The sequence below is a fragment of the Bifidobacterium sp. W8110 genome (assembly GCF_016101375.1).
Classification (GTDB): domain Bacteria; phylum Actinomycetota; class Actinomycetes; order Actinomycetales; family Bifidobacteriaceae; genus Bombiscardovia; species Bombiscardovia asteroides.
Map to the genome: position 1 here is coordinate 461,373 of NZ_JACFQO010000002.1, position 57,671 is coordinate 519,043.

The 57,671-nt window shown below is 62.1% G+C and carries 49 protein-coding genes and 1 riboswitch (2 of these 50 cut by a window edge); of the genes, 34 read left to right on the plus strand and 15 right to left on the minus strand.

Annotated features, from left to right (window positions below):
* Both H3T88_RS04920 and H3T88_RS04925 read right to left on the minus strand, forming a co-directional pair.
* Positions 1–720, minus strand: the 5' portion of a protein-coding gene (locus H3T88_RS04920; protein ID WP_198203766.1) for a LacI family DNA-binding transcriptional regulator. It extends 354 nt beyond the left edge of the window; only the first 720 of its 1,074 coding nucleotides appear in the window; its start codon is at positions 718–720; its stop codon lies beyond the left edge, outside the window.
* 61 nt (positions 721–781) lie between these two features.
* A complete protein-coding gene (locus H3T88_RS04925; protein WP_015021531.1) occupies positions 782–1,117 on the minus strand; it encodes an MTH1187 family thiamine-binding protein in 336 nt (111 codons plus the stop codon).
* A 196-nt stretch (positions 1,118–1,313) separates the two neighbouring features.
* Between H3T88_RS04925 and H3T88_RS04930 the strand changes: the two genes are divergently transcribed.
* The 16 genes from H3T88_RS04930 to glnA all read left to right on the plus strand — a co-directional run bounded on the left by H3T88_RS04930 (position 1,314) and on the right by glnA (position 19,683).
* Entirely contained in the window at positions 1,314–2,831 is a 1,518-nt protein-coding gene (locus H3T88_RS04930) for a glycine--tRNA ligase (protein WP_110416945.1), read from the plus strand.
* 10 nt (positions 2,832–2,841) lie between these two features.
* Complete coding sequence (gene dusB, locus H3T88_RS04935) at positions 2,842–3,996, plus strand: tRNA dihydrouridine synthase DusB (RefSeq protein ID WP_269748978.1); 1,155 nt, start codon at positions 2,842–2,844, stop codon at positions 3,994–3,996.
* Positions 3,997–4,224: 228 nt separating this feature from the next.
* Positions 4,225–5,403 carry a cell division protein FtsZ gene (gene ftsZ, locus H3T88_RS04940; protein WP_015021534.1) on the plus strand — a complete coding sequence of 393 codons (1,179 nt, stop codon included), beginning with the start codon at positions 4,225–4,227 and terminating at the stop codon, positions 5,401–5,403.
* 18 nt (positions 5,404–5,421) lie between these two features.
* Entirely contained in the window at positions 5,422–5,889 is a 468-nt protein-coding gene (locus H3T88_RS04945) for a cell division protein SepF (RefSeq protein WP_110416948.1), read from the plus strand.
* Between the two features lie 41 nt (positions 5,890–5,930).
* The gene (locus H3T88_RS04950) at positions 5,931–6,215 is read left to right on the plus strand and encodes a YggT family protein (protein WP_198203768.1); all 285 of its coding nucleotides are present in this window, start codon (positions 5,931–5,933) and stop codon (positions 6,213–6,215) included.
* A gap of 91 nt (positions 6,216–6,306) precedes the next feature.
* Positions 6,307–7,614, plus strand: a complete 1,308-nt coding sequence (locus H3T88_RS04955; RefSeq protein WP_198203769.1) for a DivIVA domain-containing protein — start codon at positions 6,307–6,309, stop codon at positions 7,612–7,614.
* Positions 7,615–7,626: 12 nt separating this feature from the next.
* Positions 7,627–8,157: a signal peptidase II gene (locus tag H3T88_RS04960; protein ID WP_033510974.1), complete on the plus strand. Its 531-nt coding sequence runs from the start codon at positions 7,627–7,629 to the stop codon at positions 8,155–8,157.
* Positions 8,154–9,083: an RluA family pseudouridine synthase gene (locus tag H3T88_RS04965; protein WP_198203770.1), complete on the plus strand. Its 930-nt coding sequence runs from the start codon at positions 8,154–8,156 to the stop codon at positions 9,081–9,083. Before H3T88_RS04960 ends, H3T88_RS04965 begins: the two co-directional genes overlap by 4 nt.
* 43 nt (positions 9,084–9,126) lie before the next feature.
* Entirely contained in the window at positions 9,127–12,684 is a 3,558-nt protein-coding gene (dnaE, locus tag H3T88_RS04970) for a DNA polymerase III subunit alpha (RefSeq protein ID WP_198203771.1), read from the plus strand.
* Between the two features lie 82 nt (positions 12,685–12,766).
* Positions 12,767–14,164 carry a histidinol dehydrogenase gene (gene hisD, locus H3T88_RS04975; protein ID WP_198203772.1) on the plus strand — a complete coding sequence of 466 codons (1,398 nt, stop codon included), beginning with the start codon at positions 12,767–12,769 and terminating at the stop codon, positions 14,162–14,164.
* Positions 14,161–15,309 carry a histidinol-phosphate transaminase gene (locus tag H3T88_RS04980; RefSeq protein ID WP_198203773.1) on the plus strand — a complete coding sequence of 383 codons (1,149 nt, stop codon included), beginning with the start codon at positions 14,161–14,163 and terminating at the stop codon, positions 15,307–15,309. The genes hisD and H3T88_RS04980 overlap by 4 nt, the downstream gene beginning before the upstream one ends.
* Positions 15,310–15,408: 99 nt before the next feature.
* Positions 15,409–16,011, plus strand: coding sequence for an imidazoleglycerol-phosphate dehydratase HisB (hisB, locus tag H3T88_RS04985; RefSeq protein WP_198203774.1), 603 nt, complete (start codon positions 15,409–15,411; stop codon positions 16,009–16,011).
* Positions 16,008–16,760 carry a hypothetical protein gene (locus tag H3T88_RS04990; protein WP_198203775.1) on the plus strand — a complete coding sequence of 251 codons (753 nt, stop codon included), beginning with the start codon at positions 16,008–16,010 and terminating at the stop codon, positions 16,758–16,760. The genes hisB and H3T88_RS04990 overlap by 4 nt, the downstream gene beginning before the upstream one ends.
* Positions 16,761–16,792: 32 nt before the next feature.
* Positions 16,793–17,566: an imidazole glycerol phosphate synthase subunit HisH gene (gene hisH, locus H3T88_RS04995; protein WP_198203776.1), complete on the plus strand. Its 774-nt coding sequence runs from the start codon at positions 16,793–16,795 to the stop codon at positions 17,564–17,566.
* A gap of 1 nt (position 17,567) precedes the next feature.
* Positions 17,568–18,299 (plus strand): bifunctional 1-(5-phosphoribosyl)-5-((5-phosphoribosylamino)methylideneamino)imidazole-4-carboxamide isomerase/phosphoribosylanthranilate isomerase PriA, encoded by a 732-nt coding sequence (priA, locus tag H3T88_RS05000; protein ID WP_198203777.1) that lies wholly within the window; start codon positions 17,568–17,570, stop codon positions 18,297–18,299.
* A 46-nt stretch (positions 18,300–18,345) separates the two neighbouring features.
* A complete protein-coding gene (gene glnA, locus H3T88_RS05005) occupies positions 18,346–19,683 on the plus strand; it encodes a type I glutamate--ammonia ligase (protein WP_015021547.1) in 1,338 nt (445 codons plus the stop codon).
* Between the two features lie 9 nt (positions 19,684–19,692).
* On the opposite strand, the gene H3T88_RS05010 is transcribed toward glnA, so the two are convergent.
* Genes H3T88_RS05010 through H3T88_RS05020 form a run of 3 tightly spaced genes read right to left on the minus strand, consistent with a single transcriptional unit; the run spans position 19,693 to position 25,333 of the window.
* Positions 19,693–20,580, minus strand: a complete 888-nt coding sequence (locus H3T88_RS05010) for a hemagglutinin (RefSeq protein WP_198203778.1) — start codon at positions 20,578–20,580, stop codon at positions 19,693–19,695.
* Complete coding sequence (gene hrpA / locus H3T88_RS05015; RefSeq protein WP_198203779.1) at positions 20,577–24,668, minus strand: ATP-dependent RNA helicase HrpA; 4,092 nt, start codon at positions 24,666–24,668, stop codon at positions 20,577–20,579. The genes H3T88_RS05010 and hrpA overlap by 4 nt, the downstream gene beginning before the upstream one ends.
* A complete protein-coding gene (locus H3T88_RS05020) occupies positions 24,665–25,333 on the minus strand; it encodes a class I SAM-dependent methyltransferase (protein WP_415873726.1) in 669 nt (222 codons plus the stop codon). The genes hrpA and H3T88_RS05020 overlap by 4 nt, the downstream gene beginning before the upstream one ends.
* 219 nt (positions 25,334–25,552) lie before the next feature.
* On the opposite strand from H3T88_RS05020, the gene hflX reads away from it, so the two are divergent.
* The 3 genes from hflX to H3T88_RS05035 all read left to right on the plus strand — a co-directional run bounded on the left by hflX (position 25,553) and on the right by H3T88_RS05035 (position 29,071).
* Positions 25,553–27,010, plus strand: coding sequence for a GTPase HflX (gene hflX / locus H3T88_RS05025; RefSeq protein WP_232347190.1), 1,458 nt, complete (start codon positions 25,553–25,555; stop codon positions 27,008–27,010).
* Between the two features lie 97 nt (positions 27,011–27,107).
* Positions 27,108–28,070 carry an L-lactate dehydrogenase gene (locus tag H3T88_RS05030; RefSeq protein ID WP_046322674.1) on the plus strand — a complete coding sequence of 321 codons (963 nt, stop codon included), beginning with the start codon at positions 27,108–27,110 and terminating at the stop codon, positions 28,068–28,070.
* A gap of 71 nt (positions 28,071–28,141) precedes the next feature.
* Positions 28,142–29,071 (plus strand): cation diffusion facilitator family transporter, encoded by a 930-nt coding sequence (locus H3T88_RS05035; protein ID WP_198203781.1) that lies wholly within the window; start codon positions 28,142–28,144, stop codon positions 29,069–29,071.
* 3 nt (positions 29,072–29,074) lie between these two features.
* Here H3T88_RS05035 and lexA read toward each other — a convergent pair whose 3' ends face one another.
* Positions 29,075–29,890: a transcriptional repressor LexA gene (gene lexA / locus H3T88_RS05040; RefSeq protein ID WP_415873471.1), complete on the minus strand. Its 816-nt coding sequence runs from the start codon at positions 29,888–29,890 to the stop codon at positions 29,075–29,077.
* Positions 29,891–30,113: 223 nt separating this feature from the next.
* On the opposite strand from lexA, the gene H3T88_RS08830 reads away from it, so the two are divergent.
* Together H3T88_RS08830 and nrdR are read left to right on the plus strand one after the other, a co-directional pair.
* Complete coding sequence (locus H3T88_RS08830; protein ID WP_198203782.1) at positions 30,114–30,467, plus strand: LysM peptidoglycan-binding domain-containing protein; 354 nt, start codon at positions 30,114–30,116, stop codon at positions 30,465–30,467.
* Between the two features lie 162 nt (positions 30,468–30,629).
* Positions 30,630–31,112 carry a transcriptional regulator NrdR gene (nrdR, locus tag H3T88_RS05050; RefSeq protein WP_044090887.1) on the plus strand — a complete coding sequence of 161 codons (483 nt, stop codon included), beginning with the start codon at positions 30,630–30,632 and terminating at the stop codon, positions 31,110–31,112.
* 157 nt (positions 31,113–31,269) lie between these two features.
* On the opposite strand, the gene H3T88_RS05055 is transcribed toward nrdR, so the two are convergent.
* Positions 31,270–33,504, minus strand: coding sequence for a HelD family protein (locus H3T88_RS05055; protein WP_198203783.1), 2,235 nt, complete (start codon positions 33,502–33,504; stop codon positions 31,270–31,272).
* 277 nt (positions 33,505–33,781) lie between these two features.
* Here H3T88_RS05055 and mraZ point away from each other — a divergent pair, with 277 nt between their 5' ends.
* The 12 genes from mraZ to H3T88_RS08835 all read left to right on the plus strand — a co-directional run bounded on the left by mraZ (position 33,782) and on the right by H3T88_RS08835 (position 48,286).
* On the plus strand, positions 33,782–34,264 hold the full coding sequence (mraZ, locus tag H3T88_RS05060; protein ID WP_110416964.1) for a division/cell wall cluster transcriptional repressor MraZ: 483 nt from the start codon (positions 33,782–33,784) through the stop codon (positions 34,262–34,264).
* A gap of 11 nt (positions 34,265–34,275) precedes the next feature.
* Entirely contained in the window at positions 34,276–35,367 is a 1,092-nt protein-coding gene (rsmH, locus tag H3T88_RS05065) for a 16S rRNA (cytosine(1402)-N(4))-methyltransferase RsmH (RefSeq protein ID WP_232347144.1), read from the plus strand.
* Positions 35,364–35,855: a hypothetical protein gene (locus H3T88_RS05070; protein ID WP_198203784.1), complete on the plus strand. Its 492-nt coding sequence runs from the start codon at positions 35,364–35,366 to the stop codon at positions 35,853–35,855. The genes rsmH and H3T88_RS05070 overlap by 4 nt, the downstream gene beginning before the upstream one ends.
* Positions 35,852–37,633, plus strand: a complete 1,782-nt coding sequence (locus H3T88_RS05075) for a peptidoglycan D,D-transpeptidase FtsI family protein (RefSeq protein WP_110416965.1) — start codon at positions 35,852–35,854, stop codon at positions 37,631–37,633. The genes H3T88_RS05070 and H3T88_RS05075 overlap by 4 nt, the downstream gene beginning before the upstream one ends.
* A 46-nt stretch (positions 37,634–37,679) precedes the next feature.
* Positions 37,680–38,561: a hypothetical protein gene (locus H3T88_RS05080; RefSeq protein WP_015021562.1), complete on the plus strand. Its 882-nt coding sequence runs from the start codon at positions 37,680–37,682 to the stop codon at positions 38,559–38,561.
* 9 nt (positions 38,562–38,570) lie between these two features.
* Complete coding sequence (locus tag H3T88_RS05085) at positions 38,571–40,097, plus strand: UDP-N-acetylmuramoyl-tripeptide--D-alanyl-D-alanine ligase (RefSeq protein ID WP_198203785.1); 1,527 nt, start codon at positions 38,571–38,573, stop codon at positions 40,095–40,097.
* 74 nt (positions 40,098–40,171) lie between these two features.
* On the plus strand, positions 40,172–41,275 hold the full coding sequence (gene mraY, locus H3T88_RS05090) for a phospho-N-acetylmuramoyl-pentapeptide-transferase (RefSeq protein WP_015021564.1): 1,104 nt from the start codon (positions 40,172–40,174) through the stop codon (positions 41,273–41,275).
* Positions 41,276–41,354: 79 nt separating this feature from the next.
* Positions 41,355–42,794, plus strand: coding sequence for a UDP-N-acetylmuramoyl-L-alanine--D-glutamate ligase (murD, locus tag H3T88_RS05095; RefSeq protein ID WP_198203786.1), 1,440 nt, complete (start codon positions 41,355–41,357; stop codon positions 42,792–42,794).
* Positions 42,778–44,001 (plus strand): peptidoglycan glycosyltransferase FtsW, encoded by a 1,224-nt coding sequence (locus H3T88_RS05100; RefSeq protein WP_015021566.1) that lies wholly within the window; start codon positions 42,778–42,780, stop codon positions 43,999–44,001. The genes murD and H3T88_RS05100 overlap by 17 nt, the downstream gene beginning before the upstream one ends.
* A 70-nt stretch (positions 44,002–44,071) precedes the next feature.
* A complete protein-coding gene (locus H3T88_RS05105) occupies positions 44,072–45,304 on the plus strand; it encodes a UDP-N-acetylglucosamine--N-acetylmuramyl-(pentapeptide) pyrophosphoryl-undecaprenol N-acetylglucosamine transferase (RefSeq protein WP_198203922.1) in 1,233 nt (410 codons plus the stop codon).
* 82 nt (positions 45,305–45,386) lie between these two features.
* Positions 45,387–47,012 carry a UDP-N-acetylmuramate--L-alanine ligase gene (murC, locus tag H3T88_RS05110; protein ID WP_415873730.1) on the plus strand — a complete coding sequence of 542 codons (1,626 nt, stop codon included), beginning with the start codon at positions 45,387–45,389 and terminating at the stop codon, positions 47,010–47,012.
* Positions 47,009–48,286 carry a cell division protein FtsQ/DivIB gene (locus tag H3T88_RS08835; RefSeq protein ID WP_332461016.1) on the plus strand — a complete coding sequence of 426 codons (1,278 nt, stop codon included), beginning with the start codon at positions 47,009–47,011 and terminating at the stop codon, positions 48,284–48,286. Before murC ends, H3T88_RS08835 begins: the two co-directional genes overlap by 4 nt.
* On the opposite strand, the gene dtd is transcribed toward H3T88_RS08835, so the two are convergent.
* From dtd to H3T88_RS05130, 3 genes are all read right to left on the minus strand, one after another.
* Positions 48,279–48,779, minus strand: a complete 501-nt coding sequence (gene dtd, locus H3T88_RS05120) for a D-aminoacyl-tRNA deacylase (protein WP_198203788.1) — start codon at positions 48,777–48,779, stop codon at positions 48,279–48,281. The two genes, H3T88_RS08835 and dtd, sit on opposite strands and share 8 nt — an antisense overlap.
* A 394-nt stretch (positions 48,780–49,173) precedes the next feature.
* The gene (locus H3T88_RS05125) at positions 49,174–49,692 is read right to left on the minus strand and encodes a GNAT family N-acetyltransferase (RefSeq protein WP_198203789.1); all 519 of its coding nucleotides are present in this window, start codon (positions 49,690–49,692) and stop codon (positions 49,174–49,176) included.
* A 68-nt stretch (positions 49,693–49,760) separates the two neighbouring features.
* Positions 49,761–50,078: a DMT family transporter gene (locus H3T88_RS05130; RefSeq protein WP_015021572.1), complete on the minus strand. Its 318-nt coding sequence runs from the start codon at positions 50,076–50,078 to the stop codon at positions 49,761–49,763.
* Positions 50,079–50,086: 8 nt separating this feature from the next.
* Positions 50,087–50,150: riboswitch (guanidine-III (ykkC-III) riboswitch) on the minus strand.
* Between the two features lie 201 nt (positions 50,151–50,351).
* Between H3T88_RS05130 and H3T88_RS05135 the strand changes: the two genes are divergently transcribed.
* A complete protein-coding gene (locus tag H3T88_RS05135) occupies positions 50,352–51,791 on the plus strand; it encodes an FtsX-like permease family protein (RefSeq protein ID WP_198203790.1) in 1,440 nt (479 codons plus the stop codon).
* 20 nt (positions 51,792–51,811) lie between these two features.
* Here H3T88_RS05135 and H3T88_RS05140 read toward each other — a convergent pair whose 3' ends face one another.
* From H3T88_RS05140 to pdxA, 5 genes are all read right to left on the minus strand, one after another.
* On the minus strand, positions 51,812–54,493 hold the full coding sequence (locus tag H3T88_RS05140; protein ID WP_198203791.1) for an ABC transporter permease: 2,682 nt from the start codon (positions 54,491–54,493) through the stop codon (positions 51,812–51,814).
* Positions 54,487–55,188 (minus strand): ABC transporter ATP-binding protein, encoded by a 702-nt coding sequence (locus tag H3T88_RS05145; RefSeq protein WP_198203792.1) that lies wholly within the window; start codon positions 55,186–55,188, stop codon positions 54,487–54,489. Before H3T88_RS05145 ends, H3T88_RS05140 begins: the two co-directional genes overlap by 7 nt.
* 733 nt (positions 55,189–55,921) lie before the next feature.
* Positions 55,922–56,662 (minus strand): triose-phosphate isomerase family protein, encoded by a 741-nt coding sequence (locus H3T88_RS05150; RefSeq protein WP_198203793.1) that lies wholly within the window; start codon positions 56,660–56,662, stop codon positions 55,922–55,924.
* Positions 56,663–56,840: 178 nt separating this feature from the next.
* Entirely contained in the window at positions 56,841–57,290 is a 450-nt protein-coding gene (locus H3T88_RS05155) for an RpiB/LacA/LacB family sugar-phosphate isomerase (RefSeq protein ID WP_198203794.1), read from the minus strand.
* Between the two features lie 2 nt (positions 57,291–57,292).
* Positions 57,293–57,671 carry the end of a 4-hydroxythreonine-4-phosphate dehydrogenase PdxA gene (gene pdxA, locus H3T88_RS05160; RefSeq protein ID WP_198203795.1) on the minus strand. It continues 674 nt past the right edge of the window, so only the last 379 of its 1,053 coding nucleotides appear in the window; its start codon lies beyond the right edge, outside the window; its stop codon occupies positions 57,293–57,295.

Consider the following 57,671-nt stretch of genomic DNA (forward strand, 5'->3'; position numbering starts at 1 on the left):
GACGCCATCGGGGTGCTGGTCGTCCATCAGATCATCTACCTGGTCCATGGCCTCCTGGTTGAAGCCCACCAGTCGGATCAAGGCCTGACTTGCAGGTAACCCGGCTTCCTTGAGGGCGGCCTGATACCCTCGCATTCTGTCTTCCTGCGCGGGCAGATCCTGTGTGGTGCCCAGATAGGCCACTCGGCGGCAGCCTGATTCGATCAGATGGCGGGTGGCATCGTAGCCGATCAGAAACTCGTCGGGGGCGATGCTGGGGCAACGATCTGCCCGCTCTACGGCGTTGACCACCACGGCAGGGCAGGAGCGCAGATCCTGGGGCAGGTCGACATTCTGGTTGTACATCTTGGCGAAGAGGAAGCCGTCCACACCATAGCGCTTCAAAGCCTGGATCTGTTCGGATTCCCGGACGCTTCCGTCTGTGGAGACGGTGAGAAGCACATATCCGCGCTCGGCTGCCGCATCCTGCGCGCCCTGAATGATGGCGCCTGCATATGGTGTGGTGGCTACCTCTTCGCTGATGAAGCCCAGCATGCCGGTCTTGCTGGTACGCAGTGACCTAGCCATGGGATTGGGTCGGTAGCCCAGGGTCTTGGCTGTGCTGCGCACCTTTCGGGCGGTTTCCGACTTGACCCTGCCCTTGTCGCGGCCGTTGAGCACCAGTGAGACCGTGGAGACGGATACGCCTGTGCGCTCGGCGATCTGCTTCATCGTGATCATGGGCACACCTTAACCTACTCAGGCGATTTCAGCCCGGCCGATCTTCAGTGAGAGTGGGCTTTCAGCGGTTCTCCCCGCCCAGGATCCGGTTGACCCGCTCCACCTTCTCGTGGATCTGATCCCGCTTGCCGGGACGGATGTCCAGCCTGAGACTGACCCCGGTCCGATACCCCTGCTCGGCCAGGACCCGTGTAGCCTCTTCCACGACCTCCATGACCCGATGCAGATCCCCCTCGACAACGGTGCTCATGGCGTTGGTCTGGTTGGGCAGTCCCGAATCCCTGATGACTTTGATGACCTGGGCCACATAGGTGGACAGTTCCTCACCCTGACCAGAAGGTGCAATAGTGACTTCGGCTACGGTGTTTAGATAAGATGGGTCATTCATGTCGGGCATATCGGGAACCTTTCCGCATCGATTGGTGTTCGTAGGCAGGATGCCCGGTGTACCCTGCGGTCACCTGCGCGGCCTCCAGCACCTGCCTTGATGGTAGGACTCTACGCTGACAGCAGGTCACCCGCCGAAGGTATGCTGGAGGCCGGTCATCAGGTCGTATGCCCCGGCAGGGGCTCCCGAGCAGAAGGTGTGATCAGTGGCAGTATCGAAACTGGATGAGGTCATCTCCCTGGCCAAGCGCCGAGGGTTCGTTTTTCCCGCAGGGGAGATCTACGGCGGGACGCGCTCGGCCTGGGATTATGGTCCCCTGGGCGTGGCCCTCAAAGACAACATCAAGCGTGAGTGGTGGCGGACCATGGTGGTCACCCGCGACGACGTGGTCGGCGTGGACACCTCGGTCATCCTGCCCACGGCGGTCTGGGAGGCCTCAGGCCATGTCTCCGTATTCAACGACCCCCTGATCGAGTGCCTGAACTGCCACAAGCGGCACCGGGCCGACACCCTGGAGGAGGCCTACGTCGAGAAGCACGGCCATGATCCGGAAAACGGCCTCAAGGACATCCCATGCCCGGACTGCGGCACCAAGGGTCAGTGGACCGAGCCGCGCGACTTCAACATGATGCTGCAGACCCACCTTGGACCCGTCCAGGACGAGAAGAGCCTGCACTACCTGCGCCCAGAGACCGCCCAGGGCATCTTCGTGGACTTCAAGTCGGTCATGGCCTCCTCCCGCTCCAAGCCCCCCTTCGGCATCGCCAACATGGGCAAGAGCTTCCGCAACGAGATAACGCCGGGCAATTTCATCTTCCGTACCCGCGAGTTCGAGCAGATGGAGATGGAGTTCTTCGTCCACCCCGGCACCGATGAGGAATGGCATCAGTATTGGATCGACGCCAGGACCCGTTGGTACGTGGACCTGGGCGTCAAGCCCGAGAACCTGCGCCACTACGAGCACCCCAAGGAGAAGCTGGCCCACTATTCCAAGCGGACCGTGGACATCGAGTACCGGTTCGGCTTCCAGGGTTCCGAGTGGGGCGAGCTGGAGGGCGTGGCCAACCGCACCGATTACGACCTCAAGGCCCATGCCGAACACTCGGGTGAGGATCTGAGCTACTTCGACCAGGCCAGCGGGGAACGCTACATCCCCTACGTGATCGAGCCTGCCGCCGGTCTGACGCGCTCGCTGATGGCCTTCCTGGTGGATGCCTATGACGTGGACGAGGCCCCCAACACCAAGGGCGGGGTCGACCGGCGCACCGTGCTGCGTCTGGACCCAAGGCTGGCTCCGGTCAAGGCTGCCGTCCTGCCCCTGTCCAAGAAGCCCGATCTGCAGCGGGTCGCCCACGACCTGGCCGCGGACCTTCGCCAGAACGAGTGGATGGTGGACTACGACGAGTCCGGGGCCATCGGCCGCCGCTACCGTCGTCAGGACGAAATCGGTACGCCCCTGTGCATCACCGTGGACTTTGATACCTTGGACGACAAGGCGGTTACCATCCGCAACCGCGACTCCATGCAGCAGGACCGGGTGGCCCTGGACCAGGTGGAGGACTATGTGCGCCGGGTCGTCGGCGAGCAGCGGGTGCGTTACCCCATGGGCCCGTCCGACCTGACCGGCGCGCGCGCCGCCGACGGTTACACGGATCTGGCCAGCGAGCCGGGCACGGACGAGAGCGAACCCATCAAGGTGGCCGAGGCCGGTGGCCGGTACTGAGACTGATCGCCTGACCCCGAAGGTTGCTCCGGTGCAGTTGGGCCCGATACCCGTGCCAGTACCTGTCATGCTTTCGCCCATGGCTGGCGTGACCAACTGGCCTTTCCGCCTGCTCTGCCGTGAGTATGGACCCGACGGACTGTATGTGGGGGAGATGGTGACGGCCCGAGCCCTGGTGGCACGCAACCCCAAGGCCTTCCGGCTCTGCCGCTTCGCACCCCAGGAGAAGGTGCGTTCCCTGCAGCTGTACGGTGTGGACCCTCAGATCATGGAGCAGGCCACCCGGATGGTGGTTGATGCGGGCTGGGTCGATCATATCGACATGAACTTCGGCTGCCCGGTTCCCAAGGTCACCAGACATGGCGGCGGATCCGCCCTGCCCTGGAAGACCGACCTTTTCTCCGAACTGGTCCATCGGGTGGTCGCCGTCTGTTCGCATGCCGGAATCCCCGTCACCGCAAAGATCCGTGTGGGCATCGACCATCAGCACGAGACCTTTATGGAGGCGGCCCACATCGCCCAGGAGGAGGGGTGTGCCGCCATCACCCTGCATGCCAGGACCACGGCTGAGTACTACGGCGGCCATGCCGACTGGGACCGTATCGCCGAGCTGGTTCAGGCCGTGGACATCCCCGTCTTCGGCAATGGTGACATCTGGACCGCCGAGGATGCCTTGGACATGTTCGCCCAGACCGGCTGCGCAGGCGTGGCCATCGGTCGGGGCTGCCAGGGCCGTCCCTGGCTCTTTGCCGACATTGCCGCGGCCCTGGCCGGCTCGCCGGAACGGCAGGAGCCCACTCTGGGCCAGGTGGGTGCAATCATGGCCCGCCATGCCCGGCTCCTGGTCGAGTTCTACGACGGCGACGAGCGCATGGCCGTTCACGATATGCGCAAGCATGTGGCCTGGTATCTCAAGGGCTTCGCCGTGGGCGGCCAGGTGCGACGCGATTTCATGGCCTGCGAGAGCCTGGAGGAGCTGGACCGCTGCATCGCCGACCTTGACCAGGACATGCCATATCCGCGGGCCGTGGCCGGCAAGCCCCGGGGGCGGGTACGGTATGCCAAGAAGGTCCGCCTGCCCTATGGCTGGCTGGATTCGCGGACCACCACACATCAGGAGCGCGAGACGCTCTTCGGTAACGACCCCATGGACGCCTCCTACTGAAGCCGGAAATGATCCCGTCACCAACCATGCGCATCCGGGTCTAGAATCAGGGTTTAGAATACGGACAGAACGGCGTGGAGGTTCTTGGAGGCCAGGGCGGTTGGCTCTGACCTCCCGGGCCCTGGGCCCACGGCCGTCAGGGAGGGTCGGAACGCCTGTGGGCAAATGCGTGTTGGCGTATATGACCTGCGCTAGAGTTAAGCGTAACGTGAGTGACGGGAGCATACTGTGAGCGAGATTGCCCAGAATGACAATTTCAATGACAAGACCAACATCAAGGTTGTTGGTGTTGGTGGAGCCGGTGGCAATGCTGTCAATCGCATGATCGCCGAAGGTCTGCAGAATGTCGAATTTGTGGCCATCAATACCGATGCCAAGGATCTCCTGCGCTCAGAAGCCGATGTGAAGATCTCCCTTTCTGATGCCAACAGCCGCGGCCTGGGAGCCGGAGCCGATCCGGAGAAGGGTGCCAAGGCCGCCCAGGACCATCAGTCCGACATTGAAGAGGTCCTCAAGGGCGCCGATATGGTCTTCGTCACCGCAGGGGAGGGTGGCGGCACAGGCACCGGTGCCAGCCCGCTGGTGGCGCGCGCGGCCCGTCAGCAAGGCGCACTCACCATCGCCGTGGTCACCCGGCCGTTCACTTTTGAGGGGCCCAGGCGCTCCGCTTCCGCCGAATCGGGCATCGAGAACCTGCGCAAGGAGGTCGATGCCCTTATCGTTATTCCAAATGACCGGCTTCTGGATCTCTCTGATCGCACGGTCTCGGTCATGGATGCCTTCAAGACCGCCGACACGGCCCTGTTGGCCGGCGTTCAGGGCATCACCGATCTGATCACCATGAACTCCTACATTCATGTGGACTTCTCCGATGTCACTGCCATCCTGAAGGATGCCGGGACCGCCCTCTTCGGCATCGGCGCAGCCAGGGGCGAGGATCGAGCCACCCAGGCCGCCGAAATCGCCATCTCCTCTCCGCTCCTGGAGGAGAGCATCGAGGGTGCCCATGGAGCCCTGATCAACGTGGCCGGCCCCACAGACCTGAGCATGCAGGAGGCCTCCGCCGCCGCCCAGCTGGTTCAGGATGCCATCCATCCCGAGGCGCAGATCATCTGGGGACTGGCCTTGGACGACGCTTACGGGGACGAAGTGCGAGTCACGGTCATCGCAGCAGGATTCGATCCCACCCCAAAGAAGGACGAGACTCCAGCCCCTGCAGCGGACTCGACTACCGCTCCGACGGTGGCCACTCCGATCCAGGAGCCCCAGCAGCCGCTGACGACCCCGTCCGCCCAGGCGGAGTCGGAGTCCGATGAGACCTCCGAACATGATGTAGTGCCCCCCGCCTCCGGCGACGACGGCACCTCCGACCCGGGATATCTGGATATCCCTGACTTTCTGCGGTAATCAGGCGAAGGAGCAGGTATGGCAGGATTGATGAAGAACGCAATGTCCTTTTTCGGCATGTCGGATGTCGTGGACGACGATGACGAGGACCTGGCCGACGATGACGAGGCCCGAGATGGCTTTGACACCGATCACTCTGTGACTCCCATGGCTCCGCAATCCACGTCCAGCAGCCAAGAGACCGAGTCCACGCCCTTCCAGAGCCGGATCAACCGCATCACCACCATCCATCCCAAGTCCTATGAGGATGCCCAGATGGTCGGCAGGGCCCTGCGAGACGGGGTGCCGGTGGTTCTCAACCTGACTGGCGTGTCCGAGTCGGTTGCATACAGGATCGTCGATTTTTCCGCCGGCGTGGTCTTCGGGGTACGTGGGTCCATCGAGCGGGTCACCCCCAGGGTCTTCCTGCTCAGCCCTGCCCAGGTCAACATCAAGGTGGAGGAGCCCGAGTCGGGCTCCTCGGCCAAGGGGCTTTTCGCCCAGTGACCGACGCCCTGGCAGCCGTGTCCGCAGGAGCCTAAAGACGCATGCTTGTTCCTTTTCTTCGATACCTGGTAGACATCTGCATTGAGACCTACCTGCTCATCCTCTTCGTGCGGATGATCCTGGACTGGGTCTTGGTTCTGTCGCCCCGCTGGTACCCCCGTGGCTTCGTAGCCTCGCTCATTCGGGTCATCTATGCCCTTACTGAACCGCCCCTGCGCTGGCTGCGCCGGTACGTCCCGCCCCTGCCCATGGGCAGGATTCAGCTCGACGTCTCCTTCATGGTCCTCTACGCCGCCCTGATCATTATCCAGGTGCTCCTGGGGTAGAGACAAGACCGCGGGTACGGCAGACTCCGTGCTAGCATGCAGTAAGAGAACACAATCGGGCTGGTTGGCCTGAAGCGAGGTGGAGAAACATATGGCTCTATTGACGCCTAATGACATAAGGGAGCATACCTTCCAGACAGTGCGGTTTAAGGAAGGCTACGACGTCGACGAGGTCGACGACTTCCTGGATCAGGTCACCGATACGGTTGAGGCCCTGGGCAAGCAGGCCATGCAAGGCAACGCCGCTTCCACCCAGTCCCTGGGTACCGATGTGGCCTCACTGAACTCAAAGATTTCCGACTTGACGGCCCAGGTGCAATCCCTGCAGACGGAGAATCGGGACCTGAAGCAGGCCCAGGGATCGGCTGCGGCCCAGCAGCCGGCCGTGGATGCCCAGACCAAGCGACTTCTGGCAGAGTCCCAGAGTCAGGTCAAGACCCTGGCCTCCCAGAACGACCAGCTCAAGCGTCAGGTCGAGCAGCTGAACTCGCAGATTGACCAGCTGACCGCCCAGGCCGCTGCGGGCAACAACACCCAGGCGCTGACCAACCAATTGACGGCCATGCAAAAGGAGCGCGACCAGGCCCGTCAGCAGGTGCAGGCGCTGACCAACCAGCTCAATGCCTCCCAACAGAGCATGGCCACGGCCCGCCAGCAGATTACCCAGGCACAGAAGGTCTCTCAGGAACAGCAGCAGCGCACCGAGCAGCTGAACAAGCAGCTGGAGGAGTCCCGCAAGCGCGAGGAGCAGCTGCGTGAGCAGGTCTCCAAGGCCGAGCCCTCCACTGAAACGGGCAGTCTGCAGCGGATCGCGGGGGCCGGTGCCGAGGCAAGCAGCGAGCCCGAGAGGGCCACTGCCATGCTCACTCTGGCCATGCAGCTGCACGACCAGTACGTAGACAAGGGCAAGGCCAACGCTTCCCAGCTGGTGGCCGAGGGACACGCCCAGCATGACGACATCGTCAAGAAGGCGGAGGACTACTCCAAGAGGACCCGCGCCGAGGTGGACGAGTACTCCAAGCGCGTGCACTCCGAGGCTGATGGCTACTCACAGCGCGTACGCTCCCAGGCCGACGAGTACTCCGTCAAGACCCGTTCCGATGCCGACGCCTATTCCAAGCGCCAGCACAACCAGGCTGATGAGTACGAGACCCAGGTGCAGACCCGAGCGCAGGAGTACGACAAGAACACCCGTGACAGCGCGGATCGTTATGCCGCCGATGTCAAGAACAAGCTCATGGATCAGTCCAAGGTTCTTGAGGAGAACATCCAGGGACTCAAGCAGTTCGAGGCGGGCTACCGGAGCAAGCTGACCGAGTTCCTCAACCAGCTGATCAACCAGATTTCGGACACCAGCAATTACCAGTCCATGGAAAAGAAGTCCGAACAGGCCCACTGATTCCATAAGGTAATGACGAAGAACACATTTATGAGACGGCTGCGCGGGCGCGTGGCCGTCTTCGTCGCTCTGGCGGCAGTGGCCATCGCCCTGGACCAGGTGACCAAGGCCCTGGCCCTGGCTCGGCTGGGCAGCGGTGTCAGGGTGGCTCTGCCCGGGCCATTGCGTGGACTGCGACTGGTACGCAACCCCGGGGCCTCGCTTGGATTGGGGTCCGGGAGTACCTGGGTCATATCCCTGATCGCCCTGGCAGCCTGCCTGCTCATCATTGTTCTGGCTCTGCGCACCACCTCCATGGCCTGGACTTTGGTTCTTTCCCTGGCCTTCTCCGGGGCGGCAGGCAATCTGATCGACCGAGTGGCCTATGCTTCGCGCTTCCTTGATGGAGCCGTGGTCGACTTTCTGGACTACGGCTGGTCAGTGGGCAATGTGGCCGACGTCTATCTGACCCTGGCAGGCGTGGCCGTAGTGGTGCTCCTCGTCTGCAATGTGAGGTTTACTGAACAGTCCACGATACAAGAACATGGGGGAGCAGCCAAGTGACCCGGCTTCTTCCTGCGCCGGATGCCCTGGTGGGTCGGCGCCTGGACATGGCCCTGTCCAAGATGCTGGGCCTGTCCAGGGCCAAGGCCAGCGATCTGGTGGCCCAGGGCCATGTGCGGATCATGGGCCGTCGTGTGAACAAGGCCACCACCCTGATGAGCGGCGATCTGATTGAGCTGGACGAGCCTGAGCAAGCCAAACAGGTGGAGCCGGTGGCCGAGGACATGCCTGTGGTCTACGAGGATGAGGACGTGGTCATCGTCGACAAGCCGGTAGGGGTGGCGGCACATCCCTCCATAGGCTGGACCGGCCCAACCGTTCTGGGCAGCCTCCTGCAGCGGGGCACCCACATCACCTCCATGGGGGCCCAGGGCCGTCAGGGCATAGTCTCCCGACTGGACGCGGGCACCAGCGGCCTCATGCTGGTCTGCAAGTCCGACCTGGCCTACAAGGAGATGCGCCGGCAGTTCGCCCGGCATGAGGTGGTCAAGATCTACCACGCCTTGGTCCAGGGCAATCTGACCGAGGACAAGGCCACCATCGAAGCCCCCATCGGCCGGGCCCGGGTCTCGGACTTCCGCTTCACGGTCACGCCTGCAGGCAAGGAGGCCATCACCCACTGGGATGTGCTGGAACGCTTCGGATCGGCCACACTGGTCAGCGTCAATCTGGAGACCGGGCGCACCCATCAGATACGCGTGCACTTCTCCTCCATAGGCCACCCCCTGGTGGGCGATCACATGTATGGGGCCAACCCCGACCTGGCGGACAGGCTGGGCCTGAAGCGGCAGTGGTTGCACGCCATGCGGCTGGAATTCCGCCATCCCCGAACCAAGATCTGGACCAAGGTGGTCTCCTCCTACCCCGCTGATCTGCGCAGCTCCCTGCAGATCGAGCGTCAGAGCGCCACTGGTATACGCAGCTAGCGGACTCCGGCGATTCGGCCAGGGTCCTGGGTAAATTGGAGATATGTCCTCAACCCGGTCAGACTTCGTTCACCTTCACACCCACACCCACTATTCCACCCTGGACGGGGCCAGCAGGATCCCCGACCTGGTTGCCGAGGTGGGACGGCTGGGGCAGCCTGCCGTGGCCATTACCGACCACGGCAACATGCACGGGGCCTATGAGCTTTGGCGCACGGCCGTGGATGCCGACATCAAGCCCATCATCGGCATCGAGGCCTACGTGACCCCAGAGACGGCCCGCCAGGACAAGAGCCGGGTCCACTGGGGAACCGACGAGCAGCGTTCCGACGATGTCTCCGGCGGCGGCTTCATCACCCACATGACCCTTTGGGCCAGCGACGACACGGGCCTGGTCAACCTGATCAAGGCCTCATCGGTGGCCAATCTGGAGGGCCTGGTGGGCAAGTGGCCCCGTATGGACAAGGATCTGCTGTCCACCTACCACAAGGGGGTCATCGCCACCACCGGCTGCCCTTCGGGCATCGTCCAGACAAGGCTGAGGCTGGGCCAGTTCGATGAAGCCCTGCGGGCCGCCGGGGAGTTCCAGGACATCTTCGGCAAGGAGAACTACTACGTGGAGCTGATGGACCACGGGCTGGAGATCGAGCATCGGGTGACCAAGGATCTGCTGGAGATCGCCCGTCGTCTGGATGCCCCCCTGGTGGCCACCAACGACTCGCACTATGTGCGCAAGGAGGACGCCTCGGCCCAGGATGCCCTGCTCTGCATCAACTCGGGATCCCGACTGACCGACCCCGGCCGCTTCAAGTTCGACGGCAGCGGCTACTACATCCGCTCCGCCCAGGAGATGCGCGAGATTTTCAAGGAGTTCCCCGAAGCCTGCGACAACACCCTGGAGATCGCGGAACGATGCAACGTCATGTTCGACGACCATGAGGACGGGGCCTTCATGCCCCGGTTCGACTGCCCGGAGGGTTGGGACGAGACCTCCCTCTTCCTGAAGAAGGTGGACGAGGGGCTGAAGAACCGCTACCCGGACGGGGTGCCCGAGGAGGTCTCCCACCAGGCCGACTACGAGTGCGGGGTCATCTGCCAGATGCAGTTCACCGGATACTTTTTGGTGGTGGCCGATTACATCAACTGGGCCAAGAACCACGGGATCATGGTGGGACCGGGCCGTGGATCGGCGGCAGGATCCATGGTGGCCTATGCCATGGGCATCACCGAGCTGGACCCGCTCAAGCACGGCCTGATCTTCGAACGCTTCCTCAACCCCGAGCGCGTCTCCCTGCCCGATATCGACGTGGACTTCGACCCGGAGGGGCGCATGAAGGTCCTGGACTACGTGGGCCGCAAGTACGGTTCAGACAAGGTGGCCCAGTGCGTGACCTATGGCACCATCAAGACCAAGCAGGCCCTCAAGGACTCCGCCAGGATCATGGACTACGAGTACTCCGTGGGCGACCAGGTGACCAAGGCCCTGCCGCCTACGGTCAACGGCAAGGACATGAGCCTCAAGGAGATCTTCGATCCCCAGTCCAAGCGCTATCCGGAGGCCAAGGAGTTCCGCGACCTGTACGAGTCCAACCCGGATGTCAAGCGAATCACCGAGGAGGCCAAGGGCATCGAGGGCATCATCCGCCAGACCGGTGTGCACGCCTGCGCCACCATCATGGCCTCCAACCCCATCACCAATACCTCGCCCTTGATGGAGCGCACCGACGGCACAGTGACCACGACCTTCGAGTACCACACCTGCGAAACCCTGGGGCTGGTCAAGATGGACTTCCTGGGGCTGTCCAACCTCACGGTCATCAGGGACACGGTCACCAACATCAAGCGCAACGGCAAGGAGCCCATCAGCATCGAGAAGGTTCCCCTGGACGACAAGGAGACCTACCAGCTGCTGTCCCGGGGCGACACCCTGGGCGTCTTCCAGCTCGATGGTGACGGCATGCGATCCCTGCTGCGCATGCTCAAGCCTGATAACTTCAACGACATCTCCGCCCTGATCGCCCTCTACAGGCCGGGGCCCATGGATATGAACTCGCACATCAACTATGCCAAGCGCAAGAACGGGCTGCAGAAGATCGAGCCCATCCATCCGGAGGTGGCCAAGCCCCTGGCGGGCGTGCTCGATGAGACCTACGGCCTGATCGTCTACCAGGAGCAGGTCCAGTCCGCAGCCCGAATTCTGGCCGGCTACTCCCTGGGTCGAGCCGATGTGCTGCGAAGGGCCATGGGCAAGAAGAAGCCTGACGTCCTGGCCAAGGAGCAGGTTCCCTTCTTCGAGGGTATGAAGGAGCACGGCTACTCCCAGGAGGCGGCCCAGGCGGTCTGGGATGTCCTGGTGCCCTTCTCCGGCTACGCCTTCAACAAGGCGCACTCCGCGGCCTATGCTCTGATCGCATATTGGACCGCTTATCTCAAGACCCACTATCCAGTGGAGTTCATGGCCGCCCTGCTGCAGAACGAGCGGACCAACAAGGACAAGACAGCCCTCTATCTGGGCGAGGCCAGAAGGATGGGCATCCGCATCCTGGCGCCTGACATCAACGAGTCCGTTGCCGAGTACTCCGCTGTCGGCGACGTGGTCCGCTTCGGCCTGGGAGCCATTCGCAATGTGGGCGACAAGGTGGTGGCGGACATCATCAAGGAGCGCCAGGGGCCCCGGGGTAAGTACGTCAACTTCATGGACTTCGTCAAGAGGGTGCCCATGGAGGTGCTCAACAAGCGAACCGTGGAATCCCTGATCAAGGGTGGTGCTTTCGACGGCATCGACCCCAACCGGAGGGCCCTCTTCCAGATCCACGACGAGGCAGTCGACCAGGTCATGCCCATCAAACGCAAGCAGGCCGAGGGCCAGTTCGACCTCTTCGCCGACGCCGATGACGATGAACCCCAGCAGGATGCCTTGGGCGATGCCCAGGTGACCGTGCCCGACATCGACGAGTGGGACAAGTCCACCAAACTCAACTTCGAGCGGCAGATGCTGGGCCTGTATGTGTCCGACCATCCACTGAGCGGCATGACCTCGGTTCTGGCCGGCATGCGAGACATGTCCATCGCCCAGCTGCTCAACCGGTCTAACAGCATGGACGGCAAGGCGGTGACCCTGGCCGGGCTGGTCACTGCTGTGGACCGCAGGGTCTCCAAGAAGGGCAACCCGTGGGCCATCGTCACCATCGAGGACCTGGAGAGCTCCATCCAATGCATGTTCTTCGGCAAGGTCTACGACGCCCACGCCGACGACCTGGCCCTGGACTCGGTCATCCGGGTGAGGGGAGTGGTCGAGCTTCGTGACGAGGCCACCAACATCCGCGTCAATGATATGGAGGTGCCCGTCCTGGAGTCGGCGGACGAGCGGCCACTGACCATCACCCTGCCCAGGCAGGCCCTGGATAGGGGGCACATGGAGCGGCTGGCCCGGATACTCAAGTCCCACCCCGGCTACTGCCAGGTCCGTCTGGCCGTCACCGACGACCGCGGGAACGTGCGTCTGCTGACCTTTGGCGACGGATTCCGCACCAGGCACGACACCTCCATGATGGCCGAGATCAAGTCGGTCTTCGGACCCTCCTGCCTACCGTCGGCCTAGGACGCGCCCGGACCCGTCTCACCATTTGGGACGGTGGTGGGTCGCTGGCTTTGGCGACATAAAAGTTCACTACCATCGAAGTATGTCAAAGCTCATGATGAGAACCATGGATCTGCGCGGGAAAACCATGTCCCGCGCCCAACTCCTCGCCGCCATGCCCCGAGCCGATATGGGTACCCGGGAGGCCAGCGCCCAGGTGCAGCCCATACTGGACCAGGTGCGTGAACATGGGGCGGCGGCCCTGCGCGACCTGGAGGAGAAGTTCGACCATGTGCGTCCTCATGATCTGAGGGTTCCGGCATCGGCCATGCAGGAGGCCCTGGAGCAGCTGGATCCCAAGGTCAGGGCGGCAATAGAGGAGTCCGTTACCCGCATCCGCAAGGTCTGCACCACACAGGTGCCCAAGCCCATGGCCACCGACCTGGCACCCGGCGCCCGGGTCAGCGAGCGGTGGATTCCGATCGAGCGTGTAGGCCTCTATGTGCCGGGAGGCAAGGCCCTGTATCCTTCCTCGGTCATCATGAACGCGGTGCCCGCCCAGATTGCCGGCGTTGATTCCCTGGCCGTGGCCACTCCGCCCGCATCCGACGACCCTCGGGGTCTGCCGGCGGCCATCATCCTGGCCACCTGCGCCATCCTGGGAGTGGATGAGGTCTATGCCGTGGGCGGCGCCCAGGCCGTAGCCATGTTCGCATACGGGGCCAGGGGATCCGAGCCCCAGGACGGGGAGATTCTCTGTGACCCGGTCGACAAGATCACGGGCCCTGGCAACATCTTTGTGGCGACAGCCAAGCAGATGGTCTCCGGCATGGTGGGAATTGACGCCGTGGCCGGACCCACGGAAATCGCCATTCTTGCCGACGGGCAGGCCAACCCCGACTGGGTGGCGGCAGACCTGATCGGACAGGCCGAGCATGACGAGCTGGCCGGCTCGGTGCTGATCACCGACAGCCCGGAACTGGCCAAGGGCGTTCAGGAGGCCCTGGGGCGCAGGGTGCCTCGGACCGAGCATGCCGACCGGGTGCGCACCTCCCTGGGCGGCAATCAGTCGGGAATCATTCTGACCGACGGGATCGACCAGTCCATCGACGTGGCCAATGCCTATGCCGCCGAGCATCTTGAGGTTCAGGCGGCCGATCCCGATGCCGTCATCGACCGAATTCGAAACGCTGGCGCCATCTTCCGCGGTCCTTACTCTCCTGTACCCCTGGGCGACTACATGTCCGGGTCAAACCACGTCCTGCCCACCGGCGGCACAGCCCGGTTCGACGTGGCCCTGGGCGTCCACACCTTCATGAAGCCTGTCGAAGTCATCGAATATGACAAGGAAGGGCTTAAGCCCATCGCAGCCAAGATCAACGATTTCGCCGTATCCGAGGATCTGCCCGCCCATGGCGAGTGCATCCTGAGCCGGTTCCTGGACGACCCCTACGACAAGGCCGACCTGGAAGCCAACGAAGAGAAGGCCGGTTTGCTGTGAGTGCCGTACCAGCAGATCTTCCACTCCGTACCGACCTGGTGGGTGAAGAACCCTATGGCGCCCCCCAGCTGGATGTCCCGGTCTGCCTGAACGTCAACGAAAACCCCTGCCCCCTGGACCAGGAGGTGGTCGATGCCATCTGCCAGCGTGTCCGCCAGGCGGCCCCCGGCCTCAACCGCTATCCGGACAGGGAACATGAGGACCTGCGGCGGGCTCTGGCTGTCTACCTGAAGAGGGAGTCTGGTACCTCGCTCCCACCCGAGCAAATCTGGGCGGCCAACGGATCCAATGAGATCATGCTCCAGCTCTTCCAGGCCTTCGGCGGACCGGGTAGGATCGCCTTGGGCTGCGACCCTACCTATTCCATGTATCCCGAGTATGCCCGGGACACCTTCACCGACTGGGAGCTGGCCCACCGGTTGCCCGATTTCAGCCTGGACATGGATAAAACCATCAAGCGCATCAAGGAGCTGGGGCCCGCCATGGTCCTGGTGACCAGTCCCAACAATCCCACGGGGACGCCCCTGCCCATGGATCAGCTGACCAGGCTCCTGGAGGTCTGCTCTCAGGTCCCTGTGGCGGGCGCGGACCCGTCCGCCCGGCCCATCGTGGTCGTGGATGAGGCCTACATCGAGTTTCGGGACCCGGGCACGCCCTCGGCGGTCAGCCTGATCGGTCAGTACGACCACCTGGCAGTCAGCCGGACCATGTCCAAGGCCTTCGCCTTCGCCGGCGCCAGGGTGGGTTACCTGGCTGCATCCCAGGGAATAGTAGACGCGGTCCGCATCGTCCGGATGCCCTACCATCTGAGTGCCCTGACCCAGGCTGCGGCCCTGGCTGCCTTGGAGCACACGGACCTCCAACTGGCTCGGGTGGATAAGCTTCGCCAGACCCGTCGGGAAACCGCCGAGTGGCTGGCTGGGCAGAAGTTCCACGGCCGGCTTCTGACCGTGGTCCCCTCGGCCTCCAACTTCATCCTCTTCGGGACCTTCCCCGACCGGGATGCCGTCTTCGAGGCCATGAAGGATGAAGGCGTGCTGATCCGGGCCGTGGGTCCCCAAGGCTACCTGAGGGTCTGCATGGGCACGGACTCGGAGATGGAGCGATTCCGCCAAACCCTGGTCCATGTCCTCAAGCGGTTCTAGCAGGATGCAGACCAGCGGGACGGCTATGCTGGTGGTCTAGACGCTGCGCAGAAGACACAGTGCTTACTGGAGTGCGCGGCAGAAAGCGGAGGAGCAGCAATGGCAGGCAGAACAGCCACCATCACCCGCCAGACCAGTGAGTCCAAGGTGAGCCTGAGTCTGGATCTGGATGGCACCGGGGTGACCGACATCGACACCTCGGTGCCCTTCTATGACCATATGATGACGGCCCTGGGCAGGCATTCCCTGATTGACCTGACCATCAAGGCCAGCGGGGACACCAAGATCGACGTCCATCACACGGTCGAGGACGTGGCCATCGTCTTTGGCGAGGCCCTGGCCCAGGCCCTGGGGGACAAGCGGGGCATCAAGCGCTTCGCCGACGCCACCGTCCCCCTGGACGAGGCCCTGGCCAGAGCCGTGGTCGACATTTCGGGCAGGCCCTATGCGGTCTGCACCGGTGAGCCTGAGGGGTTCCAGTACGCCATGATCGGCGGGCACTTCACCGGTTCCTTGGTCAGGCACGTCATGGAGTCCATCGCCATGCATGCCGGCATCTGCCTGCACCTGACCCTCCTGTCGGGCAGGGATCCGCACCACATCGCCGAGGCTGAATTCAAGGCCCTGGCCCGGGCTCTGCGCTTCGCAGTGGAGCCTGATCCCAGGGTCAAGGGCATCCCCAGCACCAAGGGGTCGCTATGAGCGCTGATGAATACGACAACAATGACAGTAGGGATCAGGATCTGCCGGATTCCGGCCATCATCTGAGCGAGGAGGAGGTCGAGCGGGCCCTGGCCAGCTTTGAGGCCGAGTTCAATGAGGGCCAGGACCAAGCGGATCAGCTGTCTGAGCACTCCGGATCGAGCGTGGATGACGAGGCTGGGCTGAATTCCGAGCCCGCTGACCATTCGTCGGTGGAACCGGACGAGGCTGATGACGTTGCGGCAGACTTCGATCAGGAGCTTGAAGGCCTGATCGGCAACAGGGCCAAGGCCGCCGTCATGGTGACCCGCCTGGCTTCGGCAGAGCTTCTGGCGGCCTTCTGCCAGATATCTGATATATCTGCCTATTGCATCCAGGCCCGTGAGGGTGCCGTGGCCGTCCTTAGAAATCTGGACGGGGACGGCCCCGAGGCAGCCATTCGCGATCTGACTACGGTCGTATCCGGGCTCAGTGCCATTCTGGCGGTCAACCGGGCCGACAAACTCGAAGTGACCCTTTGGATCAGTGGGCAGTCGGAGCAGACGCTTGCCCCGCCCATCCTCTTCGCCGCCACCGCCGACTTTGTGGAGGACCTGATGATCGGGACCACCACGGTGGACAGGCTGCGCCAGGATGGGGCCTTAATCTTCGACTCGGGGGAGTACAACCGCGAGAAGGCCATGGGCATCATCGCCTCGCATACCAGGTTCGGGGCCGGCGGATCGACTCGCGAGGGTCGTGTCGAGTAATCGAACAAGCAAACGGCTTGGCTAGGAGGAACATGACCAGGATACAGGTGCTTGACTATGGGTTCGGCAATGTCAGATCCATGGTGCATGCCCTCTCCCAGCTTGGGATTGATGCGCGAATCAGCGCCGACCCGGACCTGGCCATGAAGGCCGACGGCCTGGTCATTCCCGGCGTGGGGGCCTACGGGGCCTGCATGGCGGGGTTGCGGGCTGTCGGCGGAGACCGCATCATCCTGGATCGCCTGGCCCAGGGCCTGCCGGTTCTCGGGGTCTGCATAGGTCTTCAGATCATGTTCCAGTTCGGGGACGAGGACGGTCGCAGCGAGCCCGGTCTGGGCCTGATCCCCGGGCGGGTGACCGAGCTGGATGCCGATGTGGTGCCCCATATGGGCTGGGACCATGTCCAGGCGCCTCAGGGAACACAACTGTTGGCAGGGGTCCAGGACCAGCGCTTCTACTTCGTCCACTCCTATGCCGCCATGGCGGCGCAGGGAGATGACCGGGCCAGCCTGGCACAGCCCGATTTGTCCCTGCGAGTATCGGTGTTCAACCGAGAGGGTGAAACGCGGCCAGGGTCAGTCCAACCAGCATCTGACAAGACCTCACAGGGCACCTCCTTCGGTGAACCGCTGGTTACCTGGGCCACCTATGGACGCAGCAGGTTCGTGGCGGCCTATGAGTGCGGTCCCTTGAGCGCCACCCAGTTCCATCCTGAAAAGTCCGGCCAGGCCGGCGCACGGTTGCTGACCAATTGGGTGCGGACCCTTCCCGGGGCTTCCGGACGCCCCTGCGAGAAAGGTGAATGAGATGCTGACGCTCCTACCCGCTGTCGATGTCCGCGACGGAAAGGCGGTCCGCCTGAAGCAAGGGGTCTCCGGCTCCGAGAAGGTCTACGGGGAACCTGCCGATGCAGCCAAAGCCTGGGTCGACCAGGGTGCCGAGTGGCTCCACCTGGTCGATCTGGATGCGGCCTTCGGCACGGGCGACAACCGCGACAAGCTGGCCGCCCTGGTCAACGAGCTGGGGGATCGCGTCAAGGTGGAGCTCAGTGGCGGTATCCGCGACGACGCCAGTCTGGAGGCGGCCCTGGATGCCGGCGCCACCCGGGTCAACATCGGTACGGCGGCCCTGGAAAACCCGGAATGGACAAGCCGGGTCCTGAATCGCTACGGGCAGAGGGTTTGCGTGGGTCTGGATGTGCGCGGACACACCCTGGCCGCCCGGGGCTGGACCAGACAGGGCGGGGATCTTTTCGAGGCCATGGATCGGCTGGACCGGGACGGTTGCAGCCGGTATGTGGTCACCGATGTGACACGCGACGGGATGATGACCGGTCCCAACCTGGATCTGCTGGGACAGGTGGCTGACCGGACTCCGGCCAAGGTGACCGCCTCGGGAGGTATATCCAGCCTGGATGACCTGAGCCGGATCCTGGATCTGGCCGATCGGGGCGTGGACAGCGCCATCCTGGGCAAGTCCCTCTATGAGGGGGCCTTCACCCTGGAGCAGGCGCTGGACCTGGTCTCGGGGCATTGTTAACGCTATAAGCAAGTCTGCGAAATATAGGAATGGGAGCATAAGCTCTATGGATAAGCAAGAGGAGTTCGCGCTGCGCACTGTCGAGGAGCGCGATGTCCGGTTCATTCGTCTCTGGTTCACCGACGTCTTGGGCACCCTGAAGTCGGTGGCCATAGCGCCCACCGAGTTGGAGGTCGCCTTCGAGGAGGGGCTGGGCTTCGACGGCTCGGCCATCGAGGGCATGACCAGGGTCTCCGAGGACGATATGATCGTCAAGCCCGACCCGTCCACCTTCCAGATTCTTCCCTGGAGGGGCGGACCTCAGGGCACAGCACGGATCTTCTGCGACGTGCTCACCCCGGACGGCGAGCCTAGCAGCGGCGATCCCCGGCATGTGCTCAAGAGGGCCTTGGCCAAGGCCAAGGAGAAGGGCTTCATCTTCTATACCCATCCGGAGATCGAGTTCTATCTGTTTGAGAACCAGGACGACTGGTCCCAGGTCCCGACCCCCATCGACGAGGGCGGCTACTTCGACCACGTGCCCCGCAGCCCGGGGATGGACTTCCGCCGGGCCTGCGTCAACATGCTGGAGCAGATGGGCATCTCGGTGGAGTACTCCCACCACGAGGCCGGGCCTGGACAGAACGAGATCGACCTGCGCTATGCCGACGCCCTGACCACCTCCGACAACATCATGACCTTCCGGACCGTGGTCAAGGAGATCTCGCTGGAGCGTGGAATCTATGCCAGCTTCATGCCCAAGCCCTTCACCGACCAGCCGGGGTCGGGCATGCACACCCATCTGAGCCTGTTCGAGGGGGACACCAACGCCTTCTACGAGGTGGGCCAGGAGTTCAACATGTCCCAGACGGCCCGGCAGTTCGCCGCCGGCATACTGGCACATGCGGCCGAGATCTGCGCGGTGACCGACCAGTACGTCAACTCCTACAAGCGTCTCTGGGGCGGGGCCGAGGCGCCCAGCTACGTCTGCTGGGGGCACAACAACCGGTCCGCCCTCCTGCGCATACCCCAGTACAAGCCCGGTAAGGGCAACTCGGCCAGGATGGAGTTCCGCGGGCTGGATCCGGGAGCCAACCCCTATCTGGCCTACTCGGTGCTGCTGGCTGCGGGCCTGGACGGGATCGAGCAGAAGATGACCCTGGGCGAGCCCACCAGCGACGACGTCTGGGAGCTGACCGACGCCGAGCGGCAGGCCATGGGCATCGAGCCCCTGCCTGACAGCCTGGATGCGGCGCTCAAGGTCATGGAAAAATCGGACTTCGTGGCCCAGGTGCTGGGCGAGCAGACCTTCGAGTACTTCCTGCGCAACAAGCACAGGGAGTGGGCCGGGTACAGTCGTCAGGTCACCCCCTACGAGCTGGCCTACTATCTGCCCAGGCTTTGAACCCGGGGCTTACTGGTCTGATCGGCCGAACCAGCTGTTGTAGATGATGACGAAGTTGCGGTTGCCATAGCTTGAGCAGCGGTTGCCTTCGCCGTCGCCTGCCCGCAGCGCTGCCTCGTTGGGCTGGTAGGGCGTATAGATGTAGAGCAGGGCAGTGGCATCGTTCTCGATGTAGACCTTACCGCTGCCGCAGGAGGCATCGGGGCTGAAGCGAACATCGTTCAGGGCCTTGGTCTTGTAAGCGTACTGATCCCGGTGCGCCTGGTAGTAGCGGAATCGATGGGCGGCCCCGTAGACCTGGTTGAAGAAACCGGCGTAGCGGGCGTCACAATCCGCGCCATCAGGGCAGGAAAGGCCCATGGCGGACTTTAGCTGGACCTTGGTGGCGGGCTGGTCGGTGGCTACCAGATGCTGCTCCTTTTGCAGTATGGTCAGGAGGATTTTCTGACTTATCCCACAGGAGCGAGCGGACCCGTCGATGATCTGGGCCGCGCTCTGCCCCTTGCCGCCCTTGTAGGCGTCACATAGACCGTCACCGGGGCGGTCGGGGACGTCCATCCGCAGGTTGCGCAGACAAGTGGATCCGTTGCAGGACGCCCCCTTCTGGTCCAAGAAGGCCTGAACATCGTCGGCGTTCATGTCCATGGTGTCATGGAAGCGGTGATCGGTGATGATCCTGCCTGGATTGAAGACATACTCCTGGGAGAGCTGCTCCTGGTAGCGGATGACGCGGCCGACCATCAGCCGGTATGAGACGAAGCGGACGGCCAGGATGCAAAGGGCGACCACCAGGACTATGGCCATCAGGGCGGCCCCCAGGGTCTGCGCGCGGCGAAGGGTCATCCGTTCGCGTTTGTTGCCGCCCCTGCGTCTTCGTCCCGATGGACTTGTGCTCATGGTTTTCCTTCCAGTGCCTTCCTGATTCTTTGCAGGCTGACAGGGATGGCCGTCCCCAGCTCCTGGGCCCAGATGGAGACGAAGTACTCCTCCATCATCCAACGTCCCCTTTGTGCACGGTCCATGGCCTGGTCTCGTCCGGGACCGGCGGGCAGAGACTGGGCCGTCTTGGTCGCCTGGTCCACTAGATCCTGGGCGGTCTGCGCCTGCCATGCCCATCGTACGTCACGGTCCTTGTCCCTGCGGGCCTTGTTCAGCCGCATCAGGTCCGCCTTCAGATATGTGCGCAGGCGGGGGAGGGCATAGGGCGGGTCGGCGCCGATGAAGCCCTTGGCCACAAGATTGGCCGAATGCTGGCGTATCCACTGCAGAACCGAGAGCAGGGGAAGATCGGCCGGGCCGGACACGGCTTTGTCCACCTGGGCCGAAGTCTCCAGAATAGCGACAACATCCTTGGCCACCTGATACACGGTGTCCTCGTAGACCTGGCTGACGCCGGCTACAGCCTCCTGCAGGGTCCGGTCGTCGGTGATGGCTTCGTTGTGGGGGATCAGGCGCTTTACAGTGGCCATCTGCAGGTCCTCGGCCAGGGCGGAGGTGTCCGGGTAGGGGGCTGAGGCCAGCATCAGGGCCTCTCGGCTGAGCCAACGCGAGGAGATCCTCTGGGCAGGCAGATGGAGCTTGTCCAAGGCAGCCTGCCAGATCAGTTCCTCGCGCGGTTTGGTGGTGGCGCCGGACTGATGGAGCAGGTCGGCGCTTTTGACCACCTGGCCCTGTCGGGCGGCCTTGCTGGCCTGGGAGTCCACCCGGGACCGGGCCGACTGCCGGGCCTGTCCGGCCAGTTCGCGCTGCAGGTCGGTCAGGGACTTGGACCGGCCCAGGGCCTTGGGGTGGCTCCGGCCCTTGTGGCCACTGCCGTGGCCCTGGCGTCGATCCTCCTCCACCTGGAAGGTGGGCCGCAGGTAGTCGGGCAGTCGTTCCAGCCTGGCCTGGGTGAAGACTTCCGGGTGCAGCTGGGCTCCGACCGTGTCTATGGCTGCGGCGGTGAAGGCCTGCTCGAAGTCCGGCCAGCCCCCGGCGGGAATGGCTCCGGCATTGCTGCCATCTTCGTCCGCAGGCCGGTCCGCTGACCCGTAGGTGGCCCGGTCCGCCGACGCAGGGTCGGCGCCGGGCAGCAGGGGATAGTGGCCGTCTATCCAAGCGCGGATTGTCCGGGCGGCGTCAGGGGCGGGGACGAACTGGACCCTCAGTGCCTTGGGCAGGGACTTGATGGTGGCTGTGATCAGGTCGTCCAGGAGGCCCGGCACGGTCCAGCTGAACTGCCCGGGTGTCAGCTGGTTCAGGCAGTGCAGTGGGATGTGGACCGTGATGCCGTCGTCTGGCTCTCCCGGCTGATAACGATAGGTCAGGGGCAGATCCATGGGCCGTCCGTCGATGCCCAGGGTGTGCCAGTGGTCGGGGTAGTCCCCGGGTCGGTAGGAGGCGGACTGGTCGTTCAGACGCTCCACCTTGTCGGGGTCGAAGTCCAGCAGATGTGGGTCCGCATCGTGGTGCTTCCGCCACCAAGAGCCCAGCGCGGCCAGGGATGTGGCTTCCTGGGGAATGCGCTCCTGGTAGAAATCGTAGAGGTCCTCCTCGGTGACGGTGCCAATAATCTGGCGGGTCCTGCTGGTCCGCTCGCCGGCCTCGTTGAGCACCTGCCGGTTGGCCTGGATGAAGCCGTCATGCGGGAAGCGCTCGCGCACCTCGCCCTGGACCAGGCCCTGGCGTATCAGCATGTCCCGGGCCTGGGCGGGGTTGATTCGGGCCCACTGGACCGTCCTGTCGCGCACGATGGGCAGGCCGTAGAGCAGGACCTTGGAGGTTGCCACCGCGGCACCACGGGAGGCAGACCAGTGAGGTTCGGCATAAGTGGTTCTGGTCAGGGATTCGGCCAGGGGTTCGGCCCAGGCGGGGTCGATGGCTGCGCAGCAGCGAGCCCAGAGCCGGGAGGTCTCCACCAGCTCGGCGGCCATGATCCAGGGCGGATTGGCCTTGGAGAGCGCAGAGCCGGGGAAGATGGCGAAGTGCGTGCCACGCGCCCCCTGGTAGTCGTTCTTGGCCTGCCGGTGCGCCCGCTTCATGGCCTTGGCCCGTGCCGCGCCATGCAGGCCGGCGAAATCGGAGGCCTTGGGTTCGTGGACCACCTGCATTCCCAGACTGGAGAGCAGGCCGGCCAGCATGGACCGGTGGATGCCTTGATCGTCCCAGGAGCAGACCAGGGCATGGGCCGCCTGCTGCCCAATAGGCAAGGCCAGCAGAGCCTGATCCGGTCCCTTGACGGGGACAGGGGAGCCCACCTTCATGTGTAGGCCCCGACACATCTGAGCCAGCTGCCGGTAGAGGTCATGCCACTGTCGCATACGCAGGAAGGCCATGTACTCCTGTTTGCAGGCCTTGCGCAGGGCACTGTTGGAGGGCTCCTTGTCCTGCGGGAAGAAGCGGTTCCAGATGTTCAGGGCCGTCAGGAAGTCGCTGGATGGGTCCTCGTAACGAGCATGTATTCGATCTGCCTCCTCGCGTTTCTCCTCCGGGCGCTCGCGAGGGTCCTGCAGGGAGAGGAAGGCCACGACCACCAGAACGGCGGCCAGGGTGTCCGGGGTGGCATCCTGACCGGCCTGCAGAATCATTCTGCCCAGACGGATGTCGATGGGGATTCTGGCCAGCCGTCGTCCCAGATTGGTCAGCCGGATGATGCCCTGCTGGCGGGAGATGGCCTGCAGCTCGGTCAGCTCCCGCAGGCCATCGCTGACTGCACGTGTGTCGGGCGGATCGATGAAGCCGAAGTCAGTGATGTCCTCGGCCGTATTGGCCACGCCCACCGAGAGCATGTGCAGGATGACCGAACCCAGGGAGGTGCGCAGGATCTCCGGGTCGGTGAACTTGGGACGGGTGTCATAGTCGTCTTTCGCATAGAGGCGGATGGCGATGCCGTCGGCCACACGTCCGCAACGGCCCGCACGCTGATCGGCCGAGGCCTGGGATATGGGCTCGATGGGCAGGCGCTGGACCTTGGCCGATTTGGAGTAGCGGCTGATCCTGGCCAGTCCCGGGTCCACCACGTAACGGATACTTGGAACCGTCAGGGAGGTTTCGGCCACGTTGGTGGCGATGACGATGCGCTGATGCCCGTGGCGTTCGAAGACCCGGTGCTGCTCCTTGGCCGACAGGCGGGCGAAGAGCGGGATGATCTCCAGGGCGTCCGCGCGGCGCATGTCGGAGGTTCGCGGGCCGAAGTGGCGGCGCAGGGCGGTCTCGTACTCGCGGATGTCGCGCTCGCCGGCAGCGAAGACCAGGATGTCCCTGGGGCCGTCCACATGGGTGGAATGGATGACCAGCTCGGCGCAGGCCCGGGCCACTGCATTGGGGATGTCCGGATCCTCCCTGTCCTGTCCATCCTCGGAGTCGAACCCGGGGACGTGCCGCATCAGGGCCGGTGCCGATCCGGCGGGCTCGTAGAGGGTCTGGACCGGATAGGTACGGCCGGAGACCTCCAGCACGGGCACCTGGGTGTGCAGGGCCTTGGCGAAGTGGTCGCGGAACTTGACCGAATCGATGGTGGCCGAGGTGATGATCAGCTTCAGATCGGGCCGTCTGGGCAGCAAGGCGGTCAGATACCCCAGCAGAAAGTCGATGTTCAGGCTGCGCTCGTGGGCCTCGTCGATGATGATGGTGTCGTAGGCCCGCAGCTGGGGATCGCCCTGAATCTGTGCCAGAAGGATCCCGTCGGTGACCACCCGCAGGCGGGTGCTTCGGCTGGACTTGTCGGTGAAACGCACCTGGTAGCCGATCTGATCACCCAATCTGGTGCCCGTCTCCGAGGCGATGCGCTCGGCCACGGTTCTGGCGGCGATCCTCCTGGGCTGGGTGTGCACGATCTGATGGCCGTGGTCGCCCCGGCCCATCTCCAAAAGGATCTTGGGAATCTGGGTGGTCTTGCCCGAGCCGGTCTGGCCTGAGACGATGACCACCTGGGAGGACTGCACGGCATGGACGATGTCCTTCTTGGCCGCGCTGATGGGGAGCTCGGCGGGATAATCGAACCTCATGCCCGGCCCACCTCGATGATCCGGTAGCCCTTGGCCGAGGCATACTTCTCCGCCGTCCAGCCGGAGCCAAGAGCCTCAGCCAGCCAGGGAATCAAGGAGTCAGCGCCCAGGTTGCGCTGGACCACCAGGTAGGCCCGGCCCTGGGACTTCAACCTGGGCAAGTAGGTCATCAGCAGGTCGTGCAGTGCCGGCTTGCCCACCCGGATGGGCGGATTTGACCAGATCAGGTCATAGCGCAGATCGTCCGGCACCTGCTCCGGGGCCAGCGTGCGCACCCTGTCAAGGCCTTGGGATTTGGCGTTCCGGGCAGTCAGATCCAGGGCCCGCAGGTTGGTGTCCACAGCGTAGACGTTGGCCTTGGGCGATTGCATGGCCATGCTCAGGGCGATGGGACCCCATCCGCAGCCCAGGTCCAGAAAGTCGCCTTCTGCCGGTGGCTGGGGAACACGTTTGAGCAGGACCGATGTGCCCAGATCAAGCCTGCCCGATGAGAAGACCCCGTGGGAGACCTCCACCTGGCAGGTGCGGCCGGCCAGTTCGACCTGGATGGTCCGCCGGAGGTCGGGGGAGGCCGGACGGGCTACAAAGTACTGTTCGCCTCCGTCCATCCCGGTCCTGGAGGATTGCCCCCGGCTGCTGCCATGGTCCCTGTGCGTCATGTCCATCCCGTCCGTCTTTGAAGTCTGCCCGTCCCTCGGGCACCCGCTGATGTCTGCTAAGAAGATGATAATAAAGACTGTGTCATGATTCCGCCTATACCGGATTCGTTCCCCAGTCCATAGATCAATGCAGAGGTGCCTTTGACCCAAGAACAACCAACTCAAGAGCATGGTTCAGCAGTTGACGATGCCCATCAGGACCCGCTCTCTCACAAGTCCGAGGTACTGACCGGCAGTCAAGGGCGGGCCGGGCAGGACCAGGAGTGGGAGGAGCGCAGCCGGCGCAATGCCTTCCGCCATGTCGAGGGGCTGGGTGAGCTCCAGGACGTGACCGAGGTGGAGTACCGCAAGGTCCGTCTGGAGCGGGTGGTCCTGGTTGGTGTCTGGTCGGGTTCGAGGACCACGGTCGGCCAGGCCGAGGAGTCCCTGCGAGAGCTGGCCGCCCTGGCACGGACCGCCGGGGCTGAGGTCTTGGATGGGCTGCTTCAACAACGGGTCAAGCCGGATCCAGCCACCTACCTGGGTTCGGGCAAGGCGCGGGAGCTGGCAGATATCGTGGCCCGGCTGGGCGCCGACACCATCATCACCGATGACGACCTGCATCCCTCCCAGCGACGTGCGCTTGAGGATGTCACCAAGGTCAAGGTGGTTGACAGGACGGCCCTGATTCTGGACATCTTCGCCCAGCACGCCACCAGCCGCGAGGGCAAGGCACAGGTGGAGCTCGCCCAACTGGAGTACATGCTGCCCAGGCTGCGCGGCTGGGGCGGGTCGCTCTCCCGACAGGCTGGTGGTCAGGCTGCAGGACAGGCTGGCGGCATAGGCTCCCGCGGCCCGGGCGAGACCAAGATCGAGACCGACCGTCGGGTCATCAGGCGGCGGATTTCCCGGCTGAAGCGCCAGATCGCCCAGATGGCCCCCTCGCGCCAGGTCAAGCGTGGGTCACGGCGGCGCTACCAGCTCCCGGCCGTGGCCGTGGTGGGGTACACCAACGCCGGCAAGTCCTCGCTGACCAACCGGCTGACCGGATCCGAAGAATTGGTGGAGAACGCCCTCTTCGCGACCCTGGACACGGCGGTCAGGCGGACCAAGGCGGCAGATGGTCGGCGCTACGTCTATGTGGACACGGTCGGGTTCGTCCGCCGCCTGCCCACCCAGCTGGTGGAGGCCTTCAAATCCACCCTGGAGGAGGTGGGGCAGTCCGATCTGATTCTCCATGTGGTGGATGGCTCCCACCCCGATCCCTTCGGGCAGATCAGGGCTGTGGACGCCGTGCTGGCAGACATCCCCGGCGCCGAGTCCATTCCCCGCCTGCTGGTCTTCAACAAGGTGGATCTGATCGATAAGGACGCCCGGCAGCGGCTTGCCAACCTTGAGCCTGAAGCCTTCCTGGTTTCAGCCAAGGAGGGTCAGGGTTTGGAGTCCCTGCGCAAGCGGGTGGAGGAGCTGCTGCCCGCTCCCGCCGTGCATGTCCAGGCCATACTGCCCTACACCAGTGGCTCTCTGCTGGAGCAGGTACGGCAGATGGGACGGGTGGAGTCATTGGAATATCGGGCCGACGGGGTTGCGCTGAGCGCTGATGTGGACGACCGGCTGGCGGCCGCCGTGCTTGACCAGGCCATTGACCAGAAGCCCTTGCAGGCTTCAGCGGGTGACACGCCATCGGCCGGGCTGAACTCTTAAGGGCAGATGCGCACCAGGTCACCTATGCTGGGTAGACTACGTATGTTGTCAGCGGCAAACCCGTTTCGCGGGTTCCGATAAGAGAGGTCCATAGAATATGGCGGAATCATCAATCAAGCCAACCAAGCTAGCAATCGTGGGAGCTGGAGCCGTGGGGTCGACTCTGGCCTTTTCGGCGGCCCAGCGCGGCGTGGCTCGAGAGATTGTTCTTGAGGATATCAACGCCCAGCGTGTTGAGGCCGAGGTCCGCGACATGCAGCACGGATCCAGCTTCTATCCCACGGTCACCATCGATGGCTCGGACGATCCGCAGATCTGCGCCGACGCCGACATGGTGGTCATCACGGCCGGAGCCAGGCAGAAGCCGGGGCAGACTCGGCTTGACCTGGCCGGTGCCACCATCAACATGATGAAGTCCATCATCCCGCAGATGGTCGAGGTGGCCCCCAATGCCATCTTCCTGCTGATTACCAACCCCGTCGACATCGTCACCCGAGTCTCCCTGGAGCTGTCCGGACTGCCGGTCAACCAGATGTTCGGTTCGGGCACCAACCTGGACTCCGCCCGTCTGCGCTACCTGATCGGCCAGCAGACCGGAGTCAATGTCAAGAACGTCCATGCCTACATCGCCGGCGAGCACGGGGACTCCGAAGTCCCGCTCTGGAGCTCGGCCACCATCGGCGGCGTGCCCATGTGCGACTGGATGGAGCTGCCCGGCCATGAGCCCCTGGACGCGGCCAAGCGCGAGGAGATACACCAGGAGGTGAAGAACGCCGCCTACCAGATCATCGAGGGCAAGGGGGCGACCAACTTCGCCATCGCCATGTCCGGCGTGGACATCATCGAGTCCATCCTGAACGGCACCGACCGGATCCTGCCGGTCAGCTCCCTCCTGGAGGACTTCCATGGCATCTCCGACGTGTGCATGTCGGTGCCCAGCGTGCTCAACCGCGAGGGGGTCAACACCCACATCAACACCCCGCTGAGCGACGGCGAGCTGGCTGCTCTGAAGCGTTCCGCCGAGACCTTGAAGGAGACGGCAAGCAAGTTCGGCTTCTGAGTATTTCACAGAAAACCCTTGCCTCGCAGCCCCCGGTGACATACCTTGGTGACTGATGAATCGGGGTATGCATGAGCGCTCATGAAAGTGGTGTCCAGGGTGGCGGATCCGCCCATCGTCGACAGTTGCTGACGACTTTGGCTCTGACGGGGTCGGTCTTCGTGGCCGAAGTCGTTGGCGCCTTGGTCACCCGCAGCCTGGCCCTGCTGGTCGATGCCGGGCACATGATGACCGACATGGCTGTACTAATCGCCTCCACGGTCACTGCGGTGTTGATGGAGCGCCGCCCCACAAACCGGCGAACCTGGGGCTGGTCCCGTCTGGAGGTCATCACGGCGGCTGGCGGGGCTCTGGTACTGCTGGCCATAGGCATCTACGCCATTGTGGAAGCAGTCATGCGGCTCTGGTCGCCCGGACGGGACCAAGTCCATCAGCAGGGGCTGCTGCTCTTCTTCGGCATCTTGGGCCTGGCTGCCAATGTTGGGTCCATCCTGGTCCTGGCCTCCGGCCATAAGGACAACCTGAACATGCGTGCCGCTTTTCTCGAAGTGGTCAATGACGCATTGGGATCGGTGGCGGTCCTGGTATCAGCCGCGGTCATGATGGTCACAGGCTGGGCCGGGTTCGATGCCGTGGCGGGAGGCCTGATTGCCCTGCTGATGATTCCCCGCGCGATCAAACTGCTGGCCAGCAGCATCTCTGTACTTCTTGAGGAGACACCGGCGGACCTCGACATGGCCAAGGTCAGGAAGCATCTGGAGGGTGTGCCCGGCGTACTTGAGGTTCATGACCTGCATGCCAACAGCGTCTCCACTGGTCTGCCGCAGCTGACGGCACACGTGATTGTGCGTCAGGGCACCTCGGCCGTCGAAAACGAACGAATTCTGACCAGCATGCAAAGCTGTCTGCGCAATCATTTCCCTGTCTCGGTCGAACACACGACCTTTCAGATAGAACCGCAGGGGCACCGGGACAGCAGCGGCGAGCATTTGGACATGTAGCCTTCAGACTTTGCGCAGGACGGTGACCACCTTGCCCATGATGACGGCGTGGGTGCCATCAATGGGGGAGTAGGCAGGGTTGTGCGGAATCAGCCAAACGTGACCGTCCTCGCGCCGGAAGGTCTTTACCGTGGCCCCATCGTCCAGCAGGGCCGCGACGATATCTCCGTTCTCAGCCTCCTGCTGGCGGCGGACGACCACAAAGTCCCCGTCGCAGATGGCGGCATCGACCATGGAATCCCCATGTACCTCGAGCATGAAGAGCTCGCCGGATCCAGTCAGACGCTCGGGCAGGCGCATGACATCGTCCACATGCTGTTCTGCCAGAATGGGTTGACCGGCGGCGATTCTGCCCACCAGCGGCACGTCGCGGGACTGCATGATGGCCTCGTCGGTCTGTACGTCAGGGAAGGGCACAATCCTGGCGGTTCCCGCAGTCGGCTCAGGCTGGTCCTGGACCAGCTCTATGGCGCGTCCCTTGTTGGCAGTCAGACGAATGTAGCCCAGATCCTGCAGGACCTGAAGCTGGTGCTTGACGGAAGAAGTGCTGCGCAGTCCCGCGTCTCTGCCGATCTCCCTGTAGGAGGGCAGGAATCCGCGCTCTGATAGGTGCCGCTTGATAGCCTCCAACACCCTGGCCTGGCGATCGGTCAGCCTGGGCCTGGAGCCATGATTCGGGCTCTCAGTGCCGGCGGAGTTTTCCCTCGCTTTGTACTTGGCTGAGGTTGAGGCGGTTTCCTGCGAGTCGGCTTTATCAGCGACAGTGGACTGGTTAAGGGAGCTCGTGGCCGTGGACCCTGTAAAGGGGATGGTACTCACGATAGGCTCCTTTCCTGGGAAACTGAACCCAGTCTAACCTGCCTGAAGTGAAAAATCAAACAAATGTTCGAATCAGCCTTGCCAAATGACCATCGCGGTGTCAAAATGAGAACATCTGTTCGATAGAACAAATGTTCGAAAGAGGTGTGCGATGGTTGTTCCTACCTATGCCAGTTCCCGCATGTCTGCGCCGTCGAACCTGTTTTCGACCTGCCTGGCGTCTGTGAGCTCTGTGTTCTCATCCTTCACGGACCGTCTTCGTGGAGCTGTCAAGGCCTGGCACGATCAGGGTTTTCTGGGTGTCATCGTGCGCAGATTCGGAGTTTTCCTAGCCGTCGGCGCTCTGACCCTGTCTGGGTTCGGATGGATGGCTCGGCCGGCCAGTTCCGCTCCGGGGCCGCAGGAGGTCATCACAAGAACAGTTCGTCCGGGCGACAATGTCTGGTCCTATGCGGCCTCAATCACCCCGCAAGGGGAGGATGTCGCTAAAAACGTAGATCGTATCATGCAGATCAACAACATGTCCTCTCCCAATCTGCGCGTTGGCGACCGAATTCTGATTCCCGGCGACGATTGATGCAGCGACTTTCGATCCGGGGGAGGGGATTAAAGACGGGGCTTCGATGACTTGTCGCCTGGATGCAGGTACTAGCGGAATTCAAGGAGTTTGTCCAGGGTTATACGCTAATAGGCCCGGTATACGTGGGTCTTGAGGTTCTTTGGCGCTATGATATTGAATATGCACTGTCCTTTCTGCCAGAATCCCGATACCAAGGTTGTGGATACGCGAATCAGCGACGACGGCCATGCCATCAGACGCCGCCGTGAGTGCCCGCAATGCTCGCGTCGGTTCACCACGGTGGAGACCTCAATTCTCCTGGTCATGAAACGCTCAGGCAATGCCGAACCCTTCAACCGCGACAAGGTCATCTCTGGCGTGAGGAAGGCCTGCCAGGGCAGGCCCATCGATGAGAATGACCTGAAGCTCCTAGGCCAGCAGGTTGAAGAGGATCTGCGTTCACGCGGTCTGGCTCAAGTTGATTCGGAAGAGGTCGGCAGGGCCATCCTGAAGCCCCTCAGGGAATTGGACGAGGTGGCATATCTGCGCTTCGCCTCGGTCTACCGCAACTTCAGCAACCTGGAGGACTTCCAGCAGGCCATTGACACCCTGCGCGCCGAAGACCAGTCGGCTGAAGAGCAGTCTGCTACTGCACAGTCCTGAAGTCAGCTATTCCGGCATCGGTCATTCTGACTGCAACAGAACCACACTGCAACAGGCCAGCGAGTTCCGTCAATGCGTGACGGGGCTGGCCTGTAACCGGCTTAGCACGAATTGAATGGGGGTTCCAGGCACGATACAGGCCAGGCACCCAGGCAAGTCATCCCAGGTCCAGCAGCCTCTGATCCTCGGAAGTCTGGGCGATGACCAGCTCCTGGGTCGGTCGCGTCATGGCCACATAGAGGTCGGCCGCCGCGCTCAGCCTGGAGGGGGCTTCATTCTGAATGGCCCCAGGCTCAACCAGAACCACGGCGTCGAACTCCAGGCCCTTGGTGTGACCGGTGGTTGTGACTGTGATCTGATGCTCCTGAGCCTTATCAATATGCAGCCGCGAGCTGACCTCGGCTTCCAGAGCGCTGGGAACGATGATGGCCAGGCGTCCGGTACCGTCTTTGCCCAGATGACGTTCCGCCAATTTGCTCACCAAGTCGGGCAGCTGGTCCAGCAGGCTGGCCCGATCCTCTGCCCTTAGGTGGCTGACCGATCCTTCCACCTCGCGCACGGCCTTGAGTGTTGAAACCTCAAGACCCTCGGAGGCTGCGAAGGATGAGGCCAGGTTGGATACCTGACGAGGGTTGCGATAGTCGATGGTCAGCTGCCGCAGGTCCCACCCGTCCGGGCCGAAAAGCTTATCCATGGTGGAGGCCCAGGATCGGGTGCCGCCCAGGGCCGCTGTCTGGGCCACGTCCCCGACAATGGTAAAGGAACGGGAGGGGCAGCGCCGGACCAGCATCCTCCAGTCCATGGCCGTCAGTTCCTGGGCCTCATCGACCACGATGTGCCCGTAGACCCATTCGCGGTCGGCGGCCGCCTGGGCAGCTGCCTGGTTATCGTCCTGGCCGTTGATGGAATCCAGCAGCATCTGCGAGGTCACGATGCCCGTTCCGATGCCGTTCTGGGCCAGGGTGTCGCTGGCGAACCGGCGTTCCTCATCGCGGCGGGCCTTTTCAGCCTGGTCTCGATCCGCCTGGCGGGGGTCGGGGCCCAGCAGTTCCATGGCCTCGTCCAGGATGGGGATGTCGGATACGGTCAGTTCGGCGCCGTCCTGCCGGGTCAGCAGGTCAATCTGTTCAGGGGTCAGCCAGGGGGCGAACCGGCGCAGACGGTCCGGCCTGGACCAGAGGTCGTTGACCAGCCAGCGGGGGTTCATGGGCAGCCAGGCCAGATTGAGTGTCCTCCGCACCTGGTCGTTCAGCCGCAGCAGGGAGGTGACACGGGCTAGTTCCTCAGCTCCGGGCTCGTAATCCACTCCCTCGGCGTAACGGGCGGTCATGGCGCTCAGGGCCGAGCGCACGAAGGTGTTCCTGGCCTTGTTGTGGGGCTGGTGGCTGCGGCGGGCATCGACCAGGGCCTGTTCCAGGTCGACAGCCAGCATGGGGACGGCAACCCCATCCACCTTGACCGTGGGCAGGGAGGCAGGCACCCGCTCCCTGGCGGCGACGGCGTTGGCTACGGCCTCGGCCATGCGGATGTCCCCCTTGAGCCGGGCTATGTGCGGGTCCTCCCGGCGTTCGGTGCTGATGCCGGGGATGAGGTCCCCCATGGTGCGGCTGAGCACTCCGGTCTCGCCCAGGGAGGGCAGGACCTGGTCGATGTAGTGCAGGAAGGCGTTGCTGGGCCCGACGATCAGCACGCCTGCACTCTCCAGTCGGCGCCGATGGGTGTAGAGCAGATAGGCCGCCCGGTGCAGGGCCACGGCCGTCTTGCCGGTGCCTGGACCGCCCTGGACCACCAACGGGCGGGTCATGGGGGATCGGATGATTCGGTCCTGTTCGGCCTGGATGGTGGCCACGATGTCGGTCATCTGGCCGGTCCGGCGGCTGGACAGGGACGCCATGAGCGCGCCCTCGCCGGCCAGTGTGCCGCCCTGGGCTGCCTTGTCCACCTCGGGGGCCGTCAGGTCCAGAACCTCATCCTCGATGCCGGTGACCTGGCGAAAGTTGAGGGTGATGTGCCGACGCATGACGATGTCGCCGTGATCCGCCGGCGTGGCCTCGTAGAAGGGGCGTGCGGCCTCGGCCCGCCAGTCGGTCAGGATGGGCTCGTGGTTGCTGTCAAGCAGGCCCAATCGTCCTATGTATCGTCGGCCGCCCTGGGCCGTATCCAGCCGGCCGAAGACCAGACGGTCCTCCACAGCCCGCAGTTGGGTGAGCCGGTCCTCATACATGTTGGCGAAGGAATCCCGCTCAGTGCGCTGGGTGGGGGATCCGTGGGAGCCGGCGGCCCGGACTGCGTCCAGTCTGGTTCTGGCCTGCGTCCGCAGCTCGTCCAGACGGCCGTAGGCCCTGTCCACCGCCGCCTGCTCTTCATGCAGCTGTGAGGAATAGCTCGACATGTGTGTCCGTTCTGTCCAATGTTCAAAAATCGGATGATCCAATATACCGCTCGACCTCTACTTTTCCGGCCCTGCAGACACTTGGTCGCGCCTTCTTTGCCGGGTGGCGAAACGCCGAGGCGGACCTTTTGCCGAGGCGAATGGTTGAGTTTGGGCCTGTAGTGGTGTCATGGTGGTGAGCAATGGGGATAAGTGGGGTAAAGTGGGGAGCGTTGCGCAGGGGACGCCACCCGATGGGGTCGTCCCACAGTTACCAAACTGGCATTGGAGGTGGGGCATGGCCGATACATACGACGCAGATGCCGCCCCGCCTTCCCTGCCGCCCATGCTTCTGGGCACTTATACGCCCAAGATGGATTCCAAGGGCCGCCTGGCTCTGCCGGCCAAGTTCCGCGCCCAGCTGGGTCAGGGCCTGGTCATGGCCCGCGGCCAGGAGCGCTGCGTCAGCCTGCTGCCCACCGAGGAATTTCGGCGGATGGCCGTGCGCATCCAACACACCTCCATGGGTGACAAGTCAGCCAGGGACTACCTGAGGGTATTTCTGTCCGGCGCCGTCGACCAGGTTCCAGACAAGCAGGGGCGCATCCTGGTTCCGCCTATGCTCCGCTCCTATGCACGGCTGACCGGCCCTGTCGTGGTCATCGGCGTGGGTACCCGTGCTGAGATATGGGATCAGGATTCCTGGTCCGCCTACCTGGATAGCAAGGAGCAGGGTTACGCCGATATTGCCGACGATGTTCTTCCGGCGGTGGATTGCTGATGGAGGCCCTCATGGAATATCGCAATCCACCCGATCAGGAGGCCGTGGACAGGGGCATGGTCCATCGTCCCGTCCTGCTGGAACGCTGCCTTGCGCTGGCCCGGCCCGCCTTGGGGCACCCTGGGGCCGTGGCTGTGGATTGCACGCTGGGCCTGGCCGGTCACGCCACCGCCTTCCTCAAGTCCTGCCCTGAGGCCTGTCTTATTGGCATCGACAGGGATCGCCAGGCCCTTGATCTGGCCGTTGGCCGGATGCGAGACGAGGGTCTGGCCGACCGCTTCACACCGGTACATGCCCCCTTTGACCAGCTGGATCAGCAGCTGGATGTGCTGGGTGTAGGCCAGGTTGATCTGGTCTTCATGGATTTGGGGCTGTCCTCCCTGCAGATTGACCAGCGCGACAGGGGGTTCACCTACCGGCAGGACGCTCCGTTGGACATGCGTATGGACACCAGCCAGGAGCTGACGGCCACACAGGTCCTGGCCGAGTATGACCAGGATCAGTTGGCCCACATCTTTTCCCGGTACGGGGAGGAACGCTATGCAGGACGCATCGCTCGGGCCATCGTTGAGGCCAGGCAGCAGCAGCCGCTGACCACCTCGGCCCAGCTGGACCGTCTGGTCGACAGGGTTGTGCCGCGTGGCCATCGTCCACCCGGCAATCCGGCCAAGAGGGTCTTCCAGGCCCTGCGCATCGAGGTCAACGGGGAGCTGGACCGTCTCAGGCGCACCCTGCCCCAGGCCATTCTTCGCTTGGCCCAGGGGGGGCGTCTGGTTGTGGAGTCCTATCACTCCCTGGAGGATCGCATGGTCAAGCGCTTCATGGCGTCTGGGCTGCACGTGGACCTGCCGGCGGGTATGCCGGTGGTACCCGATCAGGCCCGCCCCTATCTGTCGGACCTGACTCATGGGGCCATCAAAGCTGACCCGGCCGAGCGGGAGCGCAACCCCAGGTCCGCCTCGGTGCGCCTGCGGGCCGTGGAGAAGATAGGAGCCATCCCTGAGGAGCGTCGTCGTCGGCTTCAGGCCGAGGCGCATGGTGAGAGTTCAGATGGTCGCCACCGCCATGTCGGCCATGGTCCGGAATCGAGGCGCCGGTCATGACCATGCCAGCACGTTCAGTCCGTTCCAAGGCCACTCCGGACAAGGGACATCCTCGCATCCAGGAGATGCCCACCAGGCCTGAGCTGAGTCTGATCAAGGGCACGGGCAAGGCAGGCAAGGCGCGCCGGCCGGAACGAGGCCCAGTGGCTGAGGGGGCCCGGCGTCTGATCGGCTGGACGCGGACCCGCGGCAATCCTCTGCTACGGATCATGACCTCCGTGGTTTTTCTTGCCGCCTGCATGTTCGGCTCCCTGATGCTGCGCACCCAGATGGTCCAGGATTCCTTCGAAGCCACCCGAATCCAGCGTGAGATCAGCAACCTCAACCAGGACGTCCAGGATGACCAGAACAAGCTCGACCAGCTCCAGGCCTCTCTGCCGGACAAGGCCCAGCAGTTGGGCATGCAGCCCCAGCAGGGTCTGAACTCCATCGATCTGCAGGGCTATAAGCCTCCCGAGAACACCCAGGACAAGGCGGGGAATCCATGAGCGGGAAGGGAGCCAAGCGCTCCTGGCGCCTGTCCTTCTGCAAGCGTTCGTTGTCCGTTGGCCTGATCCTGGTCCTGGTGGCCGCGCTGGCCTTGGGCAAATTGGCATATATCCAGCTATTCGACGGAAGGTCCATGGCCCAGGCCGCTGCGGCGGGTCGCACCGTGCCGCATACCATCAAGGCCCAGCGTGGCCGCATCCTGGATGTCAATGGCCGGGTGCTGGCCCAGAGCCTGGAGCGGTACAACATCATCGGCGACCCCGAGGCGGCCGCTTCCTTCATACCTGTCAACTGCACCAAGCGCACAGGCAGCGACTGCCACAGCATCAAGGGCCACCCGGTGGGCGCCGACGGTGCTGCCGGCGTGGCCCGCCTCCTGGCGCCGGCCCTGGGGATGAACGCCATGGAGCTGGGAGGCAAGCTCAGCGTCCCTGGCAGATATGTGGTCCTGGCCAAAGGGGTGACCCCCGAGGTCAAGCGCGCTATCGACAAGCTGGGGCTGCAGGGGATCATCACGGCCGAACTGAGCAGTGAACGCACCTATCCGCACGCGGATCTGATGGGGGCCCTGATCGGGGGCATCGACGACAGCGGTAAGGGCGTGGCCGGGATCGAGCAGATGGAGAACAAGCGGCTGACCGGCACTGACGGCTATACGGTCTATCAGCAGGGAATGCTGGGCCAGGAGATTCCAGGAACCGTGACCCGTCAGCGCAATCCGGTCAACGGCAAGGATGTCACCCTGACCATTGACCAGGACGTGCTCTGGTACGTCCGTCAGGCCCTCAAGTCAGGTTGCCAGCGCTATCAGGCGGACTGGGGCCTGGCTGTGGTTCAGGACACCCGCACCAACGAGATCGTGGCCCTGGCCGACACCGATGATTACCAGGCTGGTAGCGACCAGGCCAAGGTCAACTCCTCAAGGGCGGTGGCGGAGACCTTCGAGCCCGGCTCCATAGGCAAGACCATCTCTGCCGCAGGCATGCTCCAGGAGCAGCTCCACGCCATGAGCGACCGCTTCACCGTGCCCGACCATATCACCGTGGACAACCAGCAGTACAAGGACGCCTTCTACCACCCCGCCGAGCACTGGACTCTTGCCGGCATTCTGCAGAACTCCTCCAATGTGGGCATGATCATGGCCGCGGATCAGTACTCTGATCAGAAGCGTTACGAGTATCTGACCCGCTTCGGCATCGGCCAGGCCTCGGCCCTGGGTCTGCCAGGGGAGTCCAAGGGCCTGCTGACCACGCCTCAGACCTGGGACCGGCGCACCCGCAACACGGTTCTGTTCGGACAGGGCTACGCCACCAACGCTGTCCAGCTGACCAATGCCGTCGCCACCCTGGCCAACAAGGGAGTCCGTTCCGACCAGACAATCATCCGCGGTCAAGGCGCCGTCAAGGCCAATCAGGTCAGGGTCGTGGACGAAAAGGTGGCGGCTGCGGTCATGAACGGCATGGAGTCGGTGGCCGAGAAGTACCAGAACACAGCCAAGGTGGAAGGCTATCGGGTGGCTTCCAAGACCGGAACCGCCGAGGTGGCCGACAGCTCGGGCAACCTGAGCGGCATCATCAGCGACTGGGTGGGGATCCTGCCCGCCGACGACCCCCATTTTGTGGTCACTGTGGCGCTGAAGAACCCCCACAGCAGCGATGGCGTTTTCGGCAGTATGACCGCCGGACCCATCTTTGCCCAGATCGGTGAATTCCTTATGCAGAAATACCAGGTCCCCGCTTCGCCGCCGAGGACCGATGCTATCCCGGTAACATGGTGATACCGGCAGGCATCATGGCGTTCCCGGACGAAGGAGAGATTGCAGCATGAGTGCGCTGAGTGAATCAATCTCCCGACGGTTGACCCTGGGTCAGCTCAAGGGGCGCTACGGGTTGACCCTGGTCCCTGACTTCGCTGAACCAGTCACGGTGACCTCATTGGTGGACGACCTGCCCTCAGTGCGTCCCGGCAGCCTGTACGTGCCTGCAGACCACCAGGTGGACCAGGGCATGATCGAGGAGGCCGAAAGCCGTGGGGCCTACGCAGCCCTGCTGCCGACCTCGGCGCGTCAAGAGGTGGGCCGAGCCCGCATACCCCTGCTCTTCGGCACCATGCACGCCTGGCAGATGGGCCAGTTGCTGGCCAACGCCGCCGGTGATCCTTCTGGAGCCCTGGCTGTTTTCGCCTTGGTTGGTTCCCAGGTACAGGATCAGGTGGATCTCCTGGCTGACTTCCTGCACGTGCTGGGCAATCCCGTCGGCATTCTCAGCGCCAAGGGTTCGTACTCGCTGGACCGGCGACTGGACCTGGAATATCCCCTGAGCATGTTCGATGTGCAGCGAAGTCTGTCCATCGCCCTGGAAGACGGGGCGGCCGCCGTGGTCATCTCCGTGGAGGAACAGACCCTGGCAAGGGATGCCCTGCAGGCGGTGGACCTGGATGTGGTGGCCCTGGGCGCCCAGGAGGGCTCCACCCGCGATATGCGGCACGTGAGGCTGATCTCCAAGGCCCGTCGATACGGATTCAACCTTGGCGGGCACACCATCGTAGCCCGGCGCAACGAGGAATCAGACGGGCTGGCCCGCCAGTCCCTGCCCGCGGATGCGGAAAGCGACGATCTGTCCCTGTGCATCGCCATGACCATGGCCGCCGGCGTCAAACGCAACAACATCAGGAGCGCCCTGCGCGTCTCCCGTGAAATGTCCTGAGAGGTGAGGATGAGTCAGTCTGTAGGGGCCGGGTCCATGCCCATGACCCTGGAAGAGGTCGTCGGATATGTGCACGGTCGGCTGGTCGAGGCCGGTCCTGGTCGCGAACCCGATCGGCGGTCCGTGCGCATGCGGGTGGTGACCGACTCCCGGCAGACGGGGGCAGATGGGCTCTTCGTAGCAATCAAGGGCGAGCACGTGGACGGGCATGACTATGTTCCCGGCCTGGGGGCCCAGGGCTGCCGCGCGGCCTTGGTCGACCGCCTCGTTCCGGGTGCTGACCTGCCGCAGATTCTTGTGGACGATACGGTTGCTGCCCTGGGGCTGTTGGCGCGGGCCAACATAGACCGTCGGCGCAAGGCCTCAGGCCCTTTCACGGTCATCGGCATCACCGGCTCTGTCGGCAAGACCACGACCAAGGATCTGCTGGCCTCCCTGCTGGCCCTGCTGGGTCCTGTGGTGGCTCCGGTCGGGTCTTTCAACAATGAGATCGGTCTTCCTCTGACTGCCTTGGAGGTCGGGCCGGACACCCGCTACCTGGTGGCGGAGATGGGTGCCAATCACGTGGGCGAGATAGCAAGCCTGACCCGAATGGTTCCCCCTGACATGGCTCTGGTCCTCAAGGTGGGGGTGGCCCACCTGGGCGAATTCGGCTCCGTGGAGCGCATCGCCAAGGCCAAGAGCGAGATCGTGCAAGGCCTGGTGCCGGACGGGACCGCCGTGCTCAATGCAGACGATTCCCGGGTGGCGGCCATGGCCGATCTGGCCTCTGGGCCTGTCCTGCGGTTTGGCATGGCCGGTGAGGACGGTGGAAGGGACCGCGATTTGGACGGTTCGGCTCGCTATCTGGATAGCGACAGCCTGGACAGGTCGGCCTTTGAGCTGCGCCTGCGTGGCCATCAACCAGTTCGGCTGCGTCTGGGCATCCCGGGACGGCACAATGTCATGAATGCCCTGGCCGCCGCCACGGTAGCCCACGCCTTGGGTCTGGACGCAGATCGTATCGCCGACGAGCTGGGTCGACAGCAGCGGATCAGCCCGCATCGAATGGCCGTATCTTCGGTCCAGCTTCCGGATGCCTCCTTCACCCTGATTGATGATTCCTTCAACGCCAATCCCGACTCTGTGCGGGCCGGTCTGGACGCCCTGGCCGCCTGGAGGGGATCCGATGGCCCGCTCTATCGGATAGCAGTCCTGGGGGCCATGCTTGAGCTGGGCGATCGAGGGAAGCAGTTGCACCAGGAGATAGGTACCTACTGCCGTCGTCAGGGCATTGATGCATTGGTCGCGGTGGGCTGCCGGGATCAGCAGATGGACGGTCTGGTCCAAGCCCTGGTCCGTGGTGCCGGTGGCCCATCCGATCCGAGCGGGGATCAGCCTGGAGCCATGCGGGTCCTCTTCGCCCAGGATGCCGATCAGGCCGATCAAATGGTACGCCGCCTATGCGCCGAGCATTCGGACCGGCAGCATCTCGTCCTGCTCAAGGGCTCACACATGTCCGGTCTGTCCGATCTGGCCGACCGGTGGCAGGGCTGAGCTATGAATCTACCGGCATCCCCGCAGCGGGGTCTAATATTCAAGGACAGAATCCAAGAGTTGGAGTACACACTGTGATTGCCCTCATCATCGGAATCCTGGTCGCCCTGGTGGTGACGCTGGCGGGGACCCCCCTGCTGATACGGCTGGTCCACCGACTGCACTACGGACAGTACATCCGCCAGGACGGCCCCAAGTCCCACCTGGTAAAGCGCGGCACCCCGACCATGGGCGGGCTGGTCATCAACCTGGCTATTCTGCTGGGCTGGGCAGCTTCGGCGCTCTACCGTTACTTGTCGCGGGGGGAGTCCGTGTCCCTGTCGGCCATGCTGGTTCTGTTCGCCATGCTCTCCATGGGCCTCCTGGGCTTCATCGACGACTTCGCCAAGGTGCGCAAGAAGCAGAACCTGGGCCTGTCGGTCAGGGCCAAGTTCATCGGCCAGTTCATTCTGGCCACCATATATGCGGTGCTGGCCCTGAAGGTGCCCACCAAGAACGGTTACCCCAGCGCGCAGGCAGGCATATCCTTCGTGGAGCAGCCCATCATCGACTTCCGAATGGCGGGCAGCGTCCTGTCCGTGGTCTTGTTCATCATCTGGGTCAATCTGCTGATGACGGCCTGGAGCAATGCGGTCAACCTGACTGACGGCCTGGACGGGCTGGCTTCGGGCTCCTCCATGATTGCCTTCGTGGGTTACACAATCATCGCCTTCTGGGAGAGCTACCACTTGAAGGGCGGCGGCCATCCTGGTCATGCCTACGCGGTCTCCGACCCCCTGGACCTGGCCATCATCGCTTGCTGCGCGGCTGTGGCCTGCTTCGGCTTCCTCTGGTACAACACCAATCCGGCCTCCATCTTCATGGGAGACACCGGATCCCTGGCTCTGGGCGGGCTCTTCGCAGCCCTGTCCATCGCTACCCATACCGAGCTGCTGGCGGTCATTCTGGGCGGGCTTTTTGTGGGAGAGGCGGCCTCCGATGTCATCCAGGTGGGCTACTTCAAGCTCACCCACAAGCGGGTCTTCAAGATGGCGCCCATCCACCACCACTTCGAGCTGATGGGCTGGCAGGAGTCCAAGGTGGTCGTCCGGTTCTGGATGGTCGACCTGATCTTCGTCCTGCTGGCCCTGGTCTGCTTCTATGCAGACTGGGTGGTCCGCTCCGGTTTGCCCATCTGAGTACGTCCATTCACGGTACCGGACTTCGGCAGCCGGTATCATGCCAAGCAGATGCCAGAGCTAGCGGAATGAGGTGTTCATGGATATTGACTTGAGCCAGAAGCGCGTACTGGTCGCCGGGCTGGGTGTTTCCGGACGGAGCGTGGCCGCAGCCCTGCGGGGCCGGGCGGCCGGGGTGACAACTGTGGACCAGCGTGCCCCGCAGGCCGATCTTCATGACTTCGACCAGGTGGACTGGACCCGGGTGGATCTGGTCATGGCTTCTCCTGTCTTCAATCCGCGCACTCCATTTATCCTTGAGGCACAAGGTCGGGGCATTCCCGTGGTCAGCGAGGTGGAGATGGCCTGGATGTTGCGGGTGCCCTCAGAACGGACCGGACAGCCGGCCCCATGGATCGGGATCACCGGTACCAACGGCAAGACCTCGACCACCAGGATGGTCTCCGCCATGATGCAGGCCAGCGGATTCACAGCCCCTGCGGTGGGCAACATCGGCAAGGCCGTCTCCACAGCCGTCCTGGACCCCGACAATGACATACTCTGCGTGGAGCTCAGTTCCTTCCAGCTGCACTTCACCTTCTCACCGACCCTGGAGTGTGCGGCCATCACCAATCTGGCCGACGACCACCTGGACTGGCATGGGGGCTTCGAGGCCTATGCAGCCGATAAGGCGCGCATCTACCGTGGTGTGCGCAAGGCCCTGGTCTACAACGTCGATGACTCCCGGGTCTCCGACCTGGCCAGACAGGCTCAGCCGGCCTCCGGCTGCCAACTGGTGGGGTTCACCCTTGGGCGGCCCGAGGTTGGGCAGCTGGGTGTGGAAGATGGATGGGTCGTGGACCGCAGCGGATTGACCGGTCAGGACCTTGAGCATGGCATCCGGCTGGTCCGGGTGGCCGATCTGACGGATCTGTGTGAGCCTGACGGCACGGTCTATCCTCATCTGCTGGCTGACGCTCTCTGTGCACTGGCCCTGGCACTGGGTGCTGGAGCCAAGGTCGATGCGGCCATCGAGGCCATGCGTGCTTTCACGCCCGGCGACCACAGAATCAGCACCGTGGCCACCCTGGGCCAGGGTTCGCAGGCCATCCGTTTTGTAGACGATTCCAAGGCCACCAACGCCCATGCCGCCGAGGCCTCCCTGGCCAGCTACCATGACGGCCAGGTGGTCTGGCTGGCCGGCGGACTGGCCAAGGGTGCCCGTTTCGACGATCTGGTCAGATCCCGCAGGTCCAAGTTGGCCGCAGCAGTGGTCATCGGCCAGGACCAGCAGCCCATGGCCCAAGCCATCAAGGATCAGGCGCCCGATCTGCCGGTTACCCTGATCGATCCAGGTGCCGGTGATCAGGTCATGGCCCGGGCCGTTCGTGCGGCTGCCTCCTATGCACAGCCCGGCCAGGTGGTTCTGCTGGCCCCCGCCTGCGCTTCCATGGATCAATTCGTCTCTTATGCCGACCGGGGCGATCAGTTTGCCAAGCAGGCAACACAATGGGTCCACGAGCATGAAGCGCGACACTGATTCCAACAAGGCCCCCTCCCAGGGGGCTGGCGGCAAGGGGGACTACCGAGGCTGGCGGGCCATTCTCAACCCGCTCTGGTGCTACTACGGTTTTCTGGCCGCAGTCGTCGCCACCACGGTCTTCGGTCTGATGATGGTATTCTCCTCTTCGGCTGTGGATCTGGTGGCCCAGGGTAGCTCACCCTGGAGCCAGGTCATTCGCCAGACCATATACGCAGTGTTGGGGCTCTTGCTGGCCCTTCTGGCCGTGAGGATCAGCATTGATCACTACCGGAGCTGGAGCACCTGGTTTCTGGTTGTCAGCCAGGGCATCCAGCTGTTGACCCGCACCCCGCTGGGGCGCTCCGCCAACGGCAACGAGGGATGGATCTCGGTGGGGGGCGTCTCCATGCAACCGGCCGAGCTGCTCAAACTGGCCCTGTGCCTGTGGCTGCCACAGGCCCTGATCGAAGCCCAGCGGCAGGCTGGCAAGGATTCCGATTTGAAGAGCCTGGCCAAGGCCTATGCCAAGCCGGCCTTCGGCTTTCTGATCAGCTTCATGTTCATCATGCTGGGCAAGGACCTGGGAACGGCAATGATCATCGTCATCATCGGCTTCGTGGCCTTCCTGGTATCAGGCTTCCCCCTGCGATGGTTGCTCAGCCTGGCGGTCCTGGGGATGGCGGCGGTCATCGGCTTTTCGGTCTACGGCAACAGCAACCGGACACAGCGGATCATGGCCGCCTACGGCAAGTGCTCGGCGGAAGACATTCAGGGTGTCTGCTACCAGTCCATACACGGGCTATACGCCATGGCTTCGGGAGGTCTGACCGGGGTCGGTCTGGGCAACTCCAGGGAGAAGTGGAACTACCTGCCCGAGGCGCACAATGACTTCATCTTCGCTGTCATCGGCGAGGAGCTGGGCTTCGTAGGGGCAGCCATGCTTATTCTGGTCTTCGTGGTCATGGGCTGGTGCATGCTGAGGATCGCCCTGACCACCAGGAACCGGTATGCGGGTATGGTGCTGATCTGCCTGGATGTGTGGCTGGTAGGCCAAGCCCTGATCAACATCTGCGTGGTTCTGGGCCTGCTGCCGGTGATCGGGCTGCCCCTGCCCTTCGTGTCGGCTGGAGGGACCGCGCTGATCTCCTGCCTGGCTTCGGCCGGGGTGGCCCTGCAGATGATTCGAACCCAGCCGGACGTGAAGGCGGCCACGGACGGGTCCTGAGATATGGAATGGATATGGCGGAAAGGAAGCGGATTCGCGGATGACGACAGCGACGAGGACCGAGAGCGGGATGCCTGGGGACGACCATGAGCATGCCGGAAAAGGCGCTGGTCCCCATCTGGTGCTGGCCGGAGGGGGGACGGCAGGGCATGTCAACCCCCTGCTCAGCGTGGCTGCGGCCATTCGAAAGCGCTGCCCCCAGGCTTCTGTCAGCGTGATTGGCACTGCCGTCGGGCTTGAGCACGACCTGGTACCGGCCGCTGGACTGCCCCTGGACCTGATTGAGAAGGTACCCTTCCCTCGTCGTCCCGGTAAGGCCGCCCTCGCCTTCCCCCGGCGTTGGCGGCATGAGGTGCAGCGGGTCCGAGGGTATTTGCAGGATCGGTCGGCCGACATAGTGGTCGGCTTTGGCGGCTATGCTTCGGCACCGGCCTACAGGGCCGCACGAAACCTGGGTCTGCCCATCGTCGTCCACGAGCAGAACGCCCGGGCGGGCATGGCCAACAAGCTGGGTGCTCGCTGGGCTGATTTCGTAGGCACGGTTTATGAGGATACCGGCATCCGGGCCCGGGCCGGCGTGCCTGTGCGCCGCGTGGGTCTTCCCTTGCGGCTAGCCATCGCCCGACTGGCCATGCAGATGGAGACTGATCCTTCGGGCGCTCGCCGGGAGTCTGCACGGACCTTGGGTCTGGATCCCGATAGGCCCATCCTTTTGGTCACCGGGGGATCCCTGGGCGCGCTCAGCCTGAACAAGGCGGTGGCTGGCGCGGCCCGGCAGCTATTGGATCAAACCCAGGTCATCCATCTGACGGGCCGTGGCAAGGCCGACCAAGTCAGAGAGCAGGTGGCGGATGATCTGGGCGATGCAGCCATCAACGATCTGGATCCGGCCCACCAGGGCCAGGGGGACTACCATATGGCCGAATACTTGGAGCGGATCGACCTGGCCTTCGCCTGCGCCGATCTGGTGGTCTGCAGGGCTGGCGCCGGCTCTGTCAGCGAGCTGGCCGCACTGGGCGTGCCGGCCGTATACGTGCCCTTGCCCATCGGCAATGGAGAGCAGCGGTTCAACGCCCAGCCAGTCGTTCAGGCCGGGGGAGGGCTCATGGTCGATGATGCGGCACTGGACGCCAAATGGATGGCCGAGCACGTCCCTGCCCTTATGGCTGATAAGGATAGGCTGGCTGACATGCGCCGCCGGGCCTGGGGATACGGGATTCGCGACGCTGCCCAGGTGATGGCTGAGCAGATTCTGACCATGGCCGACCATCACCTAGCCCGCAAGGACTCAAGGAGGGTCTAATCGGGCATAATGGAGGCAGGCGACGGACGATAGTCCTGAATGGTCCTGAACTGTTTGAGGAGATGCAACTACTGTGCCCAAGATTGAATTGAATACTGTGCCCGGTCGGCAGGGCAAGGGCGACAGGCCCCTGCCGGTTCTGGATCCCTGCCTGCCTGCCCTGGCCCAGGCCGGAGTGCACGACTCCAAGGATCTTGGGCCCACACACTTCATAGGCATCGGCGGGGCTGGGATGAGCGTGCTGGCTGAGATGCTCCATCAGGAAGGGGTACAGGTCTCGGGCTCCGACCGCGCCGAGGGGGACAAGACCCGCCGCCTGCGTCAGCTGGGAATTCAGGTCGCCATCGGTCAGGATGCCAGCAACGTGGCCGGGGCCCGCACAGTGGTCTGGTCCAGTGCCATCAAGCCCGACAATCCCGAGATTCTGGCAGCTCGTGAGGTCGGCGCCCGGCTGGTCCATCGCAGTGACATTCTGAATTTGCTTATGGCTTCCAGGATTTCGGTCACCGTGGCTGGTGCTCATGGCAAGACCACCACCAGCGCACTCTTGGCCCACCTGCTGGCCAAGGGGGGGCAAGGGGATCTGGCTGATCCCAGCTACGCCATCGGCGGCAGCCTTCAGAGCGACCAGGGGCCCATGGACGGAGGGCATGTGGGTGCCGGACGGGTACTGGTGGCCGAGGCGGACGAGTCCGACGGCAGCTTTGGCAAGTACACTCCTGACGTCGCCATCATCACCAACGTGGAGCCCGACCATCTGGACCACTACGGCACGGCTGATGCCTTCCACCAGGCCTTTGTGGAACATGCCCGGCATGCCCGCCGTTTTCTGGTGGTCTGCGGAGACGACCAGGGCGCCCTGGAGGTGTTGCGGCGGTTGCAGGGGAACTGCCAGGCCAAGATTATCGTCTATGCTTCGGATCCCCAGCTGAATACTGACTCCCTGCCTGGGGTTCTGGGTCTGGTCCGCATCGAGTCCGAGTCCGAAAGCAGCGGTAGCGGTCGTGAGCATTGCCGTCTGGCCCTCCCCGCGAAGGTGCTCCAGGCGGCAGGGTTGGAGGCCGGCAAGACGCTCGAACTGCAGGTGGATTTGGCGATTCCCGGCATCCACAACGCCCGCAATGCCGCCGCGGCAATCATCGCCGCCATCCTGCTGGGGATGGATCCCGATACGGCCGCCGCTTCTGCCGCAGACTTCCATGGGGCCTCTCGACGCTTCGAGGTTCGCGGAATCCAGCATGGGGTCACCGTAGTGGACGATTACGCCCATCATCCTACGGAGATCGCCGCCCTGCTGACCGCCGCCAGACGGCGTTATCCGGGTCGGACCATCAGGGTGCTCTTCCAGCCCCACCTGTATTCGCGAACCGCCATCTTCGCCGACCGTTTTGCGGCTGCTCTGTCCCTGGCGGATGATGTGACCGTCACCGACATCTTCCCCGCCCGCGAGTTGGCCAGAGATTTTCCGGGCGTGGATGCCGGGACCATCCCCGCAGCCGCCCGTAAGGCATCGAACCGGGAGTCCCAGGATTCCGGGAAGAGGTCGACCGGAACCGTCTTCCGGGCTTGCCCGGACATGCATCAGGCCGCTCTGGACCTGGCGGAACGGGCGGAGCCGGGGGATGTGATCCTGACCGTAGGCGCCGGCGATGTCACTGCCATGGGACCGGTCATTCTCGACAAGCTGGTTGAACGGGACGAGCAGTGAGGACCGGCAAGGGTCGCAGCGCCTCCGGCGGAGCTTCTTCCAGGACCAAGGCCGTCCGGGCAGCCAAAGCTGCTCGGACAGCCCGGTCTGGGCGTACCAAGTCTTCAGGAGAGGAACCGCGGACTGGCAGGACCGCCAGATCAGCCAGGTCGACCGCCTCCGATGTTTCAGCGCAGGCCAACCGGTCCAAGATCGACAAAACAGGCGGCGAGGGTAGGCGTCTCAAGCGCTCCAAGCGTCTCAAAGGTTCAAAGCGTTTCAATGGTCGCCCGAATCGTTCCAGGAATGCGGGCGGATCGAGGACACGTAGCGTCAGATCCGCCTATTCATCCTCCCGCTCTCTGGTACAAGGCAGTAGCGCCTCGGCCTCCAAGTCTGCGGTGCGCAAATCCGCGACCACACGTTCGGCGAGTTCGGGTGAAGGATTCGTCGATGCCCGGACCATACCGCCGGACCGGCCCGTCTCTGGCAGGATAGGCACCGACCAGGAGGATCAGGGGCTGGGGATCTTCGTCCGGCCCAAGGTTCTGGACTTTCAGGCCCGGGTGCGCGAGAAGAAGAAGGTCAGCCGCAGACTGGTCCTGATCCGGACAGGTGTCGTCCTCCTGGTCATGGCTCTGATAGCAGGACTGGCATGGTTGCTCTTTCTCTCGCCGGTCTTCCGCCTGCAGGCCGACAAGGTCAGTGTCAGCGGCGGCAATGCCTGGGTGTCCAACGATCGGGTGGCCTCAATCGTGGCCCATCAGGGAGATCGCTCGCTGCTGCTGATTTCCACCAATGGCGTCGAGGAGGAGATCAGCGGCATGGCCGGGGTGACCGATGCCGAGGTCCGCAAGAGTTTTCCGCACGGTCTGGAGGTGACCTTCGATGCCCAGGAGCCCACTGCGGTCTTCAAGGATGCGCAGGACAAACTGACGGCCGTCGACAGACAGGGGAGGGTGCTCAACACCGTGTCCAAACCGGTGCACGGGGTGCCGGTCATCCAGGTGGCCACCGTGAAGCGTGCCCAGCAGGATCAGGCGGTCAGACAGACTCTGCGGATTCTGTCGACCATGCCTGAGACCATGCGTCATTCGGTGACCAAGGTGACCGCGGAAACCCAGGACTCCATCACCACCGAGCTGGACCAGGGCAAACATGTCATCATCTGGGGCGACGGCTCCGACCTGAAGCTCAAGCAGGCCGTGGTCGACAAGATCATCAACGATCCATCCAAGATCGGCGACAAGCATCAGCTGGATGTGTCGGCGCCCCTGCGGCCAATCGTCAAATAGTCGCTGCAGGAGCTGCCGTCTTCATCAACCTGTCAGTGTCCAGCAGGATGGTCACCGGGCCGTCGTTGACCATATCCACCCGCATGTGGGCGCCGAATTGTCCGACGGCAACTGGCACACCGGTCGCGGCCAGTGCCTGGTTCAGATTTTGCCAGACGCTTTGAGCGTGTTGGGGTTCGCCCGCAGCCATGAAACTGGGTCGATTGCCGCGCCGCAGATCCGCGTAAAGAGTGAACTGGGAGATGGAGAGGATGGATCCGCCGCAGTCCAGGACCGACCGGTTCATCCGGCCTTCCTCGTCGGGGAAGATGCGCATCCGGGTCAGCTTGCGGACGGCATAGTTGACCTGGTCAGCTCCGTCGCCATCCTGGACGGCCACCAGCAGCAAGAGTCCCTTGCCAATGCTTTGGGGTTTAAAATCAGGATCTGGCTGCCCTTGCTCGTCGACCACATCGACCCGGGCATGGCTGACCCGCTGTATGACGATTCTCATGCTTTCAGTCTAAATACTTCAGACGTTGTTGTAGTATCGCAGGGAAAAGCTGGACCGGTACCTGGTTGGTGTCAGGTCGGAGAACCGTTTGAAGACTGGCATGAAAGACGCCCACTTCAATGTAGTCGTAGCAGGGCTGGTTCCTGTCAAGGGTCCAGTCGATGGCTGTCCCGTGAACTCTTTCGATGCCTAGCTTCAGGTCGAAGCCGAATATGCCTGTGTCATCAAGGTAATACGACGGGCTTGGTCGTCGACACGGTCCTGATCAGCGTGCATGGATGATGTCATGATGAGTTACCTGCTTTTTCCGCTGATAGGAGGATTCTGGTCAGTCATGGTTTTCCTTGGATCGTCCCGGATTTGTCGGCGTCGCTTGGATGTACAGACGTATCCTTCAACTGACTGCTGCGGTCATGATCCAGTCGGTCTGTAGTTCCTCGCCCAAGGTGAAGGTGTGTTCCCCGGTCCGTTTGAAGCCCATGGCTTGGTAGAAACGTTGGGCGGGCTCATTGTGTTCCCATACGACCAGCCAGATTTTGTTCAAATTCTGAGTCCTGGCACGTTTGAAGGCTTGATTGACCAGCAGGGTGCCCAACCCGCGGTGCTTGAAGTCAGATAGAACATATAGCCGCTCGATCTCCATGGATGTGTCGCCGAACTGCTCTGTTTGGGCCTTCCAGGTGTTGAGCTGCATGTAGGCTGCGGGCGTGCCGTCCACGCTGGCGAGCAGAAAAACGGATTCAGGTTCGGACAGTTTCGACTTGACCAATTCGGGGGAGAAGTAGTGCCGGAGGTAGTCTTCCATGTTCTCTTGGCTGTTGTCGGCGGCGAAGGTGTCGCGGAAGGTGGTCATGCCCAAGGAACGTATCAGCCTGGCATCATCTGATGTGCATTGCCGTATTGTTGTGGTCATGATGGCGATTCCTGTACTCTTGATTTTATTTGTTGCTGAGGTGTATCTGCTTTGTTGTGCGTCAATTCTTAATTGACGATCTTGAGCCCGACCACGCAGGCGACCAAGCTAATGATGAGCAGAATGCGAGCCAGCGAAACAGGCTCCGAGCCCGTAGCCATGGCGTATAGGACAGTCAAGGCAGCTCCGATGCCTACCCAGACCGCGTAGGCCGTGCTGGTAGGGATGCTGCGCATGGCAAAGGCCAGACCCATCATGCTGAGAATCAGTCCCACAATAAAAACGATGTCAGGGACAATTTTGGTAAAACCCTGAGACTTGCCCAGGGCGGTGGCCCAGACCGATTCACAGATGCCCGCGAGTATGAGTACGATCCACGAGGACATGGTTCCCTTTCGGCAAGTCTTGTCGCTGTCCGGGTACTTGACCATCGTCCGGGAACCTGCATTGGATTCTGGGTATCAGAGTAGCACGGGAGGCGACTCTGAAGGCGGACTAAGCAGGGGAGTGGTCGACGGTCCATTGCGAGAAGGAATCGGGGTTGATTCAGGGGCAAATCAGGGGTTTGCCGGATGTTATCTTCCGCGCAGATCGGCTATTCATATACATAGAGGTGGATAGCAGAATGTACGCACGAGGATGTGGCAGGTGAATGAAACATGACTTGGGCCTTGCGTGACCTGAAAGCCAATAGTGGCATCTGGGCTGGCGTCTTTATCGTTCTTGTGGTTACCCAAACCCTGCTCTGCGCCATGAGTGTGAGTATGGGAGTCAACAGCTATTACCAGGGTCTGTCGGTCAAGACCAGGGATCCTGCCAAGAGTCTGGCTTCGGCCCTGAGTCTGGTCTTCCTCACGGTCATTGTGCTCGGCTGCTTGGTGATCAAGCAGACACTGCAAGCATCAATTCGCCAACGTCGGCGAGGCCTGGCCCTTCTCTCGCTGTTGGGAGCCACGCCTAAGCAGATCCTGCTACTTACACTTTTGCAGGTGATCATTCTGGTTCTGCCGGCCTCCCTTGTTGCCGTGGCTCTTTCACCTGCGCTGGCTGGAAGGATCCTCGATTGGTATTCCACCGGGATGCGAATGCCGGTACATTTTGCTTTTACCTGGCGCAGTTTTCCGGGGTCTGCCCTGACCGGTCTTACAGTGGGATTGGCCACGGCCGTCTTGGCGACCAGCCGGACATTGCGGGATTTGGGAAAGACGACACCTGTCCGGGTGGTGCGCCGTGCTGAGGAGAGCGAATCGATTGACCGCCCCCGACATGGTCGTGGTCTTGTATCCCTTTTTCTTGGGCTGGCCTTGCTGCTGTTGCCGTTGCCTGTCTTTGCCTATCTTTCGCACAGCGGCTCTGGGCCCTTGGATCCTAAGCAAGTCCAGGCGGTCATAAGTGCCGTTGGAAGTGGACCGCTTTTCGCCATTCTCTTGCTTCTGATAGCCTTGGCTCGCGCTGGTGGGCCGGTTATAGGCAGGGCCACTCAACTCTGGACTGCTCTGGTGCCGTCATCGTCTGCTGTCTGGCGGATAGCGCGTTCACAGGCTGTGGTCAGGAGTCGAGACACTACATTCGGCTCAACAGTTATAGCTCTGACTGCATGTATGTTTCTGGTCGGCGGTCTGTTGGCTGCCGGAGGCACCAGTACCGTCGCCATGAACAAGGTACCGGGAATAGAGAATGTCACATCGGGAGGAACCCTGGAGTTGCTCTATGGTTTCTGGGCAGCGCTGCTGGTCGCCCTGGTCGGCGTGATCGCGGGGTTCGCTATCGCCGCTCGGGATCGTGACCTCGATCTGGCGCTCCTGTCAATCGCTGGGGCAAAACCGCAGCAGCTTACTGCTATATCCACATTGGACGGCACCATCGTGATGACTACAGGCATTATCATCGCAGCAGGCGGCACCGGACTGGTCGGACTGAGCACAGCTATGGTCTACTGGCCCCTTATACACAGTCTGTCCGTAGTTTTTCCTTGGCAGTTTTTCCTTATCTGCGGGTTGCCGATCATCGTCGTCGGGTCGCTGGCGACCATGCTGACGGCGCGGCCTGCATTGAGACGCTCGCCCATAGCTATTCTGCAAGGCGCCATAGGCGAATAAGGCTTATGCATAGCGCAGGCTCATTCCACGCTTTTCAGCGCTGAGACAGGGTCGATACGGTCCAAGGTAGGGTTGGTAAAGAACTGAACCACAAGGGCGAATACCATTGTGGCTGCAGCTGCAATCAGGCAGGAAACCGGCTTGATCTGAACATCGAAATAGAGGGATGGCATATTCAGGGCGGAAGTCAGCAGTCCGGCGACATACCGGCCCAGCGGCAGGCCTAGAAGAATGCCTATCAGTGTCAGAATCAGCATCTCCTTGTTGATATAGGTGTGAACCTCTCGGTCATGGAACCCCAGGACTTTGAGAGTGGCTATCTCCCTGGTGCGTTCGGATACGTTGGTCGAGGACAGGGTGAATAGGACAGCCAGAGCCAGACCGCCAGCCAGCGCCACGATCAGCATGACCACCGCGTACATCAGATCAAAGTTCATGGATCGCTCCATGTCGACGGTGCTGACGGCCGAGGCTACCTCCTGGTTTCGGCTAAGACGGTTGACGTAAGAGACCTGCTGGTCGCGAGAGCCGGTCAATAGGGCATAGACTGCATTCATGGCTGTGCTACCGCCCTGGCTGGTTTTATCAAACAGACGCTGATAACAGTCCGCTGTCAGATAGACGTCAGAACCGATTAGACTGCGGGAGACAGCAGCGACCCGCGTTTGCACCGCGTTCATATCCTTGTCGAGTAAGCGGATGGCCGATCCGGCGGACAGGCCTAGGGAATGAGCAGCCGATTGGGACACAATCGGACCCGCATTGCTCAGATGGAGGGTTTGAGCCCTTCGATCTGTTGAACGTAAATTGACCATTTTGGAAAAAGATGGCTCCTGGTCTTTCGGAACCACTACCAGTTGAATCGCCTCGGACTTCTGCCGATGCGAATGAGGCAATTCAGCAGTCATTCGACTCGACTCCACACGAATCGGCATTATCGAGCGTGTGCGGCCGTCCTTCTGCAGCAGCTGACGCAGCGGGGTCAGATTGTTCTGCGAGCTGACGGCCAGCAGATTATAACGGTAAACGTTATGGAACTGTCTGGGCCCCAGGGAATCAACCGTGTCACTGATGGCCAAGCCGCACAAAATCAGGGCCGTGCAGCCGGCCACCCCGCCAACGGTCATGATCATCCGCCCCTTGAATCTGAACAGATTGCGGGCCGTGACCTTGTTGAGGAAGGACATGCGCCTCCAGAGGGGCCCAATCTTCTCCAGGAAGATGCGTGCGCCAGCTTTGGGGGCCTTGGGCAGCATCAGTTGCGCCGGCGTCTGTCTCATTTCGTTGGCGCAAGCCACTGCAGTTGCCAGAAGCACACCCACAGCGAACAGGGCCACTCCAAACGAACTATAAGCCCAGTCGTAAGCCAAACGAGTGCCGGGCACGACATACAGATCGCGCAGAATCGTCAGCAGGAAGGCCGGGATGCCGATGAAACCTGCCAAATTCCCCAAACCGCCGCCAATCAGACAGGCCAGAAGGGCGAACAAGATGTACCGCAGGGCAACGGGTATGCGTCCGTAGCCCAAGGCCAGGTAGGTACCAATCAGTCCACGCTCCTCTTCGACCATGCGAGTCATGGCAGTCAGGCTCATGAGCACGGCAACCGTTAAAAAGATTACAGGGAAAGCTCGGCCCAGAGATTGGATGGAATCGATGTCGGACTTGAAATCAGAATATGATCCGCTGGTTGCGCGACTGTTGAGATACCAGCGCACAGGTGGCACCAAGGTGGCAGGATCCGTTGTCGCTCCACCTGCTGTCTTTGGCATGGTCTGGTCGCCTGAAACAGCTTCAGCCGCCTGCGGGAATTGCCCCGTTCGCCTTGCTTGTTCGAGTTGCAGTTTGACATTGTCGACCAGCTCTTGATGACGGGCCTCTTGCCTGTCGGGCTGGACCTTACGCGCTATCCGGTCGGTCATACGATTGACCGCGTCTTCGTAGTCGTCCCTGAAGGTGTCCATCTGCTCGCTGCCCTGCATGCGCAGTGAAATGGCCGCATAGACTGGCTTCTGCTGTTGGCTCCCTGAGTCGGCAGGTGCTTTGTTGGGCAGGAAGAGGCGGTAATCGGAGGTTGTGGTTCTGCGGAACCCTCCTGCCCGCCGACCTCGGGGATTGACCAGATCCTGTGGATCAAGAACGGTGCCGATGATTGTTAGTTCAGAGGTGTTATCAGCAGTCTGACTGGCATCGTGATCGTCCTCCAGTTGGATGTGACCACCCAGCCGCAGATGACTGTCAGTCAGGAATTTTTGCGTGACCGCCACCTCATTCTTGGACTGAGGCAACCGTCCGGCCTGAAGATAGGGTTGGTTCAGACCGTGGGAGTGCAAACGGACCAGAGTCAACTCTTTCTTGCTGCCGTTTACCGTTGTTTGAGCTTTCTGGAATTCTTCCGCCTGGGCCTTGCTGACATCGGACAGCCGCCTGAGAGCCTGCAAGTCGTCGTCAGTGAGGCCGGAGGAGGAGACCACCTGCACGTCGTAGAGCCCCTGGGCCTTATACAAGCGGTCGGCTGCCTGATACATGTCCTGGCAACCTGCCCAAATGCCCGTCAGGACGGCCACGCCCAGAGCAGAGATCAGACCGATGGCCAGGAAGCGCTTCCAGCTGTGGAGCCAAGAGCGCAGCATATCTTTGACAAAAGCGACGGGAAAGCGAGCATGGCTGTCTTGCCCAGGAGCTGTCTTGACCCTTACCATTCGATCTCCTCGACCGGAGTGGGGTGGTCGTTGACTTCCTGGCTGATGACCTTTCCCGAATGGAAACGGATTAAATTATCAGCCATTGGTGCCAGAGCCGAGTTGTGAGTGATGATCAATACCGTCATTGACTGTTGGCGGCATATGGTTTGCAGAAGATTCAAGACTTCACGCCCGGTTGTAAAGTCGAGGGCGCCTGTAGGTTCGTCGCACAAGAGGATTTTCGGTCTTTTGGCGATCGCTCGTGCAATGGCCACCCTCTGCTGCTCACCGCCTGACAGCTGTGATGGAAAGTTGTCCATACGGTCTTTCAAGCCAACGTCTTCCAAGGTTTGAACCGGATCAAAGTGGTCAGTGCAGATCTGTGATGCCAGTTCAACATTTTCAAGAGCTGTCAAGCTGGGAACCAAGTTATAGAACTGGAAAACGAAGCCGATGTCGTTGCGTCTGTAGTCGATCAGTTCATGATGGCCCAGGTTGGTTATCTGCCGGTCGCCCACAGATACCTGACCAGAGGTGGCGGTATCCATACCCCCTAGAATATTGAGCGCGGTCGTTTTTCCCGCCCCGGATGCGCCCAAAATAATCGTCAACTTCCCCTGATCGGCTGTGAATGAGGCCTGATCCAAAGCTTTGATGATTGAGCGACCAGAGGGATAGGATTTGACGACCGAGTTGAACTCGATAAAAGCCATACTCCTCCTCGCAATACTGCTTTATCAAGGCTATCGTGAAAAAATGATTTTCATAGAGAGCTCAAAAGAGGCGCGTATCAAGGCTTTTAAGCATGTCATTCATCTCTCGGATGAATCCGGATTGCGTTAGAGTGGTTCCAGTTTTTGAAAACTGGTCGGCAATCAACTCCATCATTGCCATACGGGTCGTCGAGCGCCGAAAACGATTGAGACGGCTGCTATATGGATGTGACTTGCCGATTGAATCACCGTACACTTTTGGTATGGCATGTCATTCTCATGTCGATACATATGTTAGTGGCGGTGTGTATAGATTTTTGCTGTAACGGATTGTCGACATGCCGACCCCAGGAAGCCGATCATCCGCAATCAACGGCATGAGCACCTGTCTGTGCTTAAGTTTGCGTTTTCATAGGTCATTGGATGTTTGGAAGGATTCTTGGCTTAGTGATTATGCGCTTACCCCCCCCCCCCCCCACGTTTGGGTGATATCTGTTAGCGAATTCAGGCTTTTAATAGTGGGGTCCAGTATCTGTAAGGAACGAATCTTAATATTTGCGCTTGTACAATTGCGATCAAACAATAGACTTATCAATAAAGAGTCAAAACAGGGGTATATAGACCTCTTTCGGAGAGTAGACTTACACTCTTCACACTTTTGTCTGAGTCATTAGGTTAATTGATCAGTGCTTTTGCGAGCTTGAATAACCAATTGTTCGCAGGTGCGGTCGAATCAGGAAGCCTCCAGTATACGGGCCTCTTGCACAACCGAAATGAAAGCTTCGGGTTCGTGTGCGAATCGGCCTAAGAACAACCCGTCGACGGCTGGCCATAATTCAGTCAGAAGCCCTGGTCCTGCCGAGCCTCCATAAATGATGGAGATTTTATCGGCGTACTGCCGGAAATGTTCAGAAATAGCAGTACATACCTTGCGCACATGCTCTTTTGAAGCAGGATGCTGGGCTCCTATTGCCCATATCGGTTCATATGCCACCCATAGCGGTCCTGGCCTATGACCAGCTATAGCATTATTGATCTCCTCGATGCATACTTGAGATGCTTTTCCTGCATCCATGTGTTCCGGTTCGCCCACACACAACAATGGTGTCAGACCGTTGCGCCAAGCGGCGGCTACCTTGCTTGATATAAGGGCATTGTCCTCGTGATAATATCTGCGACGTTCAATGTGACCGATTTCTACAATCGAAGCACCCAGAGCTGCCAAATCTGAGCCGGATACTTCTCCGGTGTATGCTCCTCTGTCGTCGGCGCAGACATCCTGGGCTCCGATTCGCACCCCTGCCGGTTTCAGCAATGATGCCACTGAAGCAATGGTGAGAAAATCAGGAAGCATGGCCATAACGACAGAATCGGCGTCATGGGTGGGCTTCAGTAATTGAACCAGGCGCCGACAATAGTCAAGCGTCCTCTTTCGGGGGAAATACATCTTCGTGCTTAAGGCAACGATTGCCATGACTTCCACTTCCGCATGATCGAATTATTAGTATCAACTGTCAATCTACTTGCAGGATTAGCCCCCTGGCAGAAGCAGCGTCACTATTCCTGAAACGTCTTATCGCACAGGCGCGCAGAGACTTTTTGAGCTGCCTACCGCGCGCCTGAACGCATCTATCCACTTGGACCCGCGCATCTTAGCAGGTTCCGAGAGTCCCGCGTTCGTATTCGTTAATTCGGTCGACCTTAGGAGCGCTGCGTGAATTGGGGTCAAACGTATGGCTAAGATACTCGTCCATGAATATTTTGGCCGATTCCACCCCCACCACTTGAGCTCCCATTGCAATGAGATTCGCATTATTGCTGAGTACTGCTCGTTGAGCCTGATAAACATCCGTCACGCATGCACAATAAGCGCCGGGGACCTTGTTCGCAGCGATGGACACACCTATGCCGGTTCCGCACAGCAGAATGCCGCGGTCCTCTTCACCGGCCGCCACTGATTTCGCCACCGCTATGGCGGTGTTGGCATAAATAGGATCTGCAGAGGGGAAATCGACAACTTCATGACCGAGTCGCTCAGCTTCTTTTATCAAGGCCTGCTTGAGGTCAGTGGCATTGGGGTCACAGCCGAAAGCCAGCTTCATATCTACTCCTCTTCTCCTGCATTCTGTTCCTGCGAGCGTTTGAAATCCATGCCCATCTTGGCGTACACTGCCGCGACCCGTGTCGCCTCAATCATGCTGCGCCCCTGAGCGGTCCCCTTCCCGGCAATATCGAAGGCAGTGCCGTGATCGACTGAACTACGCATAAAGGGCAGGCCCAGCGTAATCGTCACCGCATGCTCGAAGTCCAACGTTTTGCAGCCAATGTGGCCCTGGTCGTGGTACATCGAGAGAATGCAGTCATTGTGACCGTCCAGATTCAGGGCGAAAATGGCATCGGCCGAAAGGGGACCTTCGGCACAGATTCCAAGCTTTTGTGCATCCTCGACAGCTGGGCGAATATCGGTGATTTCTTCTGTGCCG

Coding starts and splice junctions, on each gene's coding strand:
- H3T88_RS04925 (WP_015021531.1), bottom strand. CDS start 1,117: ATGCCCGACATGAATGACCCATCTTATCTAAACACCGTAGCCGAAGTC.
- H3T88_RS04945 (WP_110416948.1), top strand. CDS start 5,422: ATGGCAGGATTGATGAAGAACGCAATGTCCTTTTTCGGCATGTCGGAT.
- H3T88_RS04950 (WP_198203768.1), top strand. CDS start 5,931: ATGCTTGTTCCTTTTCTTCGATACCTGGTAGACATCTGCATTGAGACC.
- H3T88_RS04955 (WP_198203769.1), top strand. CDS start 6,307: ATGGCTCTATTGACGCCTAATGACATAAGGGAGCATACCTTCCAGACA.
- H3T88_RS04960 (WP_033510974.1), top strand. CDS start 7,627: ATGACGAAGAACACATTTATGAGACGGCTGCGCGGGCGCGTGGCCGTC.
- dnaE (WP_198203771.1), top strand. CDS start 9,127: ATGTCCTCAACCCGGTCAGACTTCGTTCACCTTCACACCCACACCCAC.
- hisD (WP_198203772.1), top strand. CDS start 12,767: ATGTCAAAGCTCATGATGAGAACCATGGATCTGCGCGGGAAAACCATG.
- hisB (WP_198203774.1), top strand. CDS start 15,409: ATGGCAGGCAGAACAGCCACCATCACCCGCCAGACCAGTGAGTCCAAG.
- H3T88_RS04990 (WP_198203775.1), top strand. CDS start 16,008: ATGAGCGCTGATGAATACGACAACAATGACAGTAGGGATCAGGATCTG.
- hisH (WP_198203776.1), top strand. CDS start 16,793: ATGACCAGGATACAGGTGCTTGACTATGGGTTCGGCAATGTCAGATCC.
- priA (WP_198203777.1), top strand. CDS start 17,568: ATGCTGACGCTCCTACCCGCTGTCGATGTCCGCGACGGAAAGGCGGTC.
- glnA (WP_015021547.1), top strand. CDS start 18,346: ATGGATAAGCAAGAGGAGTTCGCGCTGCGCACTGTCGAGGAGCGCGAT.
- H3T88_RS05010 (WP_198203778.1), bottom strand. CDS start 20,580: ATGAGCACAAGTCCATCGGGACGAAGACGCAGGGGCGGCAACAAACGC.
- hrpA (WP_198203779.1), bottom strand. CDS start 24,668: ATGAGGTTCGATTATCCCGCCGAGCTCCCCATCAGCGCGGCCAAGAAG.
- H3T88_RS05020 (WP_415873726.1), bottom strand. CDS start 25,333: ATGGACATGACGCACAGGGACCATGGCAGCAGCCGGGGGCAATCCTCC.
- H3T88_RS05030 (WP_046322674.1), top strand. CDS start 27,108: ATGGCGGAATCATCAATCAAGCCAACCAAGCTAGCAATCGTGGGAGCT.
- H3T88_RS05035 (WP_198203781.1), top strand. CDS start 28,142: ATGAGCGCTCATGAAAGTGGTGTCCAGGGTGGCGGATCCGCCCATCGT.
- nrdR (WP_044090887.1), top strand. CDS start 30,630: ATGCACTGTCCTTTCTGCCAGAATCCCGATACCAAGGTTGTGGATACG.
- H3T88_RS05055 (WP_198203783.1), bottom strand. CDS start 33,504: ATGTCGAGCTATTCCTCACAGCTGCATGAAGAGCAGGCGGCGGTGGAC.
- mraZ (WP_110416964.1), top strand. CDS start 33,782: ATGGCCGATACATACGACGCAGATGCCGCCCCGCCTTCCCTGCCGCCC.
- rsmH (WP_232347144.1), top strand. CDS start 34,276: ATGGAATATCGCAATCCACCCGATCAGGAGGCCGTGGACAGGGGCATG.
- H3T88_RS05070 (WP_198203784.1), top strand. CDS start 35,364: ATGACCATGCCAGCACGTTCAGTCCGTTCCAAGGCCACTCCGGACAAG.
- H3T88_RS05075 (WP_110416965.1), top strand. CDS start 35,852: ATGAGCGGGAAGGGAGCCAAGCGCTCCTGGCGCCTGTCCTTCTGCAAG.
- H3T88_RS05080 (WP_015021562.1), top strand. CDS start 37,680: ATGAGTGCGCTGAGTGAATCAATCTCCCGACGGTTGACCCTGGGTCAG.
- H3T88_RS05085 (WP_198203785.1), top strand. CDS start 38,571: ATGAGTCAGTCTGTAGGGGCCGGGTCCATGCCCATGACCCTGGAAGAG.
- murD (WP_198203786.1), top strand. CDS start 41,355: ATGGATATTGACTTGAGCCAGAAGCGCGTACTGGTCGCCGGGCTGGGT.
- H3T88_RS05100 (WP_015021566.1), top strand. CDS start 42,778: ATGAAGCGCGACACTGATTCCAACAAGGCCCCCTCCCAGGGGGCTGGC.
- H3T88_RS05105 (WP_198203922.1), top strand. CDS start 44,072: ATGCCTGGGGACGACCATGAGCATGCCGGAAAAGGCGCTGGTCCCCAT.
- dtd (WP_198203788.1), bottom strand. CDS start 48,779: ATGAGAATCGTCATACAGCGGGTCAGCCATGCCCGGGTCGATGTGGTC.
- H3T88_RS05125 (WP_198203789.1), bottom strand. CDS start 49,692: ATGACCACAACAATACGGCAATGCACATCAGATGATGCCAGGCTGATA.
- H3T88_RS05130 (WP_015021572.1), bottom strand. CDS start 50,078: ATGTCCTCGTGGATCGTACTCATACTCGCGGGCATCTGTGAATCGGTC.
- H3T88_RS05135 (WP_198203790.1), top strand. CDS start 50,352: ATGACTTGGGCCTTGCGTGACCTGAAAGCCAATAGTGGCATCTGGGCT.
- H3T88_RS05140 (WP_198203791.1), bottom strand. CDS start 54,493: ATGGTAAGGGTCAAGACAGCTCCTGGGCAAGACAGCCATGCTCGCTTT.
- H3T88_RS05145 (WP_198203792.1), bottom strand. CDS start 55,188: ATGGCTTTTATCGAGTTCAACTCGGTCGTCAAATCCTATCCCTCTGGT.
- H3T88_RS05150 (WP_198203793.1), bottom strand. CDS start 56,662: ATGGCAATCGTTGCCTTAAGCACGAAGATGTATTTCCCCCGAAAGAGG.
- H3T88_RS05155 (WP_198203794.1), bottom strand. CDS start 57,290: ATGAAGCTGGCTTTCGGCTGTGACCCCAATGCCACTGACCTCAAGCAG.